Here is a 56,585-nt window from a genome sequence, read left to right as displayed (position 1 = left end):
GTCGCCACCACATTGCTGTCCTTCGCGGTAGGCGTCTCGCTCGGTCTTCTCGCCGCATTGTACAAGGGATGGCTCGACCAGATGTTGTCGCGGGCGGTCGACGTGTTGATGTCGATCCCAAGTCTGATCTTCGCGCTGGTGCTGCTGTCGATCTTCGGCTCATCGATCACCAGCCTGATTGTCATCATTGCACTTCTCGATTCCACCCGTGTCTTTCGGCTTTCACGCGCCGTCGGGCTCAACGTGGCGGTGATGGAATATGTCGAGGCGGCGCGATTGCGCGGCGAGGGCCCGAGATGGATCATCGCCAAGGAAATCCTTCCAAATGTCATGCCGCCGCTGGTCGCCGAGTTCGGCTTGCGATTTTGCTTCGTGTTTCTGACGATCGCTGCTTTGTCGTTTCTCGGCGTCGGTATTCAGCCGCCGACGGCCGATTGGGGGTCGATGGTGCGCGAGAATGCAACCCTGATCACCTACGGCGACGTCACGCCGCTGCTTCCCGCCGGCGCGATCGCCCTCCTGACGGTATCCGTGAATTTCGTCGTGGACTGGTTCCTGCAGGCGACAAGCGGGTTGCGGGATGAAAAATAGCGGCTCGGGCTTGCGTCAAAAAGGAACGGATCTACTTCAGATTCGCGATCTGCATGTGGACGGGTTCTCGGACGAGCGGTGGCATCCCATTGTCCGGGGGATCGATCTGACGCTGAAGCGGGGCGAGGTTCTTGGCCTGATTGGCGAGTCGGGCGCCGGCAAATCCACCATCGGCCTTGCTGCAATGGGATATGCCAAGCCGGGCTGTCGGATCGCGCAGGGCTCGATCCTGCTCGACGGGATTGATCTTCTGGCACTCGGTGAAACAGGGCGCCGTCGCATCAGAGGCTCCCGCATCGCCTATGTCGCGCAAAGTGCGGCGGCCTCTTTCAATCCAGCCCACCGGCTCTTGGACCAAACTGTCGAAACTGCCGTGGCGCATGGGATTGCCAGCCGGGAAGAGGCGAACCGCAGTGCGGTCGATCTTTATCGGCGTCTTCAGTTACCAGACCCGGAGACGATAGGCTTTCGCTATCCCCATCAGGTCTCCGGCGGACAATTGCAACGGGCAATGACCGCGATGGCGATGGCTTGCCGTCCGGATCTCATCGTGTTCGATGAGCCAACAACGGCGCTCGACGTGACCACGCAGGTCGAAGTTCTCGCCTCCATTCGCAACATAGTGGAGGAATTCAGCACGGCCGCAATCTATGTAACACACGACCTGGCGGTGGTGGCGCAAATGGCGGACCGCATCATGGTTCTGCGCCACGGTCTCATTGTGGAGGAGGCCGAAACACGCCAGATGCTCGCTTCGCCCAGCCAGGAATATACAAGGACGCTCTGGGCCGTGCGCAAGCTCGCCAAGCCCGAAGTTCCGGCCGTTGACTATCTGCTTACGATCGACAACGTGACCGCAGCTTATGCCGGAACGGTCAAGGTGCTCCAGGATGTCTCCATCAAGGTTCCGCGCGGAAGAACAGTGGCTGTGGTCGGTGAGTCGGGTTCGGGGAAATCGACGCTCGCTCGAGTCGTCACCGGTCTCTTACCACCGCTTTCGGGTTCGATTTCTTTTGCCGGCCAGCCCCTCTCGAAGAGCTTGAAGATGCGCCCGAAGGAGGTCCTGCGCCGCCTACAGATGATCTATCAAATGCCCGACAACGCGTTAAATCCGCGCCAGACAGTCGAGGACATTATAGCGCGACCGCTTGAATTCTATCACGGCCTCGATTCCGCGCGGCGAGATCGTCGGATAGGCGAACTCATGCATATGGTTGAGATGGGCAACGATTTGCTGGACCGTCTGCCCGGCGAACTATCAGGTGGCCAAAAACAGCGCGTCTGCATTGCCCGTGCGTTGGCCGCCGATCCGGAGCTTATCATCTGTGATGAGATCACGTCCGCGCTCGACCAGATTGTGCAGGAGGAGATCCTTAAACTTCTTATGCGGCTGCAGCGTGAACTCGGTATGAGCTACATCTTCATCACCCACGACATTGCTACCGTACGGGCGATGGCCGACGAAATCGTCGTCATGCACCAGGGCAAAGTCGTTGAGCAGGGATTGAAGAGCGTAGTTCTTACGCCGCCCCATGCCGCATACACCGAACGGCTCTTGTCGTCCGTACCGGAAATGGATCCGGACTGGCTCACAAGACTGCTGGCCAGTCGGAAAATCTGACGTCACAAGGCGGACAGAAAGAGTGCCTCGTCCACACCGGCACCTGCCGTCAGTCCACGCTGTTGAAGGGCATGATAAGCGCTCCACTTCGGTCGGCTGCGACGCGTATCGAGACCTACGACCCAGTCTTGTGATGTCTGCTTTTTGGAAGCGGCTGCTAATATCTTCGTGACCGTGATTGGGCGCATGCCAGACATTCGGCATCTGCTCCCCTCGCGTCGCTCGTCTCATGCCTTCCACATCGTCGATCGGAGAACAGCCTGCATATGCTCTGCGAGGTCGAGTTCACCGCGCGCCTCGATTTCTAAAAAATATCGGGCCTTGGCCAGGCGATCCCCTTCCCCAACGGCGGCATAACTGCAGATGGCGACCAGCGCCCTCTCCTCCTCCCGGCTAGCTCGCCTGGGTCTCGGAAAGGATGCGCCGCCCGGCCGCCTGCGGAAGCTTCGATTTGGGCGCGGGCTTGTCGCGACCGGGCGCTTCCATTGGGGCGGTGAGGCCAATGTATCCGCCGTGCGGAGGATGGCGCCAGCCGACAAGCCTGCGCTCGGCCGCCATCCTACGCCGGCGCTGGCGACGCCAGTCTCTGACCACGCCCTCCTTTCCCGCCCCGAGACCCGCAAGGGCCAGTCGGGCTGCCGCACATCGCACTAACCTACGGACGAAGAATCAAAAATCGACGATCTTGGGAGGTGCAGGGAAAGCCCGGCCCCTAGTTGCCTGGCCCATTCCGATCCCGCGTTTCTACCGACCCTGCGGCTCAGGCTGCCTTTCCGACAGCCGCCCTGAGAGGACGGTCGATATTGAATGCATCTGCGCGGATGTGTGCCTCAACTTGGCTCCAGGTCACCGGACGGGCGATTGGGAAGCCGGGCCGCGCTCGTGGGGAGAAGGCCCCGACGGCGGTGTTGCCGCGTCCGTTGCGAAGGTAATCAATAAAGATGCGACCCCTTCGGGCCGATGGCGCGGAGGTCAGCAGATAACGGTCTGGATGAGCTTCAGCGAGCCGATTTGCGAACGACCGGGCAAGGAGCCGGGCGTTGTCGTGCGTGATCTTCGTCTCAAGCGGCGCCATCAAGTGAATGCCCTTGCCGCCGGTCACCTTCGGCCAGCTCTCCAGGCCTTCCGTCTCCAGGAGGTCCCGAAGCGCCAGGGCGGTCTCAATGACTTCGTCCCACTCGACGCCCTCGCCGGGGTCCAGGTCCAGCACGATGCGGTCGGCATGTTCGATGTCGTCAACAGTGGCATTCCACGGATGCAGCTCTACAGCGTCCATCTCGACCAGGCCCAGCAAGCCAGCAAGGTCGTCCACCCATACGCGCACACCTTCGCCTCCTTCGCGCTTCTGGACGCGCAACTGATGTACGGATGGGGGGACCTTCGGCAGCGTGCCCTTGTGGTAGAAGGTTGCGCCGAGTGCGTGGCGGACCAGCTTCAGGGGTCTGTGGCCGAGATGGACCAAGGCTTGATCCGCAACTCTCTCCCAATAGCGCGCAAGCTCGTCCTTGGAGGGCGAAACTGCATCGGGCAGTAGTTGCAGGATGTTCTCGCTGGGAACGCCATGTTCCCGGACTGGCCCACGCCGCTTCGATGGGGCTGGAGGCTTGGCCGGGATCGGCACGAGGTCTTCTCGCAGACCTTTGAACACCGCCTCGCGCAGCACGCCGCGATCCGTCACGCCGCTGAATTGCACCTCGGCCAGCACCTCCGGTCTGACCCAAGTCGCCTTGGGCTTCACAATGGGCTCTGACAGAGGCGACTTGCTGGTGATCAGCGGGTCAAGCCGCTCTCGAACCAATTGCGCGGCGCTCAAGGTGTAGCCGCTGCGGGCCTTCCCGGCATAGAGCAGTCGGTCGCCCTCGCGGCGTCCGATGTAGAGCGATGCGATGCGGCGGGGGTGAGCGCCGAGTTTCTCGACAAATGCAACGATGGGAAAGGTGTCGCTCTTGACGCACTTTACCTTGAGCCAACTGGTCTGAACCCCTGAGCGATATGTCGCATCGGTGCGTTTGGAAACGATCCCCTCCAGTCCCATCCGACAGGCATGCTCAAAGACATCCGTCCCGCTCACCTCCAGATGCTCCACGTAGGTCAGTGTCGGGGCCGTGTCCTTCAGCAGCTTCTCAAGGGCTGCCTTGCGCTTCACCAGCGGCTGCTGCCGAAGATCGCGCCCGTTGAGGTGCAGCAGGTCGAATGCGTAGAAGATGAGCTTCGCCGAGTTTGGATTGCCCAGCTCCCGTTCCAAGGCTTGGTAGTCCGGCAGGCCGGTGTCACCGAGAACGACAGCTTCCCCGTCGATGATCGCCGCCTTCACCGGCAAACCCGCCGCTGCTTGAACAATCCTGCGGTATCGATGTGACCAGTCGTACCCACGGCGCGTGAAGGCCCTGGCTTTCCCGCTCTCAATGATCAACTCGGTGCGGTAGCCATCGTACTTAATCTCGTGAAGCCATTCGCTGCCCTCGGGCGCGTTCTCGACCAGCGTGGGCGATTGGAACTCGACGAAAGAGAGCCGGCCGGCCTTGGATCCTGAACTCATGCCACACTCCTAAGCCTCGACACAAACAGTGTGGCCACCGAATAGGTTCCGCAACAGAGCTGGCCGGAAGAATCTCCGTAATCAGCCGCGCCAAAGGCCTTGATATATGCCCGGCGTGACCCATAAGATGGCCGCTGGGTTTCTGCCTGGGAGGAGGCGATGAGACTGCAAGCGGTCTACAAGCCTACGGCTGCCGAGAGGATCGATGCGGTTATCCATCCCATCCCGGTTGGCAGCATCGTGTCAGTCCGCGACACCATCGCCGCAGTTCGCAAAGGCGACCCCTTCCTACAAGAGACCGACTGTGAATTGGTCGAGATCATCGTGGACGAAGCCAGGTTTCGCGGCCAGTTCGTCCTGTTCGACCTCAGAGAGTCCTGATGTGTTGATTTTCACTGAGAACTGACCCGGCATTTCCACCGAGATTTGACCCGCCTTTTATGTATGTTTCGGGTCTGGTGTAGTGGTCAAGTTCCTGTTTTTCTCCTTCGTGTTTTTGGTTCATGAGCTGAGCTGTTTTTGAAGCGGAAGCTGTCGTTTCCGGTTTCGAGGATATGGCAGTGATGCGTCAGCCGGTCGAGTAGCGCGGTCGTCATCTTGGCGTCACCAAAGACGCTCGCCCATTCGCTGAAGCTGAGGTTGGTGGTAATGATGACGCTGGTGCGTTCGTAGAGTTTGCTCAGGAGGTGGAAGAGCAATGCCCCGCCTGAAGCACTGAACGGCAGGTATCCGAGCTCGTCGAGGATCACGAGATCGGAATGGACAAGCCGATTGGCAATCTGGCCTGACCGGTCCTGCGCCTTCTCTTGCTCGAGCGCATTGACCAACTCGACGGTCGAGAAGAAGCGAACGCGCTTGTGATGATGCTCGATCGCTTGCACGCCGATCGCCGTGGCGATGTGGGTCTTGCCTGTGCCGGGTCCACCGACCAGAACAATGTTGTTGGCTTCGTCGAGGAAGGCGCAGCGGTGGAGTTGGCGAACCAGAGCCTCGTCTTTCTCAGGGCATCGTAGCGTTCGACATTGGCCTTGGGTTCGTTGGTGAGGGTCAAGGCCTGGGGCGCGTCGATAGTCGGTGGCGTGGAGGACTTGCCGTCGACCAGGCGATGCAGCAGATTCAGCACATGGGTCTTGGTCGGAACGCCGGATTTCAACGCCATCTCGACGGCCAAGAGCACGGCCTGTTCGTCGTGCTGCAGGACAAGCGCCAGGATGTCGACCATCTCGCGATCACCACCTGGCTTCTTCAGAAGGTGCTGCTGCAGCGTCTTGAAGGTCTCGGGAAGCTCGGTGAACGGTGCGCCATCACGAAGGGCACCGGGTTTGCGCTGCACGACCGCCAGATAGTGCCGCCAATCGTAGACCGTCTGTCCCGGCCGATCATGGGAGCGGTCGATGATGCGTCGGTGCTCACAGATGATCAGGCCTTCTGCAGCAACAACGATGCGATCTGGATAGACCCGAAGGCTGACAGGCCGATTGGCGAAGGATGCCGGAACGCTATAGCGGTTACGCTCCAGGTGCACGAGGCAGGTCGGGGAAACTCGCTTGGTATATTCGACAAAGCCGTCGAAGAGGCGCGATGTCGGCATCAGAGCCTGCACTTCCTCAGCCCAGATATCGGCGATGGTGCCGCGCATCTTCCCGTGCGCGGTCTGCTGCCAAAACTCTTTGCATCGAAGCTCCAGCCAATCGTTCAGGGCTTCCAGTGACGGAAAGCGCGGCAGGGGCTGCCACAGCCGATGACGAGCGTCCTGAACGTTCTTCTCAACCTGTCCCTTCTCCCAGCCAGATGCCGGGTTGCAGAACTCAGGTTCGAAGAGATAGTGACTTGCCATCGCCAGGAACCGGACATTGACGTCCCGCTCCTTGCCACGTCCGACCTTGTCGATCGCCGTGCGCATGTTGTCGTAAATGCCGCGCCGGGGAACGCCGCCAAAGACACGGAACGCATGATTGTGGGCGTCGAACAGCATCTCATGCGACTGCAACAGATAGGCCCGGACGATGAAGGCCCTGGAGTAGCTGAGCTTCGTATGGGCCACCTGCAGCTTAGTGCGCTCATTGCCGATGATTGCCCAGTCCTCGGACCAGTCAAACTGGAACGCTTCACCCGGATCGAACGAAAGCGGCACGAATGTCCCACGCCCTGTCGTCTGCGACTCTCTCTGCAAATCCGCCTTCCACTCCCGAGCGAAAGCGGCAACACGACCATAAGACCCCTGATAGCCAAGGCTCATCAGCTCGGCATGCAACTGCTTCAGAGTGCGCTTCTGCTTGCGGTTCTTTTTGGCTTCCGTCCTCAGCCACGCCGACAACCGGTCCGCAAACGGATCAAGCTTGCTCGGCCGATCAGGCACTTTGAACTTCGGTTCCACGCTGCCCTGGCGCAGGTATTTGCGGATGGTATTCCGGGATAGGCCGGTCCTGCGGCTTATCTCCCGGATCGATAAATGCTCTCGAAAATGCCAGCGTCGGATCACGCTCAGTAATGCCATGTCGATCACTCCGTAGCCCCCGCTGAAAACACGCAGGGCAAGGTTCAAACATGGGTCAATTCTCGATGGAAACATCCTGTGCTACCGGGTCAGTTCTCGGTGGGAATCGACAGGCCCATCGCCCGAGGTCCAGGAGCCTGAATCCGGCGCCGACCAGCAAAAGGCTCGGGATACAGGCCGAGTCCGCAGCTCAACCGATGAGGAACAATATCTCCCTTTGAAAGTTCTGGCCGACCCGTGAAGGAGAATGAAAAATGTCAGAATCGCGCGAATGGCTTGTCCAATGGCTTAGGGATGCTCACGCTATGGAGGAGCAGGCCGAGACCATGTTGAATGGGCAGCTGAACCGAATTGAGAACTATCCTGAGCTCAGCGACCGGATTCGCCAGCACGTCCAAGAAACCAGACAGCAGGCTGCTCGGCTGGAAACTTGTCTCGACCGCATCGGACAAGGATCTTCCACATTGAAGGATGCCGGCGGCAAGCTGACGGCAATGGCGCAGTCGCTCAGTGGGGTCTTCGCCGGTGACGAAGTGATGAAAGGATCGCTTGCAAGCTACACGTTCGAGCACATGGAAATCGCCTCCTACACAATCCTTATCGCCGCTGCTAAATCGCTAGGCGAAGCAGAGGTCGCCGAAGTCTGCGAAGAGAACCTGCATGAGGAAGTCGCGATGGCGGACTGGCTGAAAAGCCATATTCCAGCGACAACCGAACAATTCCTCGCGCGGAGCGACTCGGAGAGTGAGAACGCCAAGCGTTGATCGGTCGGTAGTCATTTGCCGAATAAGAGATCGCGCGTTGCGCCGAGCTCGGCGCAACGCGCATTGAGGTTGAGGCGTTACCGGTGTCAAAGGCACTGAAGTAAAGGCAGTTTTCGTCAGTTTCTCCGTGCCGCGATTCATCATCCCGACATGCAGGTCGAGCCAAGGACATCTCCATCTAGCTCAAGAGCCAGGCGAAGCACGTCATGTGCGGCAAGATGTTGAGGGCCGGAATTGAACATTGACATTCCGGACGGAATTCTCTGCCATGGGGCCGTTCCTTGAGAGCCCGCCGAACTGCCGTTTACTTCGATTGTTCCTATTGCTCGCTGTTTTGCGACGGTTCCCCATCCCCAACCATCTCCGCCAGCCGGCTGAGGAAGTCCATCAAAGCAGCTTGCGGCTCGTCGATTTCGCCGCCGACGACCGAAATGCCCCAACGCCCAAGAACGGCCTCCTCCACCGGGTTTCGGCTGGTCATGAGGATGAACGAGGGCGGGCGATCTTTCTCATAGCCGGACCGATGCCACGTCTGCCAGAGACGGTGCAACAGCAACCGAATGTTTGGGTCGGAAAGGCTATAGCCAATGAAGAGGATCGTGCTGCCGAGTGCATCCGAGCGAAAACGCACGTCCAGCGGAGAATTGAAGGACAGGCGATCGAAGTAGTCCGTTTCGGTGAGGACGAGGGACGAATCCTCGTCGAAATCACCATGGAACTTGACGATGTGGGTAACGCCTTGGCGGGCCTGCGCTACATCGCGTGCATTGGCCACTTTCACGTAGTCCCGGCCGTATATCTCATAAGCCAGTTCTAGGTTCCGGTCATAATTAGTTGTGTAGATGACAGGGAAGTCGAGCCTCACGATGAGACGATGCAACTCGGATTTCTCGATCCGGTCCTTGGGGACGGACCAGTTTCTGTCCATCCAACTGCGAAGTGGCCCGATGCTGCCATGCTTGATCCGATAGTACTCGGCCAAGGTTTGAAAACGATCGCGCCGCGTGGAAAATTCGTCGTCGACGCCGAGCTCCTTTGCCATTCGCTCTATCAGCTTCTCCCAGGAGGGTAGTCCAACACTGATCGACACCCCTGCCCCAACAAACAGAATTGCGCTGCGATGGCGAATTGCGTTGGCGAGCGAATCTACAGGGTCATCGTTCATCAAGTCTTTCGAGGCCAGCCGCGCAGGTCGACCTTCCTCCCTCACATCTGGTCGTTGTTAGGCTGCTTGGTGATCCCCACCTGCGTGGCCAGCTCGGAAAACGGTGGCACACTCGCTTCGAACTGCTTGGTGTTAGCCAGCCGCAAAAGACGCAAATGGAAACACACTGCGTCGCGGTTAGCCGGCGACATGTCCTCGAAGAGGCGCTCCTCAACCGTGAACGAGGCTTCCGCGTTTTTCAACGCCGTGTCGATATCATCGACAGAGAGAAGGCCTCTGCGGACCAAGGCGTTATTGACGGCCGCGACCGCCATAAGCAAACCTTCCAATTGCAGGTTGGCGACGTTCATGGGCCATGTCCTTCATATCGTTGGAAGCCCGTCGATAGATAATCCTGCTCCGGAGGCCTTGTGCCGTGCCGGTGATGGGGTTGCCGCTTGCCAAAGCGTTTCGGCTGCGCGGCGGCGCCGCGATTGGCCTCTGGTGGCGCCATGGCTTGGATCTCCGCTGGGCTGCTGGACAACTCTCCACATGGATCGAGGTTCCGGATCGCCATGGCTGCAAGATAAAGGCAAGGCTTCAGCGGGAGCCACCCAGCGTGTCTGCCGGCGAGCCATGGGCGGGAAATCTCGCGGATGGAACCGGAATACCACATCCGAACTCAGGGCCGTTGAAGTAGCGTTCACCGTAACCATGCGCAGGGGCCACTGGGTGCCGTTGGATAGCGTTGACTTCCGGAAGCGCGAATGGGTGTGCAATTCCGGGCTGGCTGATCACCTACGAAACCTCGCTGTCCTACTACCGTCGGGCGCACGAGGTGATCGAGGTCTGGTCTTCAGACTACGATTCAACAAGCGCGTTACACGGTTCCTCCGCGAGCGCGAGCCGCCTTTCGGCAGAAGATCCAGGCCGCGTCCCGCTCGTAGCCAAAAGCAACCGTCTGCAAGGCGTTCGGCAACTTTAGAGCTCCAACTGTGCCTCCTAGATGGGCCATATAGAAACGACCAAGCTGATGCCTGCTACAGGTCTCGGGATCTCGTTTGTCGGCGACATTAGGCTGCCGCGCTCGGCAGGTCAGCAGATCCGATGGATGGGAACAACGCGGCACGGTGATGGTTCGGTGGGATCAAAGGTGACAGAGAACGACAGGTAAAAAGCCCAAACGGCACACAGAAGCCACGGAGGATCATGAAAAAGCGATCGAAGCCTCTACTTTGCGCGCAAGTGCGGCCTCACCAAAGAAGAGGCACTCAAGATGTTCAGGGAAGCCTAAATCAGGATCGATCGATGATGGACCCAAAGGCGCTCCGGCCACCGAACTGAGAAGCGATCGTCGAGCGCTCGTCTCAGCCAGCGGCGGCGCATGATCTTCTTCACCTCCGACACGCATTTCAACGATCCCCGCATTCTGCGGCTCGACCCCCGCCCCTTCAGTTCATTGGCGGCGCATGACCAGGCACTGACTGAACTTTGGAACGAGACTGTTGCTCCAAATGACGAGGTTTGGCACCTCGGCGACTTCGCCAAGGGATCGGCCGAGACAGTGTCTTCGCTGCTGTCCTGCCTCCACGGCACCAAGCACCTGATCATCGGCAACAACGACGGAGTGGTAACGCTCCGCGCTTCGGCTTGGGCTAGCGTGCAACACTACAAGGAGCTAACTGTCGAGGGCCGTTTCTTGGTTCTTTGCCACTACCCGTTCCGCACCTGGAACCAGATCGGCAAGAAATCGATAAACCTGCACGGCCATTCTCATGGCCGGCTGAAGCCAAGGACGCGCCAGCACGACGTCGGCGTGGACGCCTGGGATTTTCGCCCAGTCACTTTTGCTGCCATACAGGCCAGGCGGCGCCGCCGAGGTTAGCGCATCAGATGATCGAACGATCGACGTCTTTACGTGGTGATGCTAGCCGCAAATAGGAATCCAGAAATCCTGCCCCTGGGGTATTGCAGCCTTGCCTGGAACGCACCGCGAGTGAACCGGGACCGAGGAGCGTCCCACCCGTCTGCCGCCGTCACAACCTTTGGGACAGGCGCCGACCCCCGTCGTCACCACGGCCACCTCGCTTGAAACGAGCTTCAATCGCCGTCCTTGGCGACCTCAGTGCCACATTCTCTCTCTAAGCCACTTAAGAAACCTGTTCCCTCCGATCGACCGGCGGACTCTAGCGGCAGCCCACTGCCCTCTGAACGTGGTTCCGACGTGGCAACTGCAGACGATGTCATGCAACTCACCGTCAGACAGTTCGAAGAAGCGCTTTGCTTCCCCATAGGTGTCATCCTTCAGGCCTAACGCACGCAGTAGCGGGTCCTCGAAGGCCACTGTAATTGGCGAGCCCTCACCGCGTGCTGCGTCGAGGGCTTCCCGCTTCAGATACTCAGTGCCGGCAAGGGCTCTCAGGCGTCGCTCGGGATGTTGTTCCAGCAACTCTGCCCAGCGCTCAATGCGCTGTTGCCGGGTCATGATCGGGTATGTCGACAGGGGTTCTACTTCTGCAATTGTCTGCAGTTGGCTTAGAGTTTGGTGTTCCATCGTCGGCTCCTTTTGATCGAAGTCCCTTCCCCACAAAAACTATCGCGCGCCTACGCGCTAACAAGAGCCGGTAAGGCGGCCACTTGCCCGACATGGATTGCAAAATGACAAAAACAGCGCATTGCTCCGCCGACGCGCGAAACGATATCTCATCCCAAACCGGACCGAAGCCGTTCAGAACGAACAGCTCGCCACCCGCCCACAACAACAACTTAAATTGGTAACGCCTTATGGTCCTTTGGGGCTGCGTTTCATTTCATCGGCATGGAGGCCACTGTAATGCAGCGCTTATCGGCCGCAACGCAACCGCCGTTCAAGGCGACGCGAGCAATCGAACACCTGGACCGACTGCTCCCCCCGGGTCAAGGCAGCAAGCGCCGGCTTGACATTCTCGTGGCGTCCGCGAGATTGAGATGTTTGGCCCGGTCAATGCCGAGAGCTATCAACGTACGCGGCCTGCTGAACGCCTGTCACAAGGCGTTGCCGCTAATGACGAATGCCGGATCCATCAATATTGGTCAGCTCTATCCCCGCGTTCATGAGCTTCCCCGGCTACACCACCTACAGCGCGACCAAGGCTGCGGTCCGCTCCTTCGCGCGAACCTGGACGGCCGCGCTGAGGGACCGGGGCACGGATATTGCAGCGAACGTCCGCAATAGGACGGACAGATCGTCGGCAAAAAGAGCGACCGAATAGGGCTTCGGCGGCTCCGTCGTGGGAACGAAAAAAGAAGAGAAGCAGAACTTTCGTGTGCCATTCTTGCACACGTTCTCCCGTAACTATCTGATATTACTAACTTATCTGCCCCATCCATCATTGGGCCGGTTCCGTAACCCTCTTGGCCGCGGACGACAGGCAGAGCCGGCAGCAGACCGCGCACGGGAAGATGCGCGGCACCATCGCCGGTCCGCCAGCCCTTTCTGGCCTGTTTCTCAAACCCTTGGTCTCAAGGGCTGTACAAGATCGCTCCCGGCAATTCGATCGGCCAGTTGCTGGCGGCAACGACCGGAAATCCAAGTCAAGTTCATGACCCAGGGCAGCTTCGCCCATGGCCTTTGGTGATAGCGTCCACGAGGCGGTCCCACACACCTGCTTTCCGCCATCGGACGAAGCGATTGTAACAGGTGGTGCGTGGACCGTACCGCTCTGGTAGATCCCGCCAAGGCGCACCGGATCGCAGCAGCCAGAAGATGCCGTTTAGCACGCGCCGATCATCGACACGCGGCACCCCTCGTGGCCTTTTGGGCAAAAGTGGTTCGATCACGTGCCATTCGAAGTCGGTCAGGTCATATCGGCTCATGCAGAGTCTGGAAACAGATTCCGCTGCAATAGGAAAGCCGCCAGTCGACAATCGACCTCTTAGCGGACGTATTTGATCAATTCACAGGTGGCCGTTTTGGGAGTGCCGCAGCCACGAAGTCTTCACCTCGGAATTGCAGTGCCATTGGGTTTCAGCCGCCAGCACCCTCGTCGATGGCAAGGGAACTCGAGAGCTCGCGATAGGCATCGATCTGCTGCTGCAGAATGGCAATCTTCTGCTCTGCCGTGGCAATGGCGTCGGCACCGGCAAGGAAACGCTGGGGCAGCACGTCCTCAGCCGTGAGCGTGATTAGGGCGCGCGCAAGCTTGGCGGGATCACCCCCCTGCTTGCCGTTCTGAGAACGCCAGAAGGCGATCTGCGCCGTCCGCCGCTCATGGTAGTCCTCAACGGAGGGCGCGGCATAGTTGGTCGACTCTTCCGTGAGAAGCTCGGTGCGGAAGAAGCCCGGGTTCACGATCATCGTCTCGATGCCGAACGGCACGACTTCGGTCTGCAGCGCCTCCATCCAGCCGTCGAGGCCGAACTTCGAGGCTGAATAGGCCGTGCAGAACTCGAAACCCATTAGCCCGGCCGTCGAGGAGATCGAAATGACCCTGCCCGACCGCTGCTTGCGCATCGCTGGCAGAAAGGCCCGCGTCACGTTCATGGGACCGACGAGGCTGGTGCTGAGCTGCAGTTGCATCTGTTCGGCGGTCAACTCTTCGAAGTACCCGGCAAAGAAACTCGCCGCATTGTTGACCAGCACGTCGATGCGGCCAAACCGGTCAAGCGTGGCATGGGCAGCGGCTTCGGCGTCGGCCGCGCTCGTCACGTCCAGCTTGACAATAAGGAGGTTCTCGGACTTTCCCACGGCCCTTGCGACCTTTTCCGTGTTGCGGCCGGTTGCCACCACCTTGTGGCCCGCCGCCAATGCGGCCTTGGCGATATCCACACCGAGGCCCCGGCCTGCGCCGGTGATGAACCAAACACTCATATTGGGCTCCTGTTCTCTAGGCCGCAGCTCGGCCTCGAATTCGGACGCGATGGCCAGCAGGGACTGACGCCATGCTGGTATCCATCCGCCAGCGGACTGCGTCACTGCGGAAGGCCGGCGCCTTCGGTGATGATGCGAAATCCTTCGGTCGACTTGGTGAAAAACTGCCGGGCCGCCGTGTATTCCGGCGAGTCGTAGTAGCGCTGGGCGTCAGCAAGGCTCGGGAACTCGGCGACGGCGATCACCGATCTCGAGCTTCCTTCGATGGCAGTGACATTGGGATTGTAGACGATCACGCGGCCGCCATACTTGGTGACGAGCGGCGAGGCGGCTTCGATGTACTGCTGAAACACCGCCTGATCCTTGATGTCATAGCTGCCGATCATGTAGGCGCGGGGGGCGGCGCCCGTCGGTTCCTGAGCAAAGGCGGCCGGGCTCACGACCATGGTGAGGGCGGCGAGCGCGCCGACGATTACCTTCTTCATTTTGTTCTCCTTCAGTGGGCCAGTTGGACGGTAGGCATTGGGCGGAGAGTTGCTCCGGTGGACCGTCTGGCCTTGAGTCAGGAAGTTAGCTCCTTTAGCGGCATGCAATTAGATGGTATAATCTGCATGGGCTTAGAAATGGGATTGATGAATGCGTCGCGACAGTCTGGATGACTTCCTGACCTTCATCGCCGTCGCCCGCGAGCGCAGCTTCACCAAGGCGGCCGCCAAGCTCGGCCTGTCGCAGTCGGCTCTGAGCTATTCGATCCGCACGATGGAAGAGCGCCTCGGCGTTAGGCTGCTGACCCGCACGACCCGCAGCGTTTCGCTCACCGAAGCGGGGGATCGCCTGTTTCGAAGCATCGCTCCCAACTTCGATGAGATTGCAAGCGAGATTGCCGCCCTCAGCGCCCTGCGCGACAAGCCGGCCGGCACAGTCCGGATCACCACCGTGGAGCATGCCGGCGAGACCATCATCTGGCCTGCCATGGTCGGGCTCATGCGCGACTATCCCGACATCAGGGTCGAGATTATCCATGACTACGGCTTAGCAGACATTGCGGCCGATCGCTTCGACGCGGGTGTACGGCTTGGCGAACAGGTGGACAAGGACATGATCTCGGCGCGGATTGGGCCAGACTTCCGCATGGGGGTTGTTGTAGCGCCTTCATACTTCGTAAGCCGCTCCCGTCCGGTCACTCCTGAAGACCTTGCCGATCACGCGTGCATACCCCTGCGACTGCCCACAGGCGGCTTTGCACCGTGGGAGTTTCGCAAGCAGGGGCGGGAGTTGAAGGTGCGCGTTCAAGGACACGCCGCGTTCAACACCCTCGCGATGATCCGTCAGGCCAGCCTTGAGGGATTCGGGCTCGCCTATCTGCCCGAGGATCTGGTGGCCTACCCTCTTGAAGAGGGTCGCCTAGTGCGTGTTCTTGAGGACTGGTGCCCCGTCCGGCCGGGATATCACCTGTATTATCCAAGCCGGCGCCAACTCTCGCCGGCTTTCGCACTCGTACTGGAAACGCTGCGCTACCGCGACTGAGTGCGGTTGAAATAAGGATCGTCAGACCTTGGCGACCATTGGCGCCTGTCCAAGCCGCTCAGTACAGGAGTCGGCGTCCGTTTCCCACCGATCCCGGTCTCCCCAATTTATGAGTTCACGGCCTAGCCTTCCGCAAGCTCGGCCAGCGGCGGCTTGAGATCAAAAGACCTTACCCCCGGCTCGATCCTGCCCTTGAGCATGCGCTCCATCAGAATGGGCGCGTTGTCGGCCCCGACACACGGGAACCTTCCATCGCTCAATCTTCGAATAAAGCGATATGAACGCCCAACACTCGTGATGGAAAGAAGTAGCTCGCGCGTGCTAGCCACGCATCGGCAGATGGCTAGCTGTCGCGCTCCCATCCTTGTCGTGACGGCTCCATATAGGTCCGGAGAGTTTTAATGTCTGACCACGGTTATAATAGCGGACGGCTCGACCTTCCCTTCGTAGGGCTAAGCACGTTTGGCAAGCGACCCGTCTGCCTCGATTGGGATGAGATCGACGCAGATGTCGCGATCCTGGGCGTCCCATTCGACATGGGCACCCAATACCGCTCCGGCGCGCGTTTTGGGCCGCGAGCGATCCGCGAGGCCTCGACGCTTTTTTCCTTCGGTCATGGCGGCGCTTACGATCATGAGGACGACAAGATCTACCTAGCGCTCGACAAGGTCCGAATAGTCGACGTTGGCGATGCTGACATGGTGCACACCGATACCGCAGCCAGTCACGCGAATGCGGAAAAGGCAGTCCGCAAGATACTCGAGAGAGGCGCCCTGCCGGTCGTGCTGGGTGGTGACCACGCCATCAACATTCCATGCATCAGGGCATTCAGCGATCATGGTCCGATCCACATCGTGCAGATCGACGCGCATCTCGATTTTGTCGACGTGCGCCATGGGGTGCGCGAAGGGCACGGCAATCCCATGCGTCGCGCATCGGAGCAGCCATATGTCAGCGGCCTCAGCCAGATCGGCATCCGCAACGTCTCCTCGACGGCACGGGAGGGCTATGAGGACGCGCGGAAACGCGGCTCAACCATCCTTTCCGTCCGTCAGGCGCGCAGGCTCGGCGCCGAGGGCGTGCTAGCGACCATTCCCGCGGGAGTCCGCTATTATGTGACGATCGACATCGACGGCTTCGATCCATCCATCGCACCCGGCACAGGAACTCCCAGCCACGGAGGTTTCCTGTACTATGAAGTCATGGAGATTCTCCAAGGCTTGGTGAAACAAGGCGATGTCGTCGGCATCGATCTGGTTGAGGTCGCCCCGGCCTATGATCCCTCTGGGATCACCGGCTTCCTGGCGGCACAGGTTCTGTTGAACTTCCTTGGCTATATATTCGCGGAACGCGAAGCCCCGAGGCGCTGAAAGAAAGGGCGGCAGATGCAAAGCAGGGACCATAGGGGCCGAACTCATTTGATTCCCGCACGCAAGGGCGTTGCGGCAGGCGTCATGCAGGGGCAGGTCGTAACCGTCATCAACACCCACGGCAGCCAAGTGGTGGACACCTGGGCCTTTCGCGCCGACGACATGGCGGAATTCATGTCGATGGAGCATAGCCGCGGCGCGATGCTAAAGGTTAATCCCCGTGCGGGCGACACGCTGCTCAGCAACAAGCGGCGTCCGATGCTAACCATCCTGGAGGACACCTCAGGCGGCGTACACGATACGCTGATCGCTGCCTGCGACCGCTATCGCTATGAGCAGCTCGGACACGTTGGCCACCACGACAACTGCACGGACAACCTAGCCGGGGCTCTTGCGGCACTCGGGCTTGCGCATTCGAAAACGCCGTCACCGCTCAACCTGTTTATGAACATTCCGATCGACGGCAAAGGTTCGATCTCCTTCGACACGCCAGTCTCCACGCCCGGCTCCTACGTCAGCCTGCGTGCGGAAATGGACCTCGTGATCGCGTTCTCGGCCTGCCCCCAGGACCTCGTTCCGGTGAACGGGGCGGCCTGTGTGCCCACAGACACGCATTTTCGCATAGACGGGCCGGCCGGCCATAGCCAGGCATCCGGCCATTAAGTCTTATCCTTCTTTGACGCCACTGCGGGTTTCGCTTGGGTGGATTCCCCGGCCGCTATCCTCTTGCGCAGTTCCTGCAGGAAGATGCGTTGAGACAGCGAAGCTTTCTTGTGTTTCGGCGAGATAATGACGAATGGCGACCGTATCTGCGCTTCGGGGATCAGCAGCGCCTTCAGTCGATTCTTCTCCCTGAAGATGGACGCCATGTGATCAGGCAGGTAGCCGATATAATGGCCACTCAGGATATACATGGCCTGCGCTTCGATGTTCGAGGCGTAGGCTCCCACCTTGGCGTTCGGAATGTGCTGCAGTTCTGTTTTGTTCGCGTAGGGTCGCACCACGACAACGGCGGCCTCGACGTCCGCTTTCGTCACGATTTTCTTCGGGAACAGCGGATGTCGTTCGCTGCAATATAACGAGTTCATCTCATGATGGAATTCGGTTTGCGAATAACCCGGCAGCAGTTTGATGCGCGGAGAAATCGCGCAATCGATGCCATCCTTGGCAATGTCGGCGATGAGCTGCTCAGGTGAGCCGATCGTGACGCGCAGATCGACCTCGCTGGCTTTCCTGACGAACTGATCGATCACGTCGTCGATGCCAAGCACCGAATCTGTAACGGTCGAATCGACGATGCCAATGCGCAGGGTGCCGGTTGCGCGCAGGCGAAGCTCGCCCAATTGCTGCTCGAACGAGGAAAGGGCCGATGTCAGTGAATGGGAGTAATCGTAAACGGCCCGGCCTCTGTCGGTCAGTTCGAAGCCGCGACGGCCGCGTTGGCACAGGGAAAAGCCCAGCCGCTGCTCCAGCGCGGTAATCTGGAAACTGATGGTCGACTGGCTCATTGCCAGCGCAAGCTGCGCTCCGCTGAAACCGCCGTGCTCAACGACCGACCGGAAAACCCGCACTGCCCTAATATCGGAGGCGGACATGCGCATCTGGAAAATCCTCTAAATCGCCATGCCACTCGGCTAACAGAGTTCATATCGTGAATCTCGATGTATAGTCTATTCCTTCCATATTTATTAGAGAGTCAATCCTGACATGCTGGGCTAGGCGTAGCGGCGCCAAATTGGCCACAAGCTGCCGACGGAGTAATCCTTTTTGGCCCATGACCGTGGGGGAAAAGGGCCCTGTGATCGGGAAGCGGCAGGGCTGTGGTTCCATTGCATGTCGCGACGCAGGAACGGGAGGAATTCATGCGGTCTGTTTTGAAATCGTACTTGCCTGCATTGCTTGTTGCTTCGCTGTCGCTTGTGGCGGCTAGCGGGGCCCCGGCGGCCGACCTTCTTGACCGGATCAAGGAGAAGGGGCAGATCGTGATCGCTTCCGAAGCCAGGTATCCGCCGTTCGAATACGTCGAGAACGGCAGCATTGTCGGCTACGGCGTGGACCTGTTCAACGAGGTCATGAAAGCCCTTCCCGGTGTCAAGATAGACCGGCTTGACCTGCCGTTCCAAGGTCTGTTGCCGGGGCTTCAGACTGAGAAGTTCGACGCCATCATAACGTCGGTGACCGTCAACAAGCAGCGGTACGATACCTACCGCCTGTCCCTGCCGATCGCCGATGCATCCTTCACTTACGTCAAACGCAAAGGCGATTCCTCGCTCAAGACACCCGACGACCTCAGCGGAAAAAGCGTCGGTACCCAAGCCGGCTCCGCCCAGCTGAAAGCCACCGAGGCCTTATCCGAACAGCTCAAGTCAAAGGGCTTGGCGCCGATCACGAACATCCAGACCTATGTGGACTTCAACGAGGCCTATGCCGATCTGGCAGCCGGACGCACCGACGCGGTGGTCAATTCGCTGCCGAACTTGCTCTATCTGCAAACGCAGCGTGGCGACGCGTTCGAGACCGTGAAGACGACATTCGGAGCGCCGACCTACTTCAGCTGGGCCTTCCGGAAGGACGACGACAGCAAGTCGCTGGCCGACTTCTTCGACGACCAGTTCCGAAAGCTGGCCGCCGACGGAACGATGGCCAAGCTGCAGGAGAAATGGTTCGGCTTCACCATGAAGCTGCCGACCGACGCCTTGCCTGTACCGAAGGATTGAGGAGGCGTCTCCCCCACATCCCGTCCAGCTCTCTGGTACGTCTCTAGGTGAAGCCGTTGACCACGCTTGCCCTTATCCAAGACAACCTGCGCGTGATGCTGTGGGGCGCCGGCATGACCGTCCTGGTCTCCGGGATCGCCATCATCCTCGGCATGCCGTTGGGACTGGTCCTTTGCTTCGGTGTGTCGTCGTCCAACAGATGGGTGAGCCGGTTCTCACGCGCCTATCAAAGCGTCTGGCGCGGCACGCCGATCCTCGTGCAGTTGCTGATCATCTATTACCTGCTCCCGCTGGTCGGCATCAACGTGCCGCCCATCCTGGCCGCCATCGTCGCCCTGACGCTGAACACCATCGCCTTCCAGGCCGAGATATTCCGCGGCGGGCTCCTGGCCATTCCGCCGGGACAGATGGAAGCCGCCCGCATGGTCGGGATCCGAAAATGGGCCGCGCGCCGTACCATCCTGGTGCCGCAGATGCTCAGGCTGGTCATCCCTTCGCTCGTCAATGAGACTGTCAGCATCCTGAAGAACTCGTCGCTGGTTTCGGTCATCGCGGTGACCGAGTTGATGCGGGTAAGCCAGCAGATCGTGGCGACGACCTATCGGCCGTTTGAAACCTACATCACCGCCGGGATCATCTATATCGTTATTAATTTCCTCCTTTCGCTTGCTGGTCGCTCGGCAGAGCGGCGACTGGCGCGGGGAGGCTGAGCCCATGACACAGTTCCTCGATCTTTGGGTCCAATATGCACCTTTGATGTTGGCCGGACTGGTCACCACAGCCTGGATTTGTGCGCTGGCGACGGTACTCGGGATTGTGGTCGGTCTTGTCCTTGCCTGTCTCGACGGCATAGCGTTCGAGCCGCTGCGCTGGGCGGTTCGCGTTTATGTCGAGTTTATGCGCGGCCTGCCGATCCTGATCCTTCTGTTCGTGCTCTACTACGGCGGACCGAGCATCGGTCTCAGACTGGGAGCGCAGACGGTCGGTGTGCTCGGACTCGGCTTCTATGGCGGCGCATATTTCGCTGAAATTTTCCGATCCGGTTTCCAGTCGATCCCCAAGGGTCAGATCGAGGCGGCCCGCATCGCCGGCCTCACTGGCACGCAGATCATCCGCCATATCAAGTTGCCGCAGATGTTAGTGCTGATCACGCCGGCTATCGTGAACCAGATCATCATCCTCATAAAGGAATCGGCGGTGCTGTCGATTATCACTGTGGCGGAATTGACGAAGAATACGACCCAGTTCGTCAATGAGACCTATGCGGTCATCCAGCCCTATGTCGCAGCCGCGGTGTTGTATTGGCTGCTGGTTGAAGCCGTCGCCCAGCTCGGCAAGCTCGTCGAGCGGCGCGTGAAGTTCTAACGATCCCAGCCTGGCAACTCAACGAACGATCGGACAGACGCGATGGCCACCCTATCCCCTCAACCGATTATCGGGATCCGGGACCTGACGAAGGATTTCGGCAAGTTCCAGGCGTTGTCGGGCATCTCGCTGGACATCAACCCCTCGGAGGTCGTCTGCATCATCGGACCGTCCGGCTCCGGCAAGAGTACGCTGCTGCGCTGTACTTCCTTCTTGGAGGATTACACCAGTGGCGAGGTCGAGATCGAAGGACGCCTGCTCGGCTACCGTCGTACCGGGACTGCGCTGGTGCGTGAAAGCGAACAGAATATCGCCGCGGTGCGCCGCAACGTCGGTATGGTGTTCCAGCATTTCAACCTGTGGCCGCACATGACGGTGCTGGACAATGTCACACTCGGGCCACGCCTGACCAAGCGCATTCGCGCAGCCAAGGCTCGGGAACAGGGCCTGCATGCGCTCGCCAAAGTGGGCCTGAGGAGCTTTGCGGAGCGGTATCCTTCCCAACTCTCCGGCGGTCAGCAACAGCGCGTCGGTATCGCGCGCGCGCTCGCCATGGAACCGCATGTCATCCTTTTCGATGAGCCGACATCGGCGCTCGATCCGCAACTTGTCGGCGAGGTCCTCGACACCATGAAGCAATTGGCCCAGGAAGGCATCACCATGGTCGTCGTTACCCATGAAATGGGTTTTGCAGCCCAGGTGGCCGATCGCGTCGTGTTCATGGACCAGGGCAAAGTGGTCGAGCAGGGGCCGCCTGCAAGACTTTTCAGTGCGCCGCAGAGTCCGCGCCTGCGGGAATTCCTCGATACCTGGAGGTCTCGCAACATGCTCTTCCAGAACGATGGGCCGGGAACCGGGACAAGTGCAGAAGGAGCACGGCCATGAGCGAAGCCCTCAGCCCACTCGGCGTTCCGCGCATCTATGGCGACGTTCCGCCGTTCATGGCCTTTCCTCATGTCCGCGACCTGGCTTCTTTCGTCGCCGATGCCGTTGTGGTCGGCATGCCCTATGACGGGCTTGCCACCTTCCGCGGCGGCGCGACGCGGCGCGCGCCCCAGGAAATCCGCAAGTACTCCCTCCTGTATGGCACCTACTCTTTCGATTGGGACATGGACCTTTCAAGCCATATCGCTGTGGCCGACGCCGGTGATATCGATGTGGTGCCGGGGGACAACGCCGAAAGCTATGCTCGTCTCGGAGCCCGGCTTGGCGCGATTCAGTCCACGGGGGCGATCCCGGTGACGATCGGCGGGGACCACGGCATCAGCTATCCGGCTGTACGCGCCGTGGCCGAGGCCGGCGACGCGCCAGTCGGGTTAATCGTCTTCGACACCCATCTCGATCTCAGTGAATCCTTCGCCGGCGATCGCCTGACGCGCGCATCCCCACTGCTGCGCATCGCGGAACTGGATAAGGTCGATCCGCGGCGCATCGTGGTGATCGGGGCGCGCGGACCGCGCAACCTCCCGGAGTGGACGCCGCTCTATCGGCAGCTCGGAATCACGGTGTTCTCGATGGCTGAAGTGGAACGCCTTGGCATTGATGTTGTTGCCGAACGTGCGCGGAAGATCGCGATCGCGGACGGCGCACGCCTCTACATCAGCCTCGACATAGATGGCGTCGATCCGGCCTACGCACCGGCCACCAACAGCCCCGAATCCGGCGGTCTGACTTCACGCGAGATCATTCGCGGGGTCCGCATCGCGGCCCGTGACGGATTTTCTGGCTTTGATCTCGTCGAAGTGTCGCCGGATTTCGATTCCGCCAGCGGGACGACCTGCATTCTCGCAGCACGCCTGCTCGCAGAGGCGCTGTTCTGCCTCGCCGCAAATAAGGGCGGGAAGCAGGACGCTTGGCGCCATGCTCATGCGACAGAACGGATGAATTACAGCGGCATTTAAGCTGCGCACAGAATGCGACGGCTGCATGCGCGGAAAGGAAGGCACGATCATGAGCGATACGGAGTTCCAACCCCTCGATTCCGGCAAGGTTCCGCGCTTCGCCGGCCTCTCGACATTCATGCGCCTTCCCATGGCCCGTCCCGACCAGGTCGACATAGCACTTGTGGGCATCCCCTTCGACGGCGGCACCACCAACCGCTCGGGCGCTCGGCACGGTCCGCGCGAGATCCGCAATCAGTCCAGCTTGGTGCGGCGTGTCCATCACGTCACCGGACTTTCTCCGTTCGATCAATTGCGCGCCGGTGACTGCGGCGACGTACCGGTAAGCCCGCTTGATCTTCACGACGCGCTGGACACAATCACGGAGTTCTTCACGAAAGTTCGCGACGCCGGCGCTCGGCCGCTGGCGGTGGGCGGCGATCATTTAATCAGTCTGCCCATTCTGCGCGCCGTAGCTAACGAGCCGCTGGGCCTTGTCCATTTCGACGCCCATTCGGATACCTACGACGAGTTCTTCGGCAACCGTTACAATCACGGCACGCCGTTTCGCCGTGCGGTCGAGGAAGGTCTTCTCGACCCGAAACGAATGGTCCAGATCGGCATCAGGGGGTCAATCTCGGATGCTGGAAACTATGATTTCGCCACGCAGGCGGGCGTCCGCATCATCTTCATCGAAGAATTAATGGCGCGCGGCGTAGAGGCGGTGATTGCCGAGGCACGCTCCGTCGTCGGCGCAGCCCCCGTCTACGTCTCGTTCGATATCGACGCGCTCGATCCGTCCTTTGCCCCCGGCACGGGCACTCCCGAGATCGGCGGCATCACGACGCGCGAGGCCCAGGCCATGGTGCGCGGCCTCGCCGGCCTCGACATCATTGGCGCCGATCTGGTCGAGGTCTCGCCGCCGCTCGATCCTTCGGGCGTCACGGCGTTGACAGGTGCAACGCTCCTCTTCGAGCTGTTGTGCGTAATGGCGAGCGCGAGCAAGCCGAAGCACGCCAGATAGGGAGCGGGGTCAAGCTTTGGAACGGTAGCGGCTCGTGAACGGCCGCTATTGCAGGTCAACTGGCCGCTGCGGACACCGGCTCTCGGTCGAAGCACTACCATAGTTACTCCTGGAGAGCGTTTCTGCAGCAAGACCATTCGAAGTCGCTCAATTTGGAGACTCTGATGATTGAACGCGGAATTGGATATGTGGTTTGCGAGCAGAACCGGTTATCAAAAAAGCCAGATGATACCGAAGTAAGTATGGTCCTGCTCTTTTTGGGTTTGGTTGTCGCAAACGTTACCTTCATCGTCGCGGTGATAATGTTACTGACAAATTAAGATCCAGTACGACGGTTTGCACGACGTCTCATTTCTCTCCGACGACGTCCCTTGGCGTGGTTTCCTTGCGTTTGGCTTTGGCACGAGCTCGAAGGCACCCGCGAGCCGCCGTGGCATGGTCGCGGCCCGATGATAGGATCGAGCCTAATACGATGCTATCGGGCATGAACTTATGGCGCCAGGCGCGTCTTTCTTACCGACCCCGTTGGCACGACCGACGTTTTGAAGACTATGATACTATATTGGCGGCGGCGAAGGCTGGACTTGGTATCGCACTGTTGCGTGAACCGTTAGCACGAGCGGATTTGACGGCGGGTAGAATAGCTTATCTCAGTCCTCGTTCGGAGGACAATCCTGCGGTCCATTTTGTTTGCTTGCGAGTTGGCGAACGACGCGCGGCAGTACGGGAGTAGGCCGCTCGGCTGTCAGTTCCGGCAGGTAGCGAAGGCAAACGCAGCAGCGAAAATGTGAGATGAGGCCCTTCCGCGCCGGATTTTATGCTAGGCCCAAACAGTTCTCGATGCGCCCAGAAGGATCACCCGCAGCAGGTGAAAGAGCTACTCGACAGGCACGGCAATGACCGCACAACTCTGGAGCTGGAGGCTAAGGCGCTGAAGGGCCGGTGACGTCAATGGCTACATGGTGTCGGGCCTCTAGGGTATTGGATGCCCAACTACTACCTCGTTGCTCGGCCGCGTAGCGCAATTCCTACAGACAATCCGTCACCTGCTCACCTAGGCGATTACAGGAAAGACTATCTTTGTGATGGTGCCGTTGGCAGAGCTATCCTGCTGAACTTTGCCGCCGATCTGGCCGGTTAGTGCCTGGATCAGCTTTTGTCCCGACCCACCAGGCCGGGGACTTTGAATGCCGTGCCCGTCATCTGCCACTATAAGTCGCGCCTCGCCATAACCAATGCCGGATTCGAGTTTCACATTGATATGCCCTCCGCCCGGGCCAAAGGCATGCTTGACCGAGTTCATTACAGCCTCGTTCATAATGAGACCGAGCGGCACCGCACGTTCAATCGCGAGTTCGATCTCGTCGGCCTCGATCTCGATCGTGGCATTTTCCATCTGAGCCTGAAGCGATGCGCACAGTGCTCGCAGGTAACGCGCTACATCGACAGCTCGCAATCCTTGACCGGGTGAGAGCTGATCATGAGCAAGCGAGATGGCATTAACGCGGTTCGCGACATGTTCCAGGACGCGGTGCACTTCGGCGCTTTCAAACCGTCGTTTCTGGATGGCTATCGATGACAGGATGAGTTGGAAGTTGTTCTTTACGCGGTGCTGCATTTCTCGCAGCAGCACCTCGCGTTCCTGCGCTTGGACGATAGCTGCCGCCGTCGCTTGCGCATCGCTGGCATCAAGGGTTGGCCTTTGCACCGTAGAAGCGATGACGGCCGCAGCAGCCGTCATGAATTCGATAGTATCCTCGCCGAAATCCCGCGTGGTTGCTGAATCGACCTCCAGAACTCCCCAGGCGGCGCCCTTGATGAGGATGGGCACGTTGGCGAGTGATCTGATACCGTGGTCTTTGAGCACATCGGAAAAAGCATAGTCGCCATCTCGCTGCGCAGCGGCCCCGTCCAAGATCGCCAAGGGCTCGCCGGTCTGGTAGGTTCGTCCAGGCGGCGACCGCAGATCCGCAGAAAAGGTCGCCATGCGGACCACGCCGACCTTCCATCCGAAACCTGCTTCCATGAACAGGTCAGCCGTACGACGGCGGTAGCGCAGCACCTTCACGTGGTTGATCTCTACAGCTCGGGCGACCTGCACACAGGCTTGATCCAGGAAGCGACTGACCGGCGTTTCTTCACCGGCCAGGCGGCCGAGGTCCACAAGAATGCGAACATGTCGGCGCAACTTGGCAAGGTGGTCGGTACGGTCCACGTGCGATCCTTTCCAGATCAACGTGCGCAGTAAACGCGCGCGCCTTGAAATTGCTCCGCCGTCGTATCAGGTGCCCGGCATTCAAGCCGGCTTGGCCGCAAATCGCCTGCAAAGAAGCCTCGCAAGGTCGCGGGATGTTAGGCTGCGCCTATCAGTCGTCCGGTTGCTGCTGCGCGGTCAAAACGTCAGGACTTGATGGGCGGCGCCGTCACTCTTTGCGGCTGCTCGCCGGGACGGAAAGCGTCCTGTTGCACGAAAAGCTGGTCAGGTTTGGCTGGCTCCCGAGGGGCCGGTGGCAACATTGGATCGACCCAGAGTGCATCGTGGAGAGAGCTGGGGAAATCTGAGGTTATGATCGAGCTGAACTTGCCTCGTCCCTTGCCTCCGCGATCTTATCGAGGACAACTTCAGGCGCCACGTCGCGCTTCAACTCCGCCAACTCGTCGTCTGTTTCTCTGCGGACATGCAAGTGTCTGGCTATTTCCTCGACCATCTTGATCAGCTTCGTGGTCTCGTGTTCGTTCAGCAGGCTCACCTGAAGGTCTAAGTCTGCCCGGGCATCATCCTGAGCCGCCATCCGGTTCTGGTTTATCAGCACGAAAGTGGAGAGGAAGATTGCCTCCACCGATGCGAACATCGCCAGAATTACCAAGGACGGATCCCAAGGCTCAATTAGGCCAACAGGTGCAACGTTGAGGAAGATCCACACGCCAAAAAAGACGAGATGAAGGTAGACGAACATCATGCTGCCGGCGAATCCGCTAAGCGCCGCTGCCGCCCGTTCCTCGATCGAGGCTTGCTTTGCCTCCTGCTTCCTTCGTTCGACAATTGCTTCAATGTTCCGGGCCAGTGCCGGAGCGAGTCCCTCGGCAGATGGCCTGGTTGGGGTGATGCTATTCCTATCCGCATCCGAGTCGCTGAGGTTCATAGGGTTCTCCGTTCGCAGTCAGCCCCAACTCAAATTCGGCACTGCATGCTCCCTGAAGTTGGCTAATCGAATCGAGGGGAGACCACCATGTCGCCAACCATCTCTTCGAGCCTACAGGTTTGCATCAGCCGATGTCTCCAATGGAACGCGATTCAAACTTGGAGCGGTGCGGCTTGTTCCTCGTCAGTGCCGGTCGCGTAACGGGAGGTTAAACAGCCGCCTACCCTTAGATTCGTGCTAACCGCCACCACCTTGATCCGGTGTCCAATCAATCAAAACGGAACCGATCAGGTGCCTTGACGCTTTTCATGTTGAAGGGACTGGAAGGAGCATCATCGTGAACCGTGACTTTAGTGTATTGGAAGCTCGCTGGCTTTTGGCCGTCCCTTTTTCACTCGCAATCGCCGTGCTGCTGGCAGGGCTCGTGTTGAGTTAAAGCCATGGCATTCAAGACCCGACCGCATACTCCTAACCTTGCGATGCTCGCCGGCCGGCAAAGGAACCCCAAGGGGCGCCTTTGCGGCGGTGCAGGATCAAGGCGGACGCTATCGGCGCGCCTTCCGGCATCCTGCGGAGCGGGCTTCAGCTTCGCTGCGCAATCACCGATCGCCGCTTCCTGTAGAGATCGCAATCCGGACGTAACCCTTGGGTATGATGCTTGTCGTCTGTGTTTCGGCTTGGCATACGTTAAACCCCAGGAGCGACGTGTGTCTGAGCCCGCACTCTGGTGATCTTGCCGGATCGCACGCTCAAATGGCGCGATGTTGCCGTCGGGTCGGTGGTCACTGCGTTGCTGTTCACCATCGGCAAGTCGCTGATCGGCTGGTATATCGGCACCAGCGCGATAGCGACTTCCTACGGAGCGGCAGGCGCGCTGATGGTGGTGCTGCTTTGGGTCTATTATTCAGCGCAGATCTTCCTCTTCGGTGCAGAAATTACGCGCGCTTACTCGGTCAGGCGTGGAAGCCGGCCAGACCTTGCGCCAGTAGTGGCGTTAAGCGACGCCGAGATGGACACGCGGCTCCGCCCTGATGGTGGCTAACTCATCCTTCCCTGCGTTTCGTTGCAATCAGTGCCGCGCCTTTTCGCTCGCCTCCTATTTTATTTTTAATGCGTGTCTATACCTCGCACCTCGCGTGTGGGCTTCGCAACACGAGCCGGAACGCCCCTGGGTTGCCGTCCCTTGATGATTTTGATTACGGTGCTACATTGATAACCAAGATAACCGAACGGAGTCGGGCCACATGGTCGCTGCCAGTAAGACCGACGAGTTTTCCCGCGTTGGCACGCTTACGGGAACACCAGAGCAGGTCCGGAGGGGGCTTAACCATCTTAAGGCCGAGCAGGTTGTTGCCCTGACCATCGAGCACGGCAGCGCGTCCGCCGCCAAGGCCTTCGCTGAGACGGTCGCGGGGCTCGCTCCCTTTGTCAGTGCAATTCTCAAGCGTCGCCAGGATGAGACCTTCAATTCCATCGTTGAAGCCTTGGTACCGGTGGTCCCTCCTCCACATCACATGCTCCTCGAAGCGCGCATGGTGGGGGATGCGCGCAAGGCGGTGCTGGAAAGCGGTGACTGGCTAACGGCCGCCGAAGTGGCCAAAGTAGCCGGTTTCAGCGCCAGCAATCCCAGCGCCCAGCCAAATAAATGGAAAAAGGAGGGGCAGGTCTTTGCCGTGCGGCATCGAGGCGTCGACTACTTTCCGGGGTACGCCCTTGAGCCCTCGACCGACTTTCGGCCAGTGAAGGCTTTGGCAAAGGTGCTCAGCACCTTCCGAGGAAAGAAGGACGACTGGGGTCTCGCCTACTGGTTTGCCTCGGTCAACAGCTTTCTCGGAGGCAAGAGGCCGCAAGACCTTCTCATCAGCGAGCCCGATCGTGTCATTGCCGCTGCCAAAGACGAGGTTGCTGGCGTCCTCCATGGCTGACAGAAGGTCGCGCGCGAAGAGGCCGCTAGTCGTCGGCACAAGCGTGCCCGAGCCCTGGAAGGACCTCAGCACACGGATCCAGACCATGACCTGGTCGGCGGGTCGAGTCATTCACCGCATCCACCTGAACCTCTATGGCGGCAATGTCTTCAATCCGGGGGTGAGGGGAAACGCCCGCTTCAGCCCAATTGGGAACTCGGTCGGTAGCAGTATCCCGACGCTGTATGGTGGAACGAGCTTTGACTGCGCCGCAATGGAGACGGTATTTCACGACGTGCCAATCGCACCGGGGCTGAAGACCTTCGATCAAGCGAAATTTGCCGGTCAAGTCTATTCGACGGTGACGCCCCGACGGGACTTGGTACTGGCCGACCTCAGCTCGACCGCACTGCGGTCGCTCGGATTGCGTCGGATGGATCTTATCGACACGGAGAAGGACCAGTATCCTGGCACGCGGAGATGGGCGGAGGCCATCCACAAGCAGTGCCCGGCGGTTAAAGGCTTGTGCTGGGTTTCGCGCCAAGACGACCGAGCGCGGGCGGTCCTCCTGTTCGGCGACCGCATTCCTGCGAACGACCTGCTTGCGGACGCCGCCCGAAGCATCCTCAATGATAACGAGCTCGTTTCCGACCTGCTGATCCTGGCCAATCGCATCGGCGTCAACGTCGTTTAAATCGTCTCCCCTATGCTGCGATTGTCGCCGGACGAGGCCAGCACTCGCAAAGCTGCTCACCTAACAAAATACTATAGAGTGATGTTGTGACGCCCACGCCTTGCAGATGAACTCGTAGGCGTGAGCCTTTGAGGGTCTTGAGCCTGCGGTTGCCAATGCACGGGCGAACTGGATCAACAGTCTGGATTTCCGAAGAGTTTGCATTTTGCCCGGCACCCGTTCGGGCGGCAGCGTTGAGGATGCCGGCTATCTCGTGGGCATAGTCCATTTCGAGAACGACATATGGATGTCCTTCAATTTCAGCTGGCAAGCCGGTGAACACGTCGAACACCGTCCACAGTTCAATCGATCTCCTGCCTGACGCAGTACCTGGATGCCATCGGGTAAACCCTAACGAAGCTGAGAACATTCGAGGCGTTTCAGGCTATGCCTTGATGTTCGGCGCCGGCGGCTTCACCGTCTTTTGCAGCTGCAATCTCCCAACGAGTGAAGGTTCGTTACCGGGAGATCGGTTCAAAAACCTTAGGCACGAGGAACGCAACTGCCGCTAACGCCGCCCAATTACCGCGATCAAAATCATGGTGCTGCCGCCGCTGTGGCCAGGGATCAACGCCAAGGCCAAAACCAATATACTCGCGCATGCCGCGGTGCCACCGATGACGCTGAAGATCTGGAGCAAGCTCCCCTCCAGTAGCTAGGCGGCCTAACATTGCAGAGAACTTCGCTGCAATGTTAGACCTTTTCTGGCTTCAGCAATATGATCGCCCTGCTGGCTCCGGCCGGCGGGGCTTTTTGCGTTTCAGGCAAGCCGCGCTCGATCTCCCGCTATCCGTTGACTACCATTTCATGCTGACGCCGAGCTTGGCGCCTACGGTGTTGCTGTCGCCGAATTCATCCAGGCTGGTCCGTGCCATCGCCTCGCTGAAGACGGCATAGCGGCCGTCCGCCCCGGCATTCATGATACTGCCCCCGACACCAACGCCAAAATAGATATAGACGAAATCCCGATACTTGCGCCCCTCGCCATAGAAACTCGCCCTTGTAGTCGGCGCACCATAGATCGATGGGCCGCATCGCCTGTGACAGCTGCGTGCCACGGCCTTGTTCCAAGGGGAGTCCCTGGCCGGCGAGAATTCCCTTGCCGAAGAACTTGGCACGGGAAGCGGAGGACATTGACTTCGACTACGCGCCGGCAATCGCCATGACTTTGGGCTTGCTGGCCAAGGCGAATGCAGCGAATGAGCGCTGCACCCGTTCCAAATCGAGTCCGTCGGCAATGATGACCAGCTGCGATCTGCGGTCTTCGCTCGGCCACGCCTTCATATGTACAGGAGGATGAACGAGATGCTGCACACCGTGGATCGCGACCGGACGGTCTTCACCTGCGATGTTCAGGATGCCCTTTACTCGAAGGACGCGCTCTCCATGTCTGTTGAGCAGCATGGTGAGCCATAGGCCGAACGCAGTCCAGTCGACTTGCTCGTCCCAGATCAGGACGCAGGATACGATCGCCGCCTGATGCGCTTGTCCGTCGGCGGTCGCCAATACGGCGGCCTCCTCACAGAAGAAACCCGACTGCGACTGCAATTGGCTTGCACGGGCCACAGTGTCCTGCTCGAACAAATCTTGCGCACGAAACCCGCACCGAACATCCAGCATCGCGGCATCCGGATTGATACGCCTCAGCCGGTCGGCAAGTCGCCCGATTTCGGCGCCGTCGGCGAGATCGGTCTTGGTCATGACCAGCCTGTCGGCAATGGCCACCTGGCGATTGGATTCGATGTATCGGTCGAGGTTGCCAATCCCGTTCATCACGTCGACGGTGGTCACCACGTTTCCTGCGGTGAAATGGTGCTTCAGCATCGGATGGGATTTCAGCGTCGAAAGGACCGGAAATGGGTCAGCCAGCCCCGTACTCTCGACCACCACCTGCCGGAACGGGGATATCTGGCCGCGCTCCCGCTTCGAATATAGATCGCAGATCGCGTCGGCCAGTTCACCGCGCACTGTGCAGCACACGCAGCCGGACTGAAGCAGCACCATCGTTTCGTCAATTCGCTCCACCAGGTGGTGGTCGAGCCCGACTTGGCCGAACTCATTGATGAGCACGGCCGCGTCCGACAGATCGGGGTCATCCAGCAGCCGCTTCAGAAGCGTGGTTTTGCCCGAGCCGAGAAAACCTGTCAGCAGGTGGACTGGCGTGAACGGCGGTAGTTCAGCCATCGCGACCGGCTTCGAAGCTTGCGATGACATCGGCCTCCAACGGATCGCAAGTCCTGCCCGAAAGACGCTCCGCAGCCTGCCATAGGTGTCCGAGATCGTTGATGATCTCGGTCTTGCCCGTTCGCGTTGAAATGACAAAGGACGTGCCTTGCCAGTCCGCCAGCCGCATGCCGAAGTAGGCTAGGATGAGGTTAGCAATCCTGACGCGATTTGCGCGCTCACGGCGCCGGTCAACGTTTTCGACGTTGCGCGTGTAAACGCCGGGCCGGGCCACGGCATCGGTCCAATGTTCGTTGCTGCCTAGAACGCCGCATAGCGAGCACATGATCTGCTCCTTGGATGACCGTCTTCGGAGACCGTTTGACCCCGACAGGCATTATAGTTCCTCTGTAGGTGGTTGCCCTGCCTGGCAATGCCAAGTCCCCCTGCCTGGTCTAACGCAGGCTTCGACCAGAAGAAGAACGCGGCCCCGGAAATGCCGCGTTCTTCTGTCGAGGAACTCAAGGGGCAGGAATCGGCTTAACCTTGTTTGGCTCCAGCCAGTCCTTGGTTGGCTCACATTTGCCGCAGTTGATGCCGGGTAAATTGTCGGCGTAGGTCACGTCAGGCAGATCCTTGATGGTTGCGCCCGGCGTGGGCGTACCATCTTGCACCGACTTCAAGCTGAGTTCGGGCAGCAGATCGCCGTTCAGGGAGGTGTCGATGAAGAGCGGTGGCACCTTGTCGGCAGGGAAAGTGTTGCAGCCGTCAACGAAGGTCTCGCCCTGGCAGAGCTTCACGTCCTGCGGCTCAACCCATGGCAGCGGATATTCGATGTTGTTGGCGGTTAGCTTCTTCTTGCCGGTCACGACTTCCATCATGAGCTTGAAGGCGTAGCCGCCAACCGCCGGACCCGCGCTCGAGGAGACGCCTTTCAGGCCCTTGGCCTGCATGGCCGGATCCGCCATCGCCAGGCGATAGCCGTTGTTGGACTGGCCGGCAATCACGACCAGCTTGTCGGGACGACTGTTGATGACAGCCTGCAAAGAGCCAAAGGTGCCGTCGACCGTCCAGATGCCGTCGACGTTGGGGTGCGCGGCCAGGATCTTGGCAACCTCCTCCTGCGAGGTCGCGTCGTTCCAGTTGCCATAGAAATCGCCGACGATCTTGATGTCGGGATATTTCTTGAACACGCCATAGGCCTGTTCGTCATAGGTCTTGGTCACGGTCGTGCCGGCGACGCCGTGGTTGAAGATCAGCTCTCCCTTGCCGCCCATCTGATTCACCATCCACTGTGCCGTGTTGGCGCCGTAGCGGGCGGTGATGTTGGAGACGTTGTGCGCGCAGGACTCCGTAACCGTACTGTCGTAGGTGAACACCACGACGCCTTGATCGCAGGCCTGCTTGATGGTGCGGTTGAGCGCAGTCGGCGAGAGCGGATACAGAAGAATGGCGTTGGCGCCTGCCGCGATCATGCTCTGGAGGTCGGATATCTGCTTCTGCACGTCGGTGCCGGAGATAATGGTCTTGAACTCTACCTGCTTGTCGTAAGGCGGGGTCGAAGCCAGTGCCTTGATGCCATTGGCGGCGCTCGCCTGCCAGGTGTTGCCGCTGTAGCTCATATTCAGGAACACCTTGTAGGTATCCTGGGCATTCGCGCTGGATGTCCCCAGACCAAGCAACGTCGCGGCCACGGCTGCCCAGCCGTAAGTCAGTCTACGCGAAGCGTTCTTCATGTTCTTTCTCCCATTTGAAGCGACCGCCGACTAACGGCTTCGCAGATTGAGCCGCCCACGCTGGAGCAGCAAAGCGATGATGATGATCCCGCCCTGCACGAGATCGCGGAATCCCTGCGAGAGGCTGAGCGTGGTGATGACGGTGGACAACGTGCTGAGGAAGAGCGCGCCGGCAAGAGTTCCGAGATAGATGCCGGAGCCACCGGTGACCCGTGCGCCGCCGATGACGACGGCGGCGATGGAGGGCATCAGCAGCGCATCGCCCATGTCAAGCGTCGCGCTCGAGGAATAGCCGGCCAAGAGGATGCCGGTCATTCCGGCACAAAGGCCGCTGATGGCATAAACTGCGACGGTGAGCGCGGCGATCGGCAGGCCCAGCACGTTGGCCGCGCCAGGGCTGCTGCCAATGGCGTAGAGCTTGCGGCCTTCCGCGCTCTTGTTCTGGAAGAGCCAGGCGAACACCGCAAAGACGATTATGAAATAGACGGGATAGGGTACACCGAGCCAGCGGGAGCTCATGAACTGTTGGACCGCCGGAGCGACCGATTGTTGCGAATTGCCCGCGGTGAAACCCAGCGCCACCCCGAAGAATGTGATGCCGGACGCCAGCGTCACGATGAAGGGGGGGATTTTGGCAATCGCCACACCGATGCCGTTGATGAGACCGATGCCAAGACAGCACAAGAGGGTAAGCGGAATGGCGTACAGCAGCGCGTCGTTGCTGCCGCGCGTAAGTTCCGCGATCATCATGCCGCCGACACCGATGACCACGCCCAGTGACAAGTCGATGCCGCCCAGAAGGATCACCAGCCCCTGCCCGAACGAAGCGACCACCAGGAAGATGGCGGTAACCAGTATGGCGGTGAGCTGGTCGAACGAACCGAAATTGGGACTGACGATCTTCGTGCCGATGACCAGCAGCGCCGTGGCGGCGAACACGGCGATCGCCGGCACAAGGTCCGATGAGACAAGTGCGCGGCGCGCGCTCTGCGCTCCGTGCTCGGACGTCTGTGCCGGGGTCGTAATGTCCTTGTCGGTCATCAGGCTTCCCTTCTCGCGGAACGGCGCGCCAAATAGGCGGAGGCTTGGCCGAAAAGGATTGCCAAGATCATGATAAGTCCGTTGAAGATGTTGGTGTAAAAGTCAGCCACGCCGAGCGCGAACAGCATTTTTTGCAGCACCGTCAAAATACCTGCACCGGCCAGCGTGCCGACCACCCCGCCGCGCCCGCCGAACAGGGACGTGCCGCCGATCGCGACCGCCGCGAACATGAACAGCAAGAAGGAATCGCTGATGCGTGGATCGCCCGAACCGATCTCGGCGCTGAAAACGAAGCCGGCTATGGCATAGAACAGGCCGGCGGCCACGAAAGCCAATAGCCTGGTGGCGCGGATGTTGAGCCCGGAGAGCCGCGCGGCCGCCTGATCCGTGCCGACCGCGTACATTGCGATGCCCATGCGCGAATGCTTGAGCAGAAACCAAAAGACGAGCACCAGCACCAACAGGATCGCCGGCACGGGAATGCGCAGAATGTCGCCGGTGATGCCATAGGCGATGGATTCCACCACCTCGCCGCCAGGAGCCGGAAGGATGAGGAGCGCGATGCCCTGGCATGCGATCAGCGAACCGAGCGTGACGGCGAGCGACTGCAGTCCAAAATAGGCGACCAGTATGCCGTTGAGACCACCGACCATGAGGCCCACCAACAGAACCAGGCCGAAGCTGCCAAGGGCGCCCGCATCGCCGCCACTCACCGTCGCCACCACCACATTCGCGATGGCGATCACGCCGGGACCCGAAAGGTCCAGCTCGCCGCATAACACGACGAGCGTCAGTCCCGTGGCGGCGAGGGCGAGTACGATGGCGTTGTTGAGGAGGTTGCCGATGCCGAATAGCGAGAGTGCCGAAGGCTCGTGCGCGGCATAGACGGCGAACATGACGGCAAGCAGGCCGATGGCGGCGACCGCTCCGTTGCCCAGAATTGCCAAGCGGTCGCGAAGCGTATCGGATGCCATCGTTACGCCCCTGGCGCGGCAGGCTGCCGCGACCCGTCGCGATAACCGGATGCCAGCGACAGCATACGGTCCTGTGAGAGATGGTCGTGACCGAGCTCGCCGGCAATCAAATTGCGGTAGAGAACGAGGCAGCGATCACAGAGCTGAACGAGTTCGTCCAGTTCAGTCGAATAGAACAGGATCGAGCCGCCATCGCGCACGAACGCGCGCATCATGGCGTATATGTTGCGCTTGGCGCCGACATCGACACCGCGCGTGGGATCGAACAACAGCAGGCACCGCGCGCCCGTTATCAGCGCCCGCGCCAGCACCGCCTTCTGCTGGTTGCCGCCCGAAAGCGCGCCGATGTTGAGGGGCAGGAGCCGCTTCGAAAGGTTCACTGCCGGGGTTACCTGCTCGACCAGCCGCAACTCGGAAGATCTGTTTACAAGCCTGAATGGGCTCACCTTGTCTATCATCGGCAACGAGATATTCGCCTGCGTGGTGAGATCGTGGAACAGTCCTTCGGACTTTCGTTCCTCCGGCACCAGCACCATGCCGAGCCTGCGCGCCGCGCGAGGCGAGCCGACCGATGTCGCCTTGCCTCCGACCGAGATCGTGCCCTGCCGCAGCGTCGACAGGCCCACCAGCGACTTGAAGAGACTGGACTGCCCGTGACCCTCCAGACCCGCCACACCAAGAATCTCGCCGGGAGCCAGCGAGAAGCTGATATCATTGACGCCAGGGCCGACCAGGTGACCGACCTCCAACGCCGGCGTGGCCCCGACGCGAACCGCCGACGGCGCCTTCTCCGCGGCTTCAACCACGGAGCGACCGGCCATACTGCTGAATATCGCTTCGTCGCTCATGGATTCGACATCGCTTTCCAGCACCTTGCGGCCGTTACGCAGGATAACGCAGCGCTGGCACAGGCGGCGGATCTCGTCGAGCTTGTGGCTTATGTAGAGCACTGACGTGCCGCCACGAACAGCGGCATCGACCAGTTTGAAAAGCCATTCACGGTCGGAGAGCGCGGCGGTCGCTTCGTCGAGCACCAGCACCGCCGGGCGGTGCCGCAGCGCACGCACGATCTCGACCTTCTGGCGCATGCCGAGCGGCAGATCCTCGACCAGCCGCCGGGGCGCGATATCCGTCACGTCATGGGCTTGAAGAATCTCACCCGCCTCGCGCTCGATGTTGCGCGCCGAGACCAGACCAAGGCGGTTGAGTGCCGGGCGCGGCAGGAACAGGTTCGCTGCCACCGACAATGTCGGGATCAGGCTGAGTTCCTGGAAGGCGGTTGCTATGCCGGCCGAGCGGGCGTCCACAATGCCCTGCGGCTTGAAAGGAGCGCCGCGCAATTCGATGGAGCCGGTATCAGGTGTGACGACGCCACTCAGTATCTTTACGAGTGTCGATTTGCCGGCGCCATTTTCGCCGAGCAGACCGCACACTTCGCCGGAGCGCATTTCAAACGAAATGTCCTCAAGCGCAATCGTGGCACCGTAGCGCTTGGACACGGATCGGAAATCAAGGACGTTGTGCGTTCTATCCTTCATTCCACCTCTTCCCCAGTCTTCCCTATTTGGTCAGACCAAGATTGGAGCTAGCACGCCTTACCCGCCATGACAATTAAGAAAGCCTGCAAGAAAGCTTGAATTTTCAGCACACTTGGTCTGACCGGAAATGAATGGTCGAAAAGTGGTGCGAAGGCACCAAATCCGCCATAAATTCTGCTGTTTCCAGCAGAATTGATGGGCGCTGCCATCGGCGAGATGACACAGAAAGTATAATCAATCCGATCTATCCGGTCTGACCACTCAAGCGAACCAGGCCGAGACCGTGCGGCGGTCCCGGCATAGTGCGCCGAAGCCGCTTCAGGATTTCGGACGTGCCTTGCCGCTGCGCGGGAAGCGCTTGCCGAAATCGGCCGCGATCTCTTCCATCTTGACGAACTTCACGCCCTCGAAGCCCTTCATGTAGTCATGGAGCCGTTCGTGCATCTTCAGCACATGCGGCTTGCCCGACACGTCGGGATGGATCGTCAGCGGGAACACGGCATAGTCGTAGTTCTCGTAGACCCAGTCGAACTGGTCGCGCCACATCTGCTCGATATCGCGCGGGTTGACGAAGCCGTGGCTGTTGGGCGAGGCCTTGATGAACATCATCGGCGGCAGGTCGTCGAGATACCAGGATGCCGGTATCTCGATGAGATCGGTCTCTTCGCCTTGCGAATACGGCTTCATCCAGTTGGATGGATGCTTGGAATAGTCGATCTTCGTCCACTGGTCGCCGACCGTCACATAGTAGGGGTGATGGTCGTTGTGCATCAGGGAGTGGTCGTAGAGCAGCCCCTTCTGCTTCAACAGCTCATTTGTTTTCGAGCCGAACTCCCACCAGGGAGCGACATAGCCGCGAGGCGCCTTGCCGCAAAGCTTGGTGATCAGGTCGACGCACTTGTTGAAGATGGCCTCTTCCTGCTCGGGCGACATGGCGATCGGGTTCTCGTGGCTGTAGCCATGCATGCCGATCTCGTGGCCAGCGTCGGCCACTTCCTTCATTTCGTCCCAAAAGCTCTCGATGGAATGACCGGGGATGAACCATGTGGTCTTGATCCCCCATTTTTCGAACATGCGAAGCAGCCGGAGGCTGCCGACCTTGCCTGCGAAGGCGCCGCGAGAGATGTCGCAAGGGCTGTCCTCACCGCCGTAAGAACCCAACCAGCCGGCGACAGCGTCAACGTCCACTCCGTAGGATACAAACATTTCTTTCGGCATCTCTCTTCCTTTCGTTGTTCATGTCCCCGGCCGAAGGGCGTCTATGGTAGTTGCGAGGGTGGAAGACCGGCCCGGCTTCCCGCCATGCTGATATGTTTGCGCATGTAGTAGTTGGCGCCATCGGGATCGCCCATGGCAACCGCCTCCAGGATGCGGTCATGCTCCTGCACTGCGAACAGCAGATTGCCCCGCCGCTCGGTGGGCAGGCGCTGGCTTTCCAACAGCACGCTCGCGAATGTCTGGTGCATGTCCACCAGGAGTTTGTTGCGCGAGATGCGCATGATGAGGTTGTGGAAATCGAAGTCCGCTTGCGCGTAGGCATTAAGGTCCTTCTCGCGCGCCGCGTTGCGAAAGGCGGTCGTGCATCCCTTCAGGTCGGCGATCTCCTGATCGGTATGGGTCAGCGCCGCGAGCTCGGCCGCGTAGGATTCGACGATGTAGCGGAACTGAAAGACCTCGCTCAGCGAATAGCGCGCCGCGAAGCGCCAGGACGGAGTTGCCGGTGCGCCGGAAGGGTCGGCACAAACGAAGCCGCGCCCTCCCTCGCGCGCAACAATCTCCCCGATGGTGGCGAGGATCGACAGAGCCTCGCGCAGGGTGGCGCGGCTCACATTGAGGTCGCGTGCCAGGTCGCGCTGCGGCGGCAATGTATCGCCTGGTTGCAACCTGCCGTCCCGGATCATCGACTGCAGGGCGGCCACCGTTGCCTGGGCCACACCGCCGCTGGGTTCCCGGCGCTCGCGCCGCAGGTCGGGCGGCTGTGAAGCCGCCGTCTTTCCGTCATCATTGAGATTGAGTTTCATCATGGCTAGGCCCCAGCGTGAGCAAGAATTGTCGCCACATAGCTAGAACAAGATACATTTGGATGGAACCATTCAGCCCGCGGTTGATCAGAGCATGACATCGCCGCCGTTCGGATTCATGGTTGCGCCGATGTAGTAAGCGCCCTCCTCCGACGCCAGCAACACGGCGGTGGGAGCGATTTCGTCGACATGGCCGGCGCGGCCGATCGGCAATTCGCCGAGCTTGCGCTTCTTCCATTCCTCCGGCAGCGCCCTGAACAACTCCGTCTCGATGGGGCCGGGACAGATGGCATTCACAGTTATGCCGTCGCGTGCCACCTCGTAGGCGAGCGAGCGGGTGAAGCCGATGACGCCGGCCTTGGCGGCCGCATAGTGCGCCATTTCCGGCGCGCCCTTGTGACCGAGTTGCGAGGCGATATTGATGATGCGGCCGAACTTGCGGGAAATCATCGGCTTCAGCACAGCGCGCGTGCAAAGAAAGACGCTGCGCAGGTTCACGGCCATCATCTGGTCCCACATGCCGGTGCTCATTTCGGCGACAACGGACGTCGTGTCGATGCCGGCGTTGTTGACCAGGATGTCGATCTGGCCGAGCGCCGCCTCCACCTTCTTGACGGCTGCTTCGACCTGCGCCTCGTCGCTGACATCGGCCGCGACGGCAAAGGTCTTCACACCGAAATCAGCAAGGGCGGAGGTGCGCGCCTCGGCGGCCTCGAGTTTCAGGTCGAGAACGGCCACGTCGGCGCCCTCGCGCGCGAACGCCGTGGCAATCGCGCCACCGATGCCGCGTGCGCCTCCTGTGACCAGTGCTTTCTTCCCCGCGAGACGTCCTGACATGCTTGGTTTTCCATTTCGTGGTTGACTTGACTATTGAAGCGAAGACGCGAGATCACCGGGCGCCGGCCGGCCGAGGATGCGCTCGGCCTCCTTCATGAACACGTTGAAGGTGTCGGAAGCCGGCACCGAAGCGGCGACGTCCTTGTGGCGGAAGCAATGGACCGTGTGCCGCTCGCCGACCGCCTCGGCCGGCGGCATCTCACGGCGGCAGCGATCGATGACGAACGGGCAGCGCGATGCCAGGAAGCAGCCCTGGGGCAGATTGATCGGGCTCGGGATCTCGCCCTTGAGGCTGACGCTGCTTTCGATCTTAAGATGCGGATGCGGCAGCATGACCGACGACAGCAAGCCACTGGAATAGGGATGTTGCGGGCGGTTGAAGACCGTTTCGGCGCTGCCCTGCTCAACGATCATGCCGAGATACATCACCGCGACGCGGTGGCTGATGAAGCGCACTGTGGAAAGGTCGTGGGAGATGAACAGATAGGCGGTGTTACGTTCACTCTGGATACGCCGCAGCAAATCGATGATCTCGGCGCGGGCAGTCGGGTCGAGCGCCGAGGTCGGTTCGTCGAGGACGACGAGTTCGGGCTCCGTGACCATGGCGCGCGCGATGCCGACGCGCTGCTGTTGCCCGGAAGGCAGCTCGGAAGGATAGGCGTCGAGCAAATCGGTATCCAGCCGTACCAGACGCAAGGCGTCGGCGGTGCGGCGGCGCCTCGTTTCGCGGTCGAGCTTGAGCGGCAGGAGCGGCTCGCTGATCGTGTCGCCGATCTTCATGCGCGGGTCGAGCGACTCGTTCGGCTCCTGGAATACGAGCTGAATCTTACCAGCCAGCATGCTCTTGTGTTGGTGGCGCTGGGCTAGGTCGGTGCCGCGGAAGTGGATGTTTCCGGCGGTCGGCTCGATCAGGCCGACGATGCAGCGGCCGACCGTGGTCTTGCCTGAGCCGCTCTCGCCCACGAGCCCCAGTGTCTCACCCGGCTCGATGGTCAGGCTAACGCCGTTGATCGCCTGCACCACCTGCTTGGAGCCGGCAATGGGGAAGCGCTTGTAGAGGTTGTCGATCGTCAGGACGGCGTTCATGCGTGCCTCACGGGGAAATGGCAGCGGACGAAATGTCCTGGGCTGATCTCGGCGAAAGGTGGCCGCTGTGCGCGGCAAACCGGCTGAGAGAGGGGACAACGGTCGGCATACTGGCAGCCGGTGGTCGGTTCGAGCCGCCGGCCAGTGTCCGGCACGCTCCAGCTGTCGCGCAGCCTGGGGCTATGGGAGAAGGCTGCAAGCAGCATCAGCGTGTAGGGATGCGCCGGCGCGAGGAAGAGCGCCTCGCGCGGCGCGATTTCGACGATTTCGCCCGAGAACAGCACAGCGATGCGATTGCAGAAATGCGCGGTGATGCCGACGTCGCGGGTGATGAACAGCATGGCGCTGCCATGCTCCGCGGCAAGCTTGGTCAGCAGGGCCAGGATTTGCGCCTGCACTGTGACGTCAAGTCCGCTGGTGGCGTCATCCGAGATGATAAAGGCCGGGCTGCAGATCAGCGCCATGGCGATGACGACGCGTTGCGCCATGCCGCCGGACAGTTCGTGAGGGTAGGCATCCATGCGCCGTTCCGGGTCCGGTATCTGCACGTCGTACAGGATCTTCAGCGCCATGCGCCGCGCCTCCTTGCCGCCGACGCCGAGATGGATCTTCGCCATCGCGGCGATCTGATCACCGACCTTGAGCAGCGGATTGAGCTCGGCGCGGGGATTAGGCACCACGACCGAGAGACGGCGGCCGCGAAGACGGCGGAGTTCGGATTCGGACAGGCTGAGAATCTGGCGGCCCTCGAAGTGGACTTCGCCGCCGGCGATGCGGCCCGGCGATGGCGGCAGCCCGAGGATGGAGCGGGCGAGCGTCGTCTTGCCCGCGCCACTCTCGCCGACCAGGCCAACGATCTCGCCCGGCTGTACTGCAAGGTCAATGCACTTGAGCACCGTCTTAGGTTCGGCGCTTCCCGACGGGAACGTCACGCGCAAGTTCCTGATGTCGATCAACGGCGGCTTGTTGCCGCCGTAGGCGTTGCGCGTTTTGCTTATGATTTCTGCTGCGCCCAATGACATTCTCACGTTAATTGCTGATCCGCGGGTCGAGCAGGAAATAGATGAGGTCGACCGCGATGTAGACGATGAGGGAGAAGATGGCGGAGAAGAGTACAAAGCCCAGAACCGGATAGATGTCCGAATTCAGCACACCTTGCACCGCGTATTGCCCCGCCCCTCCCCACGAGAACACGATCTCGACGAGCACCGCGCCGCCGATCAGGAAGCCGTAGAGCACGCTGATGATGGTGACGATTGATGGCAATGCATTGCGCAGCGCATGGCGCACGACAAGGTTCTGCGGCACCCCACACAAAACTTCAAAGCGGCTGAAATCAGATTCCAGCATCTTCTCCATCGTGGCCTGCGTCATCTTCAGTATGGGACCGGCATTCAGGAGCCCGAGCGTCAGCACAGGCAGCACAAGATGCGCGCAGGCAGACCAGAAGGCCTGCAGGTCGCCGGCGAGAAGCGCGTCGATGGTGAGGGCTCCGGTGACCGGCGCCGGCGGTATGACGATCATGTCGATACGGCCGAGCGGCGCAGGCGCCCAGCCGAGCACGGTATAGAAGATGAAGATCAGCACGAGGGCGAACCAGAAGTCTGGTAGCGCACCGGCACTCAAGCCATAGAGATCGGACAGGCGCGCGATCCAGCCATTTGGCTTACGCGCTGCATAGACGCCCAGCGTTACCCCAACGATGATGGCCAGGAGGAGCGAAAGCGTGACGAGTTCGAGGGTCGCCGGGAAGCGCTGAAGCAGATCCTCAAGCACCGGCCGCGTCGTCTGCCAGGAGGTTCCCAGGTCGCCATGCAGGAGATCGCGCACATAGATCAGGAACTGCATGTAGAGAGGCTGGTCGAGCCCGAGCTGCTGGCGCAGTGAGGCGATGGCCGAAGGCGTAGCTGTGGGGCCAAGCATCAGCACAGCGGGGTCACCCGGAATGCTCTTCACCAGCAGGAAGCTCACGAGCACGATGCCCAGCAATTGCGGGATCACGAAAATCAGGCGCTTGGCGAGATAAGCCAGGATGCGCATCAGGCGCCCTCCGCCGGCAGGTCGGCGCGACGGCGATGCTCGCGTGCATCGCTCAGCAGCTGCCGGCGCTTGGACGGATCGGCCAGGACCTCGATGGACGCGCCGACCAGCGAGAAGCCGAATACGGTGATCGCGAGCATCGCGCCGGGGAACATGGACGGCCACCACTGGCCGGTCACCACGTTCTGAAAGCCCATGGCGATCATGCTGCCCCATTCAGGTGTCGGCGCACGCACGCCGGCACCAACGAAGGACAGCGCCGAGGTCAGCAGGATGCCCCAGCCGACATTGACCGACAGCTGCGCCAGCACCGGTGCCATCGCATTGGGGATGATGTGGCGCCGAATGGTCTGCATGTCCGACAGGCCGTTTACCTGCGAAGCCTCGACATAGCGCATGGAACGGATGCTCAGCACCTGCGAGCGCATGAGACGCAAATAGATCGGCGCATTGACGAAGGCGATGGCCAGAACCACCGTCTGGATGCTTTGACCGAGGCTGGCAACCAGGGCGATAGCGAAAACGAAAATGGGAAATGCCTGCAATACGTCGGCCGCGCGCATGACAGCGAAGGACAGCCATACGCGAATGCCGCGCCCGCTGCTGTAGAAGCCAACAACAGCACCAATCGAGCCGCCGATTAGCGCCGACAGGAGCGTGCCCAGTATGGCGATCGTCAGGTCAATGCGCGGCGCGTATATGGAACGACTGAAAATATCCATGCCGACATTATCGGTGCCAAAGAGATGGGCGGTATCCGGCGGCTGCAGGAAGCTGGCCGAATCCGCCTCGGTCGGCGAATAGGGTGCGATGGCCGGCGCGAAGATCGCCAACAGAGTGATCGCGATGACGATCAGATAGCCGATCGCAAATCTCGGCCGGATGACCGCCAGCCTCAGGAGAAGGCTAAGCTTCGATGACATCTAAGATCTTTCCGATACTCTAACTTGTCCCCGGAGGCGGCCGCCTCCGGGGACAAGACCTCATCAGCCGCGGCTGAAATCCTGGAACCGAAGGTTATTGGACGTGTAGTAGGTATAACCCTTGAGGTTCGCCTTACGTGCCAGCGTGTATTTCGGGTAGGCAATGAAGCCCCAGGGCGCTTCGTCCATCAACGTCTTCTGGACCTGCGAATATTTTTGCTTGCGTACATTGTCATCGAGCGTAGCAAGACCGTCCTTGATCATCTGATCGACGTTCTTGTTGTCGTAGTTGGAATAGTTCACATAGCTTTCGGAGTTGAAGTAGAGGTAGGTCGAGTAGCCCGGATCCGGCGTCCACGGAGAGTCCAGATAGAAGATCATCGGCTTGGCGCGCTTGGTGACGTTCTCGTAAAACACGCCAGCCGGCAGCTTCTCCAGCGTCAGCTCCACGCCGATCTGCTTCAGCGCGGTCTGGATCAGCAATGCGATCGGCTCCTGCGTCGGGTCGCCGGCGTTGTAGGACAAGGTTGTCGCCAGGTTCTTGGCGCCAGCCTTGTCAAGAAGCTCCTTGGCCTTGGCAAGATCATAGGCATAGGTGAAGAAGCTTTCGTCTGCCATCGGGTAGATATAGGGCATCGGCGCTTTCTGCTCGTCGGCATAGCCGTAGTAGATCGTGCGGATGATCTCGTCGCGGGGGATAGCGAGGTTGATGGCGCGGCGCACATCGACATTATCGAATGGAGCGATCTTGGAGTTGAGCTCCAGCCAGATCATGTAGGACGAATTGACGGCATCCACGGCCACGTTCTGCTGCTTCTTCAGCGCCTCCAACTCGCGCGGCTGCAGGAACTGTGCGATATCGACCGCCCCGCCCTGCAGCAGCGAGAAACGACTGGCTGACTGCGGCACTTCGCGCATGATGACACGCTTCATGAAGGGCTTTTCATCCCAGTAGTCTTCGCGCGCCTCGAATACGGCTTGTTGACCGCGCACGAGCTGAGCAAGGCGATAGGGACCAAAGCCTGCACTATCGTTCTTGAGGAAATTGACCGCCCACGGGTCGTCGGAGCCACCGGCTTCGGCGCATTTGGTGGCGTCGTAGATCGGGTTGGCGAGGTTACACTGCTGCTTGAGAAGCAACGGATTGGGCTGCTCAAGATTGAAAGAGACCGCATGATCGCCTTCCACCTTGATCTGGTCAGGCGTCTTGAGACCGAGCACCGCAGTCTGGAACAGGCCTTGCCCTTTGAGATTGAACTTGCGGTCCCAAGTCCATTTCACGTCCTTGGACGTGAACTTGTTACCCCAGTTGGAGACGACACCCTCCCGTAGCTTGAAGGTCGCCTTGCGGCCATCGGGAGCCACTTCCCAGCTTTCGGCCAGCCGTCCGCGCAGCGCGAGGTTGTTCGGCTTATCGGTATGGACGCCGGTATCCTCCCGCAGCACGCCGGGCGCATTGGGATCATCCATCTTTTCATAGCCAAGCATGTACTCGTAGAGCGCACCGAGGGAATCGATGGAGCCCAGGCTCACGTCGAACTCGATGTCGAGGCCCTGGGGCGTCGCGGGCGCCGCGATCACCAGCGTAGTGTTTGCGTCCTGCGCGAAGGCTTCACCGAAACGGCCGGTCGATGCGGCAAGCACGGCGCCACCCATTGCGGCAGTCGTCTTCAGGAACTGACGGCGCGTGGGCGCCAATCGAATTCTGGTAAAATCATCACCCATATCTCGTTCCCCATTGGTTGCGCGAGAACGCTTCGTTCTCTTTCCGCTTTTGGACAGACCAAAGAGCGCAATGAACATTAATGGACAATTTGGCCTGACCGTCAATCACAAAAAAATGCGAAAAATTCGTGCATTTCGTGCACAAAAAATAGCTTCTTGATTTCTCGGTCTGACCAAATTATTCAACTTCGGGTACGCGACGAGGGACCGAAATGCGAAAAATCTGTCTGATGACAACAGGAGGGACGATCGCATCCAAGCTGGAACCCAAGAGCGGACATGTCACCGCCAGCGTCACAGGATCGGAGTTGCGCGCCATGCTGCACGATCCGCTCGATGGCATTGACATCGCCATCGACGAGTTCTGCAATGTCGGCAGCTATGCCATCGACCTCCCACTCGGCTTTGCACTGGCCCAGCGGATTTCACACCACCTTCAAGGTGACTTCGATGGAGTGGTGGTGACCCACGGGACCGATACGATGGAGGAAAGCGCCTTTCTGGCTGATCTCCTGGTCACGACGGACAAGCCGATAGTCTTCACCGGCGCACAGCACGCGGCCGATGAGGCGAACCCCGACGGCCCACGCAACCTCACGGATGCGATCCGGCTGGCCGCGTCCGAAACCGCGCGGGGCCTGGGCGCGATGATCTGCTTCGAGCAGGAATTCCATGCTGCACGTGACGTGAGCAAGTCGCACAGTTCGCGCACCGATACCTTCATCTCCTACGAGCACGGCAAGCTCGGAGAAGTGGACGGCGACCGCATCATATTGCACCGCAAGCCGGTTCTGCGCCGCACCTACGACGCAAAAGATATTGTCGCTGATGTCGATCTCATCAAGCTGGTCATGGGGATGGGCGACCGCTACATCCGCTTCGCCGCCCAGGATGGTGCCAAGGCCATCATTCTCGAGGGTTTCGGGCGGGGTAACGCGACGCCCGCCGTCACTGCCGCCGCGACGTCGATTGTCGCCAACGGCACTCCCGTTGTCATGACCAGCCGTTGCCAGCGCGGCCGGGTCAAGCCGATCTATGGCAATGGCGGCGGCAAGACACTCTCCGATGGGGGCGTGATCTTTGCCGGCGACTTGAGCGGCCAGAAAGCACGAGTGCTCGTGGCCGTTCTGCTCGGTATGGGCATCAAGGGCGAACGCCTGCGCCAGGAGATCGAATATTTCGGCGGCTGATGCACGCTCTTCCATCGCCTGATTTCTTTAAGGCGGCCATCCATCGCAGCCATCCTACTCCTGCAGCCGAGGAACCATCATGTCAGCAAAGAAGCACAGGATCGCGGTCATTCCCGGCGACGGGATCGGCAAGGAGGTCGTCCCCGAGGGACTTCGCGTACTGGAAGTGGCGGCAAGGCGCTTCGGCATCGACCTGCTGTTCGACCATTTCGACTTTGCGTCATGCGACTACCATGCCAGGCACGGCCGCATGATGCCGGAGGACTGGAAGTCCAGGATCGGAAGCCATGATGCCATCTTCTTCGGCGCTGTGGGCTGGCCGGCCATGGTTCCCGATCATATCTCGCTTTGGGGATCGCTGCTGCAGTTTCGCCGCGAGTTCGACCAGTACGTCAACCTGCGCCCTGTCCGGCTGATGCCGGGCGTGCCGTCGCCGCTCGCCAACCGCAAGCCCGGCGACATTGATTTCTACGTCGTGCGCGAGAACACCGAGGGCGAATATTCATCTATCGGCGGCAGGATGTATCCGGGCACGGAGCGCGAGATCGTCATCCAGGAAACCGTGATGTCGCGCGTCGGCGTCGACCGGATCCTACGTTATGCATTCGATCTGGCGCAAAAGCGTCCGCGCAAGCACCTCACGTCGGCCACCAAGTCCAACGGCATCTCGATCACCATGCCGTACTGGGACGAGCGCGTCGAAGCGATGGCCGCCCAATACCCTGACGTTTCTTGGGACAAGTACCATATCGACATTCTGGCAGCCCATTTCGTGCTCAATCCGAACCGTTTCGACGTCGTGGCGGCCTCGAACCTGTTCGGCGATATTCTCTCGGATCTCGGACCCGCCTGCACCGGCACGATCGGCATCGCCCCGTCGGCCAACATCAATCCGGAAGGCCGTTTTCCGTCCTTGTTCGAGCCGGTACACGGTTCGGCTCCGGACATCGCCGGAAAGGGCATCGCCAATCCGATCGGACAGATCTGGACGGCCGCCATGATGCTCGACCATCTTGGTTACGAAGAGGCTGGTTGCGCGATCGTGGAAGCTATCGAGGCCACGCTGGAGAACGAAGCCACCCGCACCGGCGATCTGGGAGGCAAGGCCAATACCGTCACCTGCGGCAAGGCGGTGGCAGAGGCACTCGAAGGATAGGACCAGGCATGCGCATCGTCGACATCAGGGAAAAGACGGTCTCGATCGCCTCCCCCATCGCCAACGCCTATATCGACTTTTCGAAGATGACTTGCTCGGCCGTGGCCGTGATCACCGACGTCGTGCGTGACGGCAAGCCGGTGGTCGGCTACGGCTTCAACTCGAACGGCCGGTACGGACAGGGCGCGCTGATGCGCGACCGGTTCCTCGCGCGCGTCCTTGAGGCCGATCCCGAAACGCTGATCGACCATGAGAACGACAACCTTGACCCGTTCGCCATCTGGAAGACGCTGATGACCAATGAGAAGCCCGGAGGCCACGGCGAACGGTCCGTGGCGGTGGGCACCATCGACATGGCCATCTGGGACGCCGTCGCCAAGATCGCCGGCGTCCCGCTGTGGCGCCTGCTGGCGGACCGTTACCGGGCGGGCGTGGCGGACGAGAAGGTTTGGGTCTACGCGGCGGGCGGCTACTATTATCCCGGCAAGGATCACTCGAAGCTGCAGGCGGAGATGCGCAGCTATCTCGACCGCGGCTACAAGGTCGTGAAAATGAAGATTGGCGCGGTGCCTCTGGATGAGGATCTGCGCCGCATCGAGGCCGTGCTGGAGGTGGTTGGTGAGGGCCAGTATCTGGCTGTCGATGCCAACGGACGCTTCGACCTGAAGACCGCCGTCGCCTATGCCAAGGCGATGCAGCCATACGGCCTGTTCTGGTACGAGGAGGCCGGCGATCCGCTGGACTATGCGTTGCAGGCGGAACTGGCGAACCACTACGGTGGGCCGATGGCGACGGGCGAGAACCTGTTCTCGCACCAGGATGCGCGCAACCTCCTGCGCTATGGCGGCATGCGGTCCGACCGCGACTATCTTCAGTTCGACTGTGCCCTTTCCTATGGCCTGGTGGAATACCTGCGCACGCTGGAGGTGATGAAGGCGCTTGGCTGGTCGTCACGGCGCGTGGTGCCGCATGGCGGCCACCAGATGTCGCTCAACATTGCCGCAGGGCTGCAGCTGGGCGGCAACGAATCCTATCCCGACGTTTTCCGGCCCTTTGGCGGCTTCGCCGACAACATCGCCGTCGAAGATGGCTATGTCGGGCTGCCGGATATTCCCGGTGTCGGCTTTGAGAAGAAAACCGAACTGTTCAAGCTGTTCCGACAATTGCACCAGCCTTGAGCGAGACGCCGGCCGTACCGAAACGGCGGTTTTCAGTTCGTCAGGACGTTTCGCCTGCCTATGGCGTTGCAGACCGCTTCGGCGACTTCGCGCGTCGTCGCCTTGCCGCCGACATCCGGCGTCATGATGCCGGCTTCACAGACACGCTCGATGGCGTGCATGAGTTGATCCGCCGCCGCCTGCTCGCCCAGATGGCCGAGCATCTGGACCGCCGTCCAGAAGGCGGCGATTGGGTTGGCGATGCCCTTTCCGGCAATGTCGAATGCCGAGCCGTGGATGGGCTCGAACATAGAGGGAAAACGCCGCTCCGGGTCAATATTGGCCGTCGGCGCCACGCCGATGCTGCCGGCCAGCGCGCCTGCGAGATCAGACAGCACGTCCGCGTGGAGATTGGTGGCCACGATCGTGTCGAGGCTCTGCGGCTTCAGCACCATGCGCACCGTCATGGCGTCGACCAGCATCTTGTCCCAGGTCACGTCCGAGAACTCGCGCGACACCTTTTCAGCGATCTCATCCCACAACACCATGCCGTGACGCTGCGCATTCGATTTTGTGACGACCGTCAGGAACTTGCGCGGCCGCGACTGCGCCAACCCAAAGGCGTAACGCATGATGCGCTCGACGCCGACGCGTGTGAAAACGGATACTTCCATGCCGACTTCTTCTGGCAGTCCCTGATGGACGCGCCCGCCGGCACCGGAATATTCACCCTCCGAATTCTCTCGCACGATCACCCAATCCAGGTTTCCAACCTCGATGCCGCGCAGAGGAGACGCGATGCCGGGCAGGATTTTGGTCGGTCGGACGTTGGCGTACTGGTCGAACCCCTGGCAAATCTGCAGGCGCAACCCCCACAAGGTCACATGATCGGGAATGTCGACCGCGCCGACCGCGCCGAAGTAGATCGCGTCGAACTTCTTGAGCTGTTCCAGCCCGTCGGCCGGCATCATCGCGCCATTGCGCTTGTAGTAATCCGAACCCCAGTCGAAGACGTTGAAATTCAGCCTCAGGTCACCGCGCTGTTCGGCCAGCATGCTGAGTACGGCGATGCCGGCGTCAATGACCTCAGGCCCGATTCCGTCAGCAGGAATCGCGGCGATCGAATATTCGCGCACTGTCAGTCTCCCTACCATACCCGGCGCGGGGACGCGCCAGATTTGAGGCGGCCTACCCAAGCCGGGCGGACAGTCCCTTGGGCCGTCCGGTTCCGCCGGCCTTGGGTTTAGAGGCCGAGTTGTGTCTGGTTCAATGCGCTTCCGATTATATAAAAATGTGATTTAATCCGGGCCTCGTACAGGAGTTGGCGATTGGACTTGCACCAATTGAGATGCTTTGTCATGGCAGCCGACGAGCTGCATTTCGGCCGGGCGGCGCAGCGCCTGGACATGCTGCCGTCGTCTCTCAGCCGGCACATCCGCATGTTGGAGGAGGATCTCGGCGTGCGGCTGATGATGCGCACCACGCGCAATGCAGTGCTGACCGAGCATGGATCCTTCCTGCTGGAACAGGCAAGGGCGCTGCTTGCCCATGCGGGCGATCTGGAGAGCAGCATCCGCGAGAAAGGCCGAGACCGTGCGGCAGTACTGCGGCTGGGCGTGATCGACAGCGCGGCGGTCGGACTGGTGCCGCGCCTCCTGCACGACTTCAAGGAGATTGCCTCTGATGTCACCGTGCAAGTCATGGAGGACAAGACAAACCGCCTGTTGCCGCGCGTGCTTTCAGGGCGGCTCGACCTCGCCTTGATCCGGCCGTCCGGCGCACCGAGCCGTCGTCTGGAACTGCTCTTCCTGCTCTATGAAACGGCCGTCGTGGCGGTACCCTCCAGCCATGAGCTGGCGCATCGGACAAGCGTGTCGGTGCTCGACCTGGTCGACCAGACCCTGATCGTGCCGGAGCGGCGGTCGCGACCGCACAGTCACGACCTGACGATGAGGCTTTTCAGCGAAAACGGCCTCTCTGCCAAGGTCGTGCATCTGGCCGACGAGAAGCAGACCATCGTGAACCTCGTGGCGGCCGGAATGGGTATCGCCATCGTACCGCGCTGGGCTTCCCGGATGCAGGTCGAGGGCGTGACCTACGTCGCGCTCGACTCGCCAGGGGCAGACGGATTGAAGAAGCTGCCGTTGGCCGTTGCCTGGACCGGGAGCACTCGCGATCCCGTGCGAGACATGCTGGTCGAGCTGCTGCGCAGCAGGATCGATGTCTATTCAAAAGACGCATGAACAGCTTGTTGCTGGCTAAATCAGGCTCTTTCCAGGCTGCTGCCGATCCTCGCCGCACCCACAGCGGCGCTGCATTTTGCGATTATTGCAAATTTTAATATAATTGACGCTCTTCTCCGCTGCGATCAACATCCGTTTTCCACGGTTGGCTTGGGGCCAACCCAAACTCTAAGGGGAAAACAATGCGCAGGCTCGTCACAACCGCTCTCAGTTGCACCGCCATCGTTCTGTCCGCATTGCCAGCGTCGACGCAAGACAAGAAAGCCATCATCGGCATGAGCGTGCCGGCGCTGCAGAACCCGTTCTGGCGCTCGTTCGCCGACTTCGGTACCGACGCGGCCAAGGCGCTCGGCGCGGAAACCGTCGTCGTCGACGCCAATCAGAGCGACGCCAAGCAGCTTGCCGACATCGAGGGTCTGGTCGCCCAGGGCGTCGGCTGCCTCATCATCACGCCCAACACATCGGCCATCGCCAAGGCGCTGCTGAACAAGGCGGAGGCGGCCCAGATACCGGTCGTGTTCGCGGAGCGCTATCCTGGGTTTGGCCCACAAGACTACGACGGCAAGAGCTATGCCGGCTTCGTCGGCGTCGACAATAAGCTCGCCGGATACAATATCGCGAAGTCGCTCTATGACGGGGGCGTGCGTGAAGTGGTTGCCATCGGCGGCGCTCCGGGCGGCGCGGTCGCCGACGAAAGAAGCGCGGGCCTGCACCAGTTCCTCGACGAGCACAAGGACATGAAGCTGCTGCAGGAACTGCGCAACGGCGAGTTGCGCCAGGATGGCTACACCGACGCGCAGAACTTCCTTTCCGCCATGCCCGGCCCCGGTTTCCAGGGCCTGTGGACCTACAATGACGATACGGCGCTGGGTGCTATCAAGGCGTTCAAGGACGCCAAGGTGATCGACGAGATCAAGGTCGCCTCCATGGACCTGATCCCCGAGGCTGTCGAAGCCATCAAGGCGGGCGAAGCGCTCTATTCGACCGGCGGCCAATGGGCTGAAAGCGGCGAGGCAGCGGTGATGTGCTACGATGCGCTCAACGGCAAGACCAACAATCCGCCGGTGAACCAACTTTCGATCCCCGGCGTGACAAAGGACAATGTCGATGCCTACGCCAAGCAGTTCATCGATGCGACCCCGACGTACGACTGGAAATCCCTGTCGCAGGTTCACAATCCGAGTGCCAAGACGACCGACTTTGTCATCGCGGTGAAATGAAAGCCTCCCGCCGCGTCGGCCTGGAACCGGCGCGGTACGATCATTTGACCGCAACGCGCGGCTGGCGTCGAGACCTCCCCGATGCCAGCCGCGCAGAATATCCAACCACACGCTTGGCGTGGAGCTGTCTCGGACATCATGGAAGTCTTCCGGATCTCGGCGATACGAAAATCCTTCGGTGCGGTTCGCGCCTTGCAATGGGATGAGGGCGAAGGGTGCATCATCGAAAGCGGGCAGGTCTGGGCGTTCGCCGGTGAAAACGGCGCCGGCAAATCGACGCTGGCAGCAATTCTATCAGGCGTGATCGCAGCTGATGCAGGCACGATAACACTTTGCGGGCAAGCCTATGCACCTTCGTCCGTCCTGGAAGCGCGAGCGGCCGGTGTTCAACTCGTTTTCCAGGAACCCGCTCTCGTCCCGTCCCTGACAGTCGCAGAAAACCTGCTCCTTGGACGCGAGGCGGAATTCACGCGGTTCGGCTTGCACCGCAACGGGTTGATGAACCGCGAGGCCCGCCGGATGCTCGCCGACATCTGCCCGCATGTCGATCCCAAGGCGGCGGCACGTGATCTGGCGCTCGAAGACCAGAAACTGGTCGAGACGGCGCGCGCGGTTTCGACCAAGCCCCGTTGCATCATCTTTGATGAAACCACCGCCGCCATGTCGAGCCGCAACACGCGCCTGCTTCTCGACCTCATACGGCGTCTGAAACCCGACACCGCCGTCATCGTCGTCACTCACCGTACAGAAGAAATATTCGAGGTCACTGACAAGCTGCTCGTGCTTAAGGACGGGCGGTTTGTGGCGGTCAGGGACACGCAGAAAACCGTGCCGGACGAGCTTTCCAACTTGATGGTCGGGCGCGAGGTGAATCTCAATCTGCGTGGAGGCATGCCGGCTGCCGCCGACGGGCGGCATGAAATGCTGCTGGATGTGTGTGGCCTCACGGTCGATGGCGGCGTCAGCGACTTCTCGCTGCGCCTCGACCGCGGCAGAATCATAGGGATCGGCGGTCTTGCGGGTGCGGGACAGGAGCGCATCCTGCGCGCCCTTTACGGGATCGACAGGGCATCGGCCGGCACCGTCCTCGTCAAGGGCGCTGCCTACCAGGGTCGTTCGCCGCGCCGCTCGATACGCCGCGGCATGCTCTACAGTCCCAAGAACCGCGACCGAGAGGGGCTGATCATGCAGCAGAAGGTCCGTGAGAACGCCGTTCTCTCCATACTAAGCCGGCTGTCCAAATTGGGAATCGCCAGCAGGCGGGCTGAAACCGGCGTGTCGAAAGCGCTGAAGCAGCGCCTGAATATCAAATGCCGCACGGTCGAGGAAAGCTGCCGCAACCTGAGCGGCGGCAATCGGCAAAAGGTGGTGCTGGCGAAACTGCTTGCGACCGCGGGGGATATCTTCCTGCTCGACAACCCGACGCGCGGCATCGACATCGGGGCGCGCGCCGAGATCTACCGGCTGATGAACGACCTCACCGCCAAGGGCAGTGGCATCGTGCTGGTCAGCGACGAGTTGCAGGAACTGCTGCAGATGAGCGACGACATTGTCCTGATCCGCGACGGCAAGGTCTCCAGGACGTTCAAGAGGCAGGACAACCCGCAGGAAAGCGATCTGATCCGCTACATGATCTGAGCCGGTCGAAAAGACCCGAGTGGAAGCGAGACGAGAATGAGTGCAAATCCCCAGGAGCCGATTCGTTCCGCCACCGGCGATGGATCGCCCGGCTTTTCCATGCCAAGCATGCGGGCGTTGGTGCCTTATGTCGCGTTCATCCTGATCTTCGCTTTCTTTTCGGTCACCGCTTTCGAGCGCTTCGACACATTTCGCAACTTCAGCACCATTCTGCAGCAGGCGACTGTGCTGGCCGTCGTCGCCTTCGGCATGCATTTCGTCATCACCGCTGGCAGCATCGATCTTTCGGTCGGCTCGACGCTTAGTCTGGCTGGACTGATCGGTGCCGCCGTTTCAGTGTCCTGGGGCCTGTGGGGCATCGCGGCGGCACTCGCGGTGGGGGCCGTGATTGGCCTCTTCAACGGTCTTGTCTTCACCTATATGAAAGTGCCGTCCTTCATGGTGTCGCTGGGCACACTGCTGGCAGTGCAGGGACTGACGATCGTTTATTCGCGCTCGAACCCCATTCCGGTGGGGGACGTCATCATGTCGCTAGGCGTGTTCCCCAACATCGTCTATGTGGCCGCGGCAATCTTCGTCATCTGCTTTATCCTTTACAACTACACCACCTTCGGGCGCTACTGTACCGCGATAGGTGGCGACGAACGCGTTTCCGATATCTCGGGCCTGCCGGTCAACACCGTCAAAGTCTCTGTTTTCATTGTCTCGGGGCTGCTGGCAGGTCTAGGTGGCATCGTCATGGCCGCAAGACTGGGAGCGGCGACGCCGACAGCCGGAACATCCTTCGAACTCAGTGTGATTTCGGCCGTCGTGCTTGGCGGAACGCCGCTGACCGGCGGCGTCGGCGCTATCCAGAACACGGTCATCGGCGCCCTCATCATCGCTATGCTGGGCAATGGCCTGATCATTCTTGGCATCTCGTCCGAGACGCAGAAGATCATCACCGGCCTAATCCTCATCCTTGCGGTGTTTCTTTCACTGGAACGCGGCAAGATCGGTGTCATCAAATGATGCGCCTCATGCCCACAATCGCATCGAACCGCGCAGCATCCGGGAGATCGTCATGACCAAGCCTACCGTAATCATCAGCGGAGCCGGCATCGGCATCGGCCGCGCCACGGCCTTCGCTTTCGCCAGGGGTGGCTACAGAGTCTGCGTGACCGACATTCTCGAGGCAGAAGGCAAGCAGGTGGCCGAAGAGATCAAGGCGGGCGGCGGCGACGCTTATTTCCGCAAACTCGACGTGACCAAATCGGATCAGGTCGACGACGTCGTGGGAGAAATCGACAAGCAGTATGGCGGCGTGGACGTCGTGGTGGCCAATGCCGGCATCGCCCACAAGGTGCCGCTGGCGCAGATGAGCGATGCCAAGTGGGACATCACATTCGACATCGACCTGAAGGGCGTGTTCCGGATGGCACGCGCTGCCACCCCGCGCATGCGTGAGCGTCGCAAAGGCGCCATCGTGGCCGTGTCGTCGATTTCGGGCATGAGCTATGGCTGGGCCGAGCATGTCCATTATTCCGCCGCCAAGGCCGGCGTTCTGGGTTTGGTGCGAGGCTTGGCCGCCGAGCTCGGCGGCGACGGGATCCGCGTCAACGGCGTCGCGCCGGGCTACATCCGCACGGCACAATCCCTCTCCGAGGAGCACTCGATGGGTGAAGCGCGGCTGGTGGCTCAGGCTCCTTCCATTCCATTGCGTCGCATCGGCGAACCCGACGATGTGGCGGATGTAATCCTGTTTCTGGCTTCCGGCGCAGCGCGATACGTAACCGGCCAGACCTTGCTGGTAGACGGCGGGCTGACGATCAAACAGGGCTAGACACCACGATCTTCTGCCTGCTTGCTCGGGCAATAGGTCGACCTCTGTGCCCAAAGCCAGGCGTCCCACGAGATGCGCATGCACAAAGACGAGTTGCGTCCGCTTGGCGGCGCCGTGGTGAAGGCCTATACGTCTCGACCGACTGGTTGCGCGACCTGCTTGACGGCGAGTTCGCCCTGAGAAGCCGATCCGCCGAATCGCACTCCAAGCCCGTAGGACCGTCCCATGCCGCTGAGCCCTCGCGAACGAATAGACTATCAGGCGATCATCGATAGGCAGCCGCTGAAATTGCCAGGCGGCGTCAGGATGCCGGTGTGGCTCATCGTCAATGTCGAACATTGGGATGCGAGGCGGCCGATGCCGCGCACCGTCCTGCCGCCGCCGATGGGCATGCCGCTGCTACCCGA

At 60.4% G+C, this 56,585-nt stretch carries 54 protein-coding genes and 4 pseudogenes (2 of these 58 running past the window's edge); 28 read left to right on the top strand and 30 right to left on the bottom strand.

Features of this window, described 5'->3' with window-relative positions:
- Both LB566_RS22320 and LB566_RS22315 read left to right on the top strand, forming a co-directional pair.
- A protein-coding gene (locus LB566_RS22320) for an ABC transporter permease (protein WP_224627007.1) crosses the window boundary here: on the top strand, positions 1–591 show its 3' portion. The gene continues 294 nt to the left of window position 1, outside the view; 591 of the gene's 885 nt are visible here — the last part of the coding sequence; its start codon lies off the left edge, out of view; its stop codon occupies positions 589–591.
- Positions 581–2,212 carry an ABC transporter ATP-binding protein gene (locus tag LB566_RS22315; RefSeq protein WP_224626996.1) on the top strand — a complete coding sequence of 544 codons (1,632 nt, stop codon included), beginning with the start codon at positions 581–583 and terminating at the stop codon, positions 2,210–2,212. The genes LB566_RS22320 and LB566_RS22315 overlap by 11 nt, the downstream gene beginning before the upstream one ends.
- Positions 2,213–2,972: 760 nt before the next feature.
- Here the strand turns inward: LB566_RS22315 and ligD are convergent.
- Positions 2,973–4,751 carry a DNA ligase D gene (gene ligD / locus LB566_RS22310; protein WP_224626994.1) on the bottom strand — a complete coding sequence of 593 codons (1,779 nt, stop codon included), beginning with the start codon at positions 4,749–4,751 and terminating at the stop codon, positions 2,973–2,975.
- Between the two features lie 159 nt (positions 4,752–4,910).
- Here ligD and LB566_RS22305 point away from each other — a divergent pair, with 159 nt between their 5' ends.
- Positions 4,911–5,132, top strand: a complete 222-nt coding sequence (locus LB566_RS22305) for a hypothetical protein (protein WP_224626992.1) — start codon at positions 4,911–4,913, stop codon at positions 5,130–5,132.
- An 86-nt stretch (positions 5,133–5,218) separates the two neighbouring features.
- Here the strand turns inward: LB566_RS22305 and istB are convergent.
- Both istB and istA read right to left on the bottom strand, forming a co-directional pair.
- Positions 5,219–5,752, bottom strand: a pseudogene (gene istB, locus LB566_RS22300) (IS21-like element helper ATPase IstB); the annotation flags it as partial.
- Positions 5,746–7,248: pseudogene (gene istA, locus LB566_RS22295) on the bottom strand (IS21 family transposase); the annotation flags it as partial. The pseudogenes istA and istB, both read right to left, overlap by 7 nt.
- Positions 7,249–7,502: 254 nt before the next feature.
- Here istA and LB566_RS22290 point away from each other — a divergent pair.
- The gene (locus tag LB566_RS22290; RefSeq protein ID WP_224626990.1) at positions 7,503–8,012 is read left to right on the top strand and encodes a ferritin-like domain-containing protein; all 510 of its coding nucleotides are present in this window, start codon (positions 7,503–7,505) and stop codon (positions 8,010–8,012) included.
- A 90-nt stretch (positions 8,013–8,102) separates the two neighbouring features.
- Here the strand turns inward: LB566_RS22290 and LB566_RS22285 are convergent.
- The 3 genes and pseudogenes from LB566_RS22285 to LB566_RS22275 form a co-directional block, all read right to left on the bottom strand.
- Positions 8,103–8,260: pseudogene (locus tag LB566_RS22285) on the bottom strand (NADH-quinone oxidoreductase subunit D); the annotation flags it as partial.
- A 71-nt stretch (positions 8,261–8,331) separates the two neighbouring features.
- Positions 8,332–9,177: an SIR2 family NAD-dependent protein deacylase gene (locus LB566_RS22280; RefSeq protein ID WP_224626988.1), complete on the bottom strand. Its 846-nt coding sequence runs from the start codon at positions 9,175–9,177 to the stop codon at positions 8,332–8,334.
- Positions 9,178–9,218: 41 nt separating this feature from the next.
- Entirely contained in the window at positions 9,219–9,527 is a 309-nt protein-coding gene (locus tag LB566_RS22275; protein ID WP_224626986.1) for a hypothetical protein, read from the bottom strand.
- A gap of 1,013 nt (positions 9,528–10,540) precedes the next feature.
- On the opposite strand from LB566_RS22275, the gene LB566_RS22270 reads away from it, so the two are divergent.
- Complete coding sequence (locus LB566_RS22270; RefSeq protein ID WP_224626984.1) at positions 10,541–11,041, top strand: metallophosphoesterase family protein; 501 nt, start codon at positions 10,541–10,543, stop codon at positions 11,039–11,041.
- A 237-nt stretch (positions 11,042–11,278) separates the two neighbouring features.
- Here the strand turns inward: LB566_RS22270 and LB566_RS22265 are convergent, their stop codons facing one another.
- On the bottom strand, positions 11,279–11,710 hold the full coding sequence (locus LB566_RS22265) for a hypothetical protein (protein ID WP_224626982.1): 432 nt from the start codon (positions 11,708–11,710) through the stop codon (positions 11,279–11,281).
- 496 nt (positions 11,711–12,206) lie between these two features.
- On the opposite strand from LB566_RS22265, the gene LB566_RS30595 reads away from it, so the two are divergent.
- A complete protein-coding gene (locus LB566_RS30595) occupies positions 12,207–12,407 on the top strand; it encodes an SDR family NAD(P)-dependent oxidoreductase (RefSeq protein ID WP_224626980.1) in 201 nt (66 codons plus the stop codon).
- 358 nt (positions 12,408–12,765) lie between these two features.
- Here the strand turns inward: LB566_RS30595 and LB566_RS22255 are convergent.
- The 3 genes and pseudogenes from LB566_RS22255 to LB566_RS22245 all read right to left on the bottom strand — a co-directional run.
- A pseudogene (locus LB566_RS22255) lies at positions 12,766–13,011 on the bottom strand (IS5 family transposase); the annotation flags it as partial.
- 151 nt (positions 13,012–13,162) lie between these two features.
- Positions 13,163–14,005, bottom strand: coding sequence for an SDR family oxidoreductase (locus LB566_RS22250; RefSeq protein ID WP_140551995.1), 843 nt, complete (start codon positions 14,003–14,005; stop codon positions 13,163–13,165).
- Between the two features lie 101 nt (positions 14,006–14,106).
- Entirely contained in the window at positions 14,107–14,490 is a 384-nt protein-coding gene (locus tag LB566_RS22245) for a DUF1330 domain-containing protein (protein WP_140551959.1), read from the bottom strand.
- A 151-nt stretch (positions 14,491–14,641) separates the two neighbouring features.
- Between LB566_RS22245 and LB566_RS22240 the strand changes: the two genes are divergently transcribed.
- The 3 genes from LB566_RS22240 (at position 14,642) to LB566_RS22230 (ending at position 17,565) form a co-directional block, all read left to right on the top strand.
- Complete coding sequence (locus tag LB566_RS22240; RefSeq protein WP_140551958.1) at positions 14,642–15,532, top strand: LysR family transcriptional regulator; 891 nt, start codon at positions 14,642–14,644, stop codon at positions 15,530–15,532.
- Between the two features lie 401 nt (positions 15,533–15,933).
- Complete coding sequence (gene speB / locus LB566_RS22235; RefSeq protein WP_140551957.1) at positions 15,934–16,902, top strand: agmatinase; 969 nt, start codon at positions 15,934–15,936, stop codon at positions 16,900–16,902.
- Positions 16,903–16,917: 15 nt separating this feature from the next.
- Complete coding sequence (locus LB566_RS22230; protein ID WP_140551956.1) at positions 16,918–17,565, top strand: DUF1989 domain-containing protein; 648 nt, start codon at positions 16,918–16,920, stop codon at positions 17,563–17,565.
- Here LB566_RS22230 and LB566_RS22225 read toward each other — a convergent pair.
- Complete coding sequence (locus tag LB566_RS22225; RefSeq protein ID WP_140551955.1) at positions 17,562–18,503, bottom strand: LysR family transcriptional regulator; 942 nt, start codon at positions 18,501–18,503, stop codon at positions 17,562–17,564. The genes LB566_RS22230 and LB566_RS22225 overlap by 4 nt on opposite strands.
- Positions 18,504–18,731: 228 nt before the next feature.
- Between LB566_RS22225 and LB566_RS22220 the strand changes: the two genes are divergently transcribed.
- The 7 genes from LB566_RS22220 (at position 18,732) to LB566_RS22190 (ending at position 24,621) form a co-directional block, all read left to right on the top strand.
- On the top strand, positions 18,732–19,619 hold the full coding sequence (locus LB566_RS22220; RefSeq protein WP_224626978.1) for a transporter substrate-binding domain-containing protein: 888 nt from the start codon (positions 18,732–18,734) through the stop codon (positions 19,617–19,619).
- A gap of 56 nt (positions 19,620–19,675) precedes the next feature.
- On the top strand, positions 19,676–20,329 hold the full coding sequence (locus LB566_RS22215) for an amino acid ABC transporter permease (protein WP_224626976.1): 654 nt from the start codon (positions 19,676–19,678) through the stop codon (positions 20,327–20,329).
- Positions 20,330–20,333: 4 nt separating this feature from the next.
- A complete protein-coding gene (locus tag LB566_RS22210; protein ID WP_140551954.1) occupies positions 20,334–20,984 on the top strand; it encodes an amino acid ABC transporter permease in 651 nt (216 codons plus the stop codon).
- A 42-nt stretch (positions 20,985–21,026) separates the two neighbouring features.
- Positions 21,027–21,869, top strand: coding sequence for an amino acid ABC transporter ATP-binding protein (locus LB566_RS22205; RefSeq protein ID WP_263493257.1), 843 nt, complete (start codon positions 21,027–21,029; stop codon positions 21,867–21,869).
- Positions 21,866–22,885 (top strand): agmatinase family protein, encoded by a 1,020-nt coding sequence (locus LB566_RS22200; RefSeq protein WP_140551953.1) that lies wholly within the window; start codon positions 21,866–21,868, stop codon positions 22,883–22,885. Before LB566_RS22205 ends, LB566_RS22200 begins: the two co-directional genes overlap by 4 nt.
- A gap of 49 nt (positions 22,886–22,934) precedes the next feature.
- Positions 22,935–23,888, top strand: a complete 954-nt coding sequence (speB, locus tag LB566_RS22195; RefSeq protein ID WP_140551952.1) for an agmatinase — start codon at positions 22,935–22,937, stop codon at positions 23,886–23,888.
- Positions 23,889–24,360: 472 nt separating this feature from the next.
- Complete coding sequence (locus LB566_RS22190; protein WP_140551951.1) at positions 24,361–24,621, top strand: LysR substrate-binding domain-containing protein; 261 nt, start codon at positions 24,361–24,363, stop codon at positions 24,619–24,621.
- Between the two features lie 321 nt (positions 24,622–24,942).
- Here the strand turns inward: LB566_RS22190 and LB566_RS22185 are convergent, their stop codons facing one another.
- Both LB566_RS22185 and LB566_RS22180 read right to left on the bottom strand, forming a co-directional pair.
- Entirely contained in the window at positions 24,943–26,103 is a 1,161-nt protein-coding gene (locus tag LB566_RS22185; protein WP_224626972.1) for a sensor histidine kinase, read from the bottom strand.
- Between the two features lie 349 nt (positions 26,104–26,452).
- Entirely contained in the window at positions 26,453–27,031 is a 579-nt protein-coding gene (locus tag LB566_RS22180) for a DUF1003 domain-containing protein (protein ID WP_140551949.1), read from the bottom strand.
- Positions 27,032–27,764: 733 nt separating this feature from the next.
- Between LB566_RS22180 and LB566_RS22175 the strand changes: the two genes are divergently transcribed.
- The 3 genes from LB566_RS22175 (at position 27,765) to LB566_RS22165 (ending at position 29,629) form a co-directional block, all read left to right on the top strand.
- A complete protein-coding gene (locus tag LB566_RS22175) occupies positions 27,765–28,073 on the top strand; it encodes a YihY/virulence factor BrkB family protein (RefSeq protein ID WP_411910499.1) in 309 nt (102 codons plus the stop codon).
- A gap of 202 nt (positions 28,074–28,275) precedes the next feature.
- Positions 28,276–28,956: a hypothetical protein gene (locus LB566_RS22170; RefSeq protein ID WP_140551948.1), complete on the top strand. Its 681-nt coding sequence runs from the start codon at positions 28,276–28,278 to the stop codon at positions 28,954–28,956.
- Positions 28,957–29,041: 85 nt separating this feature from the next.
- Entirely contained in the window at positions 29,042–29,629 is a 588-nt protein-coding gene (locus LB566_RS22165; protein WP_224626969.1) for an RES family NAD+ phosphorylase, read from the top strand.
- Between the two features lie 10 nt (positions 29,630–29,639).
- On the opposite strand, the gene LB566_RS22160 is transcribed toward LB566_RS22165, so the two are convergent.
- The 16 genes from LB566_RS22160 to LB566_RS22085 all read right to left on the bottom strand — a co-directional run bounded on the left by LB566_RS22160 (position 29,640) and on the right by LB566_RS22085 (position 45,752).
- Positions 29,640–29,960 carry a hypothetical protein gene (locus LB566_RS22160; protein ID WP_181172539.1) on the bottom strand — a complete coding sequence of 107 codons (321 nt, stop codon included), beginning with the start codon at positions 29,958–29,960 and terminating at the stop codon, positions 29,640–29,642.
- A gap of 505 nt (positions 29,961–30,465) precedes the next feature.
- Positions 30,466–30,726 carry a hypothetical protein gene (locus LB566_RS22155; RefSeq protein WP_140551946.1) on the bottom strand — a complete coding sequence of 87 codons (261 nt, stop codon included), beginning with the start codon at positions 30,724–30,726 and terminating at the stop codon, positions 30,466–30,468.
- 85 nt (positions 30,727–30,811) lie between these two features.
- Complete coding sequence (locus tag LB566_RS22150) at positions 30,812–31,852, bottom strand: CobW family GTP-binding protein (protein ID WP_140551945.1); 1,041 nt, start codon at positions 31,850–31,852, stop codon at positions 30,812–30,814.
- Entirely contained in the window at positions 31,845–32,177 is a 333-nt protein-coding gene (locus tag LB566_RS22145) for a hypothetical protein (protein ID WP_140551944.1), read from the bottom strand. Before LB566_RS22145 ends, LB566_RS22150 begins: the two co-directional genes overlap by 8 nt.
- 175 nt (positions 32,178–32,352) lie before the next feature.
- Entirely contained in the window at positions 32,353–33,567 is a 1,215-nt protein-coding gene (locus LB566_RS22140) for a sugar ABC transporter substrate-binding protein (RefSeq protein WP_224626966.1), read from the bottom strand.
- Positions 33,568–33,597: 30 nt separating this feature from the next.
- Positions 33,598–34,608 carry an ABC transporter permease gene (locus tag LB566_RS22135; protein ID WP_140551942.1) on the bottom strand — a complete coding sequence of 337 codons (1,011 nt, stop codon included), beginning with the start codon at positions 34,606–34,608 and terminating at the stop codon, positions 33,598–33,600.
- Positions 34,608–35,582 (bottom strand): ABC transporter permease, encoded by a 975-nt coding sequence (locus LB566_RS22130; RefSeq protein ID WP_140551941.1) that lies wholly within the window; start codon positions 35,580–35,582, stop codon positions 34,608–34,610. Before LB566_RS22130 ends, LB566_RS22135 begins: the two co-directional genes overlap by 1 nt.
- A gap of 2 nt (positions 35,583–35,584) precedes the next feature.
- Positions 35,585–37,120, bottom strand: coding sequence for a sugar ABC transporter ATP-binding protein (locus tag LB566_RS22125; RefSeq protein ID WP_224626963.1), 1,536 nt, complete (start codon positions 37,118–37,120; stop codon positions 35,585–35,587).
- A gap of 318 nt (positions 37,121–37,438) precedes the next feature.
- Positions 37,439–38,338 carry a polysaccharide deacetylase family protein gene (locus LB566_RS22120; protein ID WP_140551939.1) on the bottom strand — a complete coding sequence of 300 codons (900 nt, stop codon included), beginning with the start codon at positions 38,336–38,338 and terminating at the stop codon, positions 37,439–37,441.
- Between the two features lie 41 nt (positions 38,339–38,379).
- Entirely contained in the window at positions 38,380–39,144 is a 765-nt protein-coding gene (locus tag LB566_RS22115; RefSeq protein ID WP_224626960.1) for a FadR/GntR family transcriptional regulator, read from the bottom strand.
- Positions 39,145–39,228: 84 nt separating this feature from the next.
- Positions 39,229–39,978, bottom strand: a complete 750-nt coding sequence (locus tag LB566_RS22110) for an SDR family NAD(P)-dependent oxidoreductase (RefSeq protein WP_140551938.1) — start codon at positions 39,976–39,978, stop codon at positions 39,229–39,231.
- 30 nt (positions 39,979–40,008) lie between these two features.
- Positions 40,009–41,064, bottom strand: a complete 1,056-nt coding sequence (locus LB566_RS22105; protein ID WP_140551937.1) for an ABC transporter ATP-binding protein — start codon at positions 41,062–41,064, stop codon at positions 40,009–40,011.
- Positions 41,061–42,080: an ABC transporter ATP-binding protein gene (locus LB566_RS22100; protein WP_181172538.1), complete on the bottom strand. Its 1,020-nt coding sequence runs from the start codon at positions 42,078–42,080 to the stop codon at positions 41,061–41,063. The genes LB566_RS22105 and LB566_RS22100 overlap by 4 nt, the downstream gene beginning before the upstream one ends.
- Before the next feature lie 13 nt (positions 42,081–42,093).
- Positions 42,094–43,104, bottom strand: coding sequence for an ABC transporter permease (locus LB566_RS22095; protein WP_224626957.1), 1,011 nt, complete (start codon positions 43,102–43,104; stop codon positions 42,094–42,096).
- Positions 43,104–44,027 carry an ABC transporter permease gene (locus LB566_RS22090; protein WP_140551935.1) on the bottom strand — a complete coding sequence of 308 codons (924 nt, stop codon included), beginning with the start codon at positions 44,025–44,027 and terminating at the stop codon, positions 43,104–43,106. Before LB566_RS22090 ends, LB566_RS22095 begins: the two co-directional genes overlap by 1 nt.
- A 63-nt stretch (positions 44,028–44,090) precedes the next feature.
- Positions 44,091–45,752, bottom strand: a complete 1,662-nt coding sequence (locus LB566_RS22085; RefSeq protein ID WP_181172537.1) for an ABC transporter substrate-binding protein — start codon at positions 45,750–45,752, stop codon at positions 44,091–44,093.
- Positions 45,753–45,964: 212 nt separating this feature from the next.
- Between LB566_RS22085 and LB566_RS22080 the strand changes: the two genes are divergently transcribed.
- From LB566_RS22080 to LB566_RS22070, 3 genes are all read left to right on the top strand, one after another.
- The gene (locus tag LB566_RS22080) at positions 45,965–46,942 is read left to right on the top strand and encodes an asparaginase (RefSeq protein WP_140551933.1); all 978 of its coding nucleotides are present in this window, start codon (positions 45,965–45,967) and stop codon (positions 46,940–46,942) included.
- A 79-nt stretch (positions 46,943–47,021) separates the two neighbouring features.
- Positions 47,022–48,098: a tartrate dehydrogenase gene (locus LB566_RS22075; RefSeq protein WP_140551932.1), complete on the top strand. Its 1,077-nt coding sequence runs from the start codon at positions 47,022–47,024 to the stop codon at positions 48,096–48,098.
- A gap of 8 nt (positions 48,099–48,106) precedes the next feature.
- A complete protein-coding gene (locus LB566_RS22070; RefSeq protein ID WP_140551931.1) occupies positions 48,107–49,276 on the top strand; it encodes a mandelate racemase/muconate lactonizing enzyme family protein in 1,170 nt (389 codons plus the stop codon).
- 32 nt (positions 49,277–49,308) lie between these two features.
- On the opposite strand, the gene LB566_RS22065 is transcribed toward LB566_RS22070, so the two are convergent.
- Positions 49,309–50,391 (bottom strand): tartrate dehydrogenase, encoded by a 1,083-nt coding sequence (locus LB566_RS22065; RefSeq protein ID WP_140551930.1) that lies wholly within the window; start codon positions 50,389–50,391, stop codon positions 49,309–49,311.
- Positions 50,392–50,583: 192 nt separating this feature from the next.
- Between LB566_RS22065 and LB566_RS22060 the strand changes: the two genes are divergently transcribed.
- From LB566_RS22060 to LB566_RS22035, 6 genes are all read left to right on the top strand, one after another.
- Complete coding sequence (locus LB566_RS22060) at positions 50,584–51,498, top strand: LysR family transcriptional regulator (protein WP_140551929.1); 915 nt, start codon at positions 50,584–50,586, stop codon at positions 51,496–51,498.
- Between the two features lie 182 nt (positions 51,499–51,680).
- Entirely contained in the window at positions 51,681–52,718 is a 1,038-nt protein-coding gene (locus tag LB566_RS22055; RefSeq protein ID WP_224626954.1) for a sugar ABC transporter substrate-binding protein, read from the top strand.
- Between the two features lie 138 nt (positions 52,719–52,856).
- The gene (locus LB566_RS22050; protein WP_181172536.1) at positions 52,857–54,356 is read left to right on the top strand and encodes a sugar ABC transporter ATP-binding protein; all 1,500 of its coding nucleotides are present in this window, start codon (positions 52,857–52,859) and stop codon (positions 54,354–54,356) included.
- Between the two features lie 36 nt (positions 54,357–54,392).
- The gene (locus LB566_RS22045; RefSeq protein WP_140551926.1) at positions 54,393–55,367 is read left to right on the top strand and encodes an ABC transporter permease; all 975 of its coding nucleotides are present in this window, start codon (positions 54,393–54,395) and stop codon (positions 55,365–55,367) included.
- A 52-nt stretch (positions 55,368–55,419) separates the two neighbouring features.
- Positions 55,420–56,178 (top strand): SDR family NAD(P)-dependent oxidoreductase, encoded by a 759-nt coding sequence (locus tag LB566_RS22040; protein ID WP_140551925.1) that lies wholly within the window; start codon positions 55,420–55,422, stop codon positions 56,176–56,178.
- 225 nt (positions 56,179–56,403) lie between these two features.
- A protein-coding gene (locus tag LB566_RS22035; RefSeq protein ID WP_140551924.1) for a polysaccharide deacetylase family protein crosses the window boundary here: on the top strand, positions 56,404–56,585 show its 5' end (the start). It continues 763 nt past the right edge of the window; the window shows 182 of its 945 coding nt (coding positions 1–182); the start codon lies at positions 56,404–56,406; its stop codon lies beyond the right edge, outside the window.

It is taken from the genome of Mesorhizobium sp. CA13, assembly GCF_020165235.1.
Taxonomy (GTDB): Bacteria; Pseudomonadota; Alphaproteobacteria; order Rhizobiales; family Rhizobiaceae; genus Mesorhizobium.
This window is presented reverse-complemented; position numbering and strand designations above follow the sequence as displayed.

What these genes read in the sequence shown, in the direction of transcription:
- LB566_RS22085 (WP_181172537.1), bottom strand. Translation starts at nt 45,752, where the DNA reads ATGGGTGATGATTTTACCAGAATTCGATTGGCGCCCACGCGCCGTCAG.
- LB566_RS22250 (WP_140551995.1), bottom strand. Translation starts at nt 14,005, where the DNA reads ATGAGTGTTTGGTTCATCACCGGCGCAGGCCGGGGCCTCGGTGTGGAT.
- LB566_RS22270 (WP_224626984.1), top strand. Translation starts at nt 10,541, where the DNA reads ATGATCTTCTTCACCTCCGACACGCATTTCAACGATCCCCGCATTCTG.
- speB (WP_140551952.1), top strand. Translation starts at nt 22,935, where the DNA reads ATGAGCGATACGGAGTTCCAACCCCTCGATTCCGGCAAGGTTCCGCGC.
- LB566_RS22075 (WP_140551932.1), top strand. Translation starts at nt 47,022, where the DNA reads ATGTCAGCAAAGAAGCACAGGATCGCGGTCATTCCCGGCGACGGGATC.
- LB566_RS22275 (WP_224626986.1), bottom strand. Translation starts at nt 9,527, where the DNA reads ATGAACGTCGCCAACCTGCAATTGGAAGGTTTGCTTATGGCGGTCGCG.
- LB566_RS22165 (WP_224626969.1), top strand. Translation starts at nt 29,042, where the DNA reads ATGACCTGGTCGGCGGGTCGAGTCATTCACCGCATCCACCTGAACCTC.
- LB566_RS22315 (WP_224626996.1), top strand. Translation starts at nt 581, where the DNA reads ATGAAAAATAGCGGCTCGGGCTTGCGTCAAAAAGGAACGGATCTACTT.
- LB566_RS22045 (WP_140551926.1), top strand. Translation starts at nt 54,393, where the DNA reads ATGAGTGCAAATCCCCAGGAGCCGATTCGTTCCGCCACCGGCGATGGA.
- LB566_RS22050 (WP_181172536.1), top strand. Translation starts at nt 52,857, where the DNA reads ATGGAAGTCTTCCGGATCTCGGCGATACGAAAATCCTTCGGTGCGGTT.
- ligD (WP_224626994.1), bottom strand. Translation starts at nt 4,751, where the DNA reads ATGAGTTCAGGATCCAAGGCCGGCCGGCTCTCTTTCGTCGAGTTCCAA.
- LB566_RS22080 (WP_140551933.1), top strand. Translation starts at nt 45,965, where the DNA reads ATGCGAAAAATCTGTCTGATGACAACAGGAGGGACGATCGCATCCAAG.
- LB566_RS22105 (WP_140551937.1), bottom strand. Translation starts at nt 41,064, where the DNA reads ATGAACGCCGTCCTGACGATCGACAACCTCTACAAGCGCTTCCCCATT.
- LB566_RS22280 (WP_224626988.1), bottom strand. Translation starts at nt 9,177, where the DNA reads ATGAACGATGACCCTGTAGATTCGCTCGCCAACGCAATTCGCCATCGC.
- LB566_RS22240 (WP_140551958.1), top strand. Translation starts at nt 14,642, where the DNA reads ATGCGTCGCGACAGTCTGGATGACTTCCTGACCTTCATCGCCGTCGCC.
- LB566_RS22305 (WP_224626992.1), top strand. Translation starts at nt 4,911, where the DNA reads ATGAGACTGCAAGCGGTCTACAAGCCTACGGCTGCCGAGAGGATCGAT.
- LB566_RS22055 (WP_224626954.1), top strand. Translation starts at nt 51,681, where the DNA reads ATGCGCAGGCTCGTCACAACCGCTCTCAGTTGCACCGCCATCGTTCTG.
- LB566_RS30595 (WP_224626980.1), top strand. Translation starts at nt 12,207, where the DNA reads ATGCCGGATCCATCAATATTGGTCAGCTCTATCCCCGCGTTCATGAGC.
- LB566_RS22205 (WP_263493257.1), top strand. Translation starts at nt 21,027, where the DNA reads ATGGCCACCCTATCCCCTCAACCGATTATCGGGATCCGGGACCTGACG.
- LB566_RS22170 (WP_140551948.1), top strand. Translation starts at nt 28,276, where the DNA reads ATGGTCGCTGCCAGTAAGACCGACGAGTTTTCCCGCGTTGGCACGCTT.
- LB566_RS22245 (WP_140551959.1), bottom strand. Translation starts at nt 14,490, where the DNA reads ATGAAGAAGGTAATCGTCGGCGCGCTCGCCGCCCTCACCATGGTCGTG.
- LB566_RS22145 (WP_140551944.1), bottom strand. Translation starts at nt 32,177, where the DNA reads ATGTGCTCGCTATGCGGCGTTCTAGGCAGCAACGAACATTGGACCGAT.
- LB566_RS22190 (WP_140551951.1), top strand. Translation starts at nt 24,361, where the DNA reads ATGCTATCGGGCATGAACTTATGGCGCCAGGCGCGTCTTTCTTACCGA.
- LB566_RS22110 (WP_140551938.1), bottom strand. Translation starts at nt 39,978, where the DNA reads ATGTCAGGACGTCTCGCGGGGAAGAAAGCACTGGTCACAGGAGGCGCA.
- LB566_RS22265 (WP_224626982.1), bottom strand. Translation starts at nt 11,710, where the DNA reads ATGGAACACCAAACTCTAAGCCAACTGCAGACAATTGCAGAAGTAGAA.
- LB566_RS22200 (WP_140551953.1), top strand. Translation starts at nt 21,866, where the DNA reads ATGAGCGAAGCCCTCAGCCCACTCGGCGTTCCGCGCATCTATGGCGAC.
- LB566_RS22130 (WP_140551941.1), bottom strand. Translation starts at nt 35,582, where the DNA reads ATGGCATCCGATACGCTTCGCGACCGCTTGGCAATTCTGGGCAACGGA.
- LB566_RS22095 (WP_224626957.1), bottom strand. Translation starts at nt 43,104, where the DNA reads ATGCGCATCCTGGCTTATCTCGCCAAGCGCCTGATTTTCGTGATCCCG.
- LB566_RS22115 (WP_224626960.1), bottom strand. Translation starts at nt 39,144, where the DNA reads ATGATGAAACTCAATCTCAATGATGACGGAAAGACGGCGGCTTCACAG.
- LB566_RS22090 (WP_140551935.1), bottom strand. Translation starts at nt 44,027, where the DNA reads ATGTCATCGAAGCTTAGCCTTCTCCTGAGGCTGGCGGTCATCCGGCCG.
- LB566_RS22180 (WP_140551949.1), bottom strand. Translation starts at nt 27,031, where the DNA reads ATGAACCTCAGCGACTCGGATGCGGATAGGAATAGCATCACCCCAACC.
- LB566_RS22230 (WP_140551956.1), top strand. Translation starts at nt 16,918, where the DNA reads ATGCAAAGCAGGGACCATAGGGGCCGAACTCATTTGATTCCCGCACGC.
- LB566_RS22120 (WP_140551939.1), bottom strand. Translation starts at nt 38,338, where the DNA reads ATGCCGAAAGAAATGTTTGTATCCTACGGAGTGGACGTTGACGCTGTC.
- LB566_RS22140 (WP_224626966.1), bottom strand. Translation starts at nt 33,567, where the DNA reads ATGAAGAACGCTTCGCGTAGACTGACTTACGGCTGGGCAGCCGTGGCC.
- LB566_RS22135 (WP_140551942.1), bottom strand. Translation starts at nt 34,608, where the DNA reads ATGACCGACAAGGACATTACGACCCCGGCACAGACGTCCGAGCACGGA.
- speB (WP_140551957.1), top strand. Translation starts at nt 15,934, where the DNA reads ATGTCTGACCACGGTTATAATAGCGGACGGCTCGACCTTCCCTTCGTA.
- LB566_RS22125 (WP_224626963.1), bottom strand. Translation starts at nt 37,120, where the DNA reads ATGAAGGATAGAACGCACAACGTCCTTGATTTCCGATCCGTGTCCAAG.
- LB566_RS22290 (WP_224626990.1), top strand. Translation starts at nt 7,503, where the DNA reads ATGTCAGAATCGCGCGAATGGCTTGTCCAATGGCTTAGGGATGCTCAC.
- LB566_RS22210 (WP_140551954.1), top strand. Translation starts at nt 20,334, where the DNA reads ATGACACAGTTCCTCGATCTTTGGGTCCAATATGCACCTTTGATGTTG.
- LB566_RS22040 (WP_140551925.1), top strand. Translation starts at nt 55,420, where the DNA reads ATGACCAAGCCTACCGTAATCATCAGCGGAGCCGGCATCGGCATCGGC.
- LB566_RS22225 (WP_140551955.1), bottom strand. Translation starts at nt 18,503, where the DNA reads ATGCGCATGTCCGCCTCCGATATTAGGGCAGTGCGGGTTTTCCGGTCG.
- LB566_RS22150 (WP_140551945.1), bottom strand. Translation starts at nt 31,852, where the DNA reads ATGGCTGAACTACCGCCGTTCACGCCAGTCCACCTGCTGACAGGTTTT.
- LB566_RS22070 (WP_140551931.1), top strand. Translation starts at nt 48,107, where the DNA reads ATGCGCATCGTCGACATCAGGGAAAAGACGGTCTCGATCGCCTCCCCC.